Source organism: Bradyrhizobium sp. CCBAU 65884 (genome assembly GCF_028128835.1).
GTDB lineage: Bacteria > Pseudomonadota > Alphaproteobacteria > Rhizobiales > Xanthobacteraceae > Bradyrhizobium > Bradyrhizobium ottawaense.
This window is the reverse complement of the sequence record NZ_LBJU01000116.1, coordinates 109,200-162,908: the sequence shown is the minus strand read 5'-3', so window position 1 is coordinate 162,908 and position 53,709 is coordinate 109,200. Positions and strand designations below refer to the sequence as shown.

The following is a 53,709-nucleotide window of genomic DNA, read 5'->3' as shown; positions in this document are numbered from 1 at the left end:
CCCAGGCCATTCTAATCCGGCGCGCTAATACAAGGGTGGGCAAAGCGAAGCGTGCCCACGTCTTCGCCCGAGGGGATCACAAGTGTCTCGATATCGGCGCGCACAGGGAGGCACTCTTCCTTTGGGTCGGGGAGGGGATATGCGGGACATCGCAGGACATTTCGGAGAGTGATCGTGGGCACGGCGCGCGAAGAGCGCGCCTTTGCCCACCCTACGGCAGCTCGCTGGAAAACTATCGTAGGGTGGGCAAAGCGGAGCGTGCCCACGGCTTCGCCTACGCTACCTTCACGCCGTCGATCGCGACGATACGCAGGCTTGGCTTCAGCGTTTCTTCCAGCTGCGACTTCAATTCGTGAACGCGAGGGTCTCTCGAACGCTTCGCACAAACCGCATATTGATGGACCGATTGCGCCAATGCGCGGCGCGCTTCCGGCGTACGCGTCACTTCGGGCCTTGCAAGCCGCAGAACGATCGCGGCGAGATTCACCAGCATCTCGTCCAGGGCGACATCGATGGTTCCAATGTTTGGCATCACGAACTCCCTCAAGAGGGCAACAGCGGCTCCAGGCATGCGTTCCGGGCCCGGCCGAACATGGCTAACGCTTCGTAAACGTCTTGTTCTTGCCGATCGCGGCGCTAGGCTGGGTGCGAAACAAGAAAATTCGGGAGAGGGACCTGCCATGGATCGACGCGACGTCCTGCGCGCCGCTGCTGCACTGCCGTTGCTGCGCGCTGCGTTACCCGGACCGGCCTTCGCGCAAAGCTACCCCGCCCGCAACATCACCATGATCGTGCCGTTTCCCGCGGGCGGACAGGCCGATCTCGCCGCGCGGCCGGTGGCGATGGCGCTGGAGCGGATCCTCGGCAAGGCCGTCATCGTCGACAACCGTGCCGGAGGCGGCGGCGGCTCGGTCGGCAATGCCGCGGCGGCACGCGCCGAGCCCGATGGCTACACGCTGCTGATGACGCTGTCCTCGCTCGCGGTGCTCCCCGAGGCCGACCGGCTGTTCGACCGTCCCGTCGCTTACGAGGTCTCGCAGTTCATGCCGATCGCGCGCGTGCTCGCCGATCCCACGCTGCTGGCGGTGCCGGCCTCCGCGCCATGGAAAACGGCGCAGGATTTCGTCGAGGACGCGAAGAAGCGGCCGGGTCAGATCACCTACGGCTCGTCAGGCCCTTACGGCACGCTGCATGTGGCGATGGAGATGTTCGCCAACAGCGCCGGCATCAAGCTGCTGCACGTGCCGTTCCGTGGCGCCGGTCCCGCGCTCACCGCAATCCTCGGTGGGACCGTGCAGGCGATCGCCGCCGCGCCGGGGACGCTGAAGCCGCAGGTCGACGACGGCAAGCTCCGCGTGCTCGGCAATTGCGGCGCCCAGCGCATCACGAGCTTTCCCGATGTGCCGACCTTCCAGGAGCTCGGCTACAAGGACGTCGAGATGTATATCTGGGCCGGGCTGTTCGCACAGAGCTCTCTTCCCGCGCCGATCGCGACCCGCCTGCGCGAGGCGATGGCACAGGTGATGGCGAGTCCCGAGGTGCTCAAGGCCTTCGAAACCTCGGGCAGCCTCGTCGCCTATCAGGATGCGCCGGCCTTCGCCGAATTCGTCGCGACCAACAGCAAGCGGCTGATCGCGGCGGTGAAGAAGATCGGCAAGGTGGAGTAGGGCTTCGCTTCAAGTTGTCTGTTTAAGCATGATCTTTCGGAAAACCGCTGCGCACTTTTTGGATCATGCTTTAGAATTCGCTGCGGACAACGCCCCGAAGGGTATGCCGGTCATATCCCGGCGCGAACGCGCCCTCGTAGGATGCCTTGAACGATGTCGCGGCCGTGAGGTCCCATCGGATCTCGGCACCGGTGAGCGCCACCGTGCGCGCGCGCTCGACGCCGGTGATCGCGAACGGAATGCCGGGCGCGCCTTCGAGCGCAGCGGTAATGGTTGCTGCGTTGCCGGAAAACTCATGGCGTACGGCAAGGGTCGCGCCGAACTGCGCCGCGTGACCGTTCGGCATCATCATGCGGTGATGGGTGCGCAAGCCGGCCGTGCCGTAGCCGACGTCGAAGCTGCCGGCGCGCACCAGCTGATTGACGCCGGGCGCGCCGGTCTCGGAGAAGCTGCCCTGGCGCGTTGAATACCAGTCGGCCTTGGCGAACGGCTCGGCCGCAAAACCCCATCCGGTCTCGAAGGGACGTGCGATGCCGAACGACGCGGCAAAGGTATTCGCCCGCGAGGAAGCCGTTGCAGTCTGTCCCAGGAACGAGATCGTGCGGGAGGATTCCAGCGCCGCGAAGGAATAGCTGATGGCGGATGCGAGATTGAATCCTCCCGCTTCACCGCGTGCGTAGAAGCCGGCATGGCCGGCATTGGCGTCGATGCGGTCGGCCCGGCCCGCCATGCGCAACTGACCGGTCGATGCGCCGATCGCAAGGCCGGCCGTGAAGCCCGGCAGGTTCCAGAGATCGGCGCCGAGGGCCGCGCCGCCAACGGCCGTGCTGGTCCCGAAAGCAATGTTGCTCGCCGCCACCTTGTCCCAATTTCCGTAGCCGCCGAACCAGACGCTCTGCACCGGTGCAGCGCGGCGACCCCGCAGCGCCTTGCCGATCGGGTCCGCCGGCGCCTCGGCGTAAGCTGTGGCTGACATCCGCACGCTCTCGCCGCGCGACTGCGTGCCGGCGTTCCACATGAAGCTCTGGAACATGTCGGCCTGGTCCGCGGTGAAGCGGCGACCGTCGGCGTGAATCTGCCCGGCGAGATCGTCGAGGCCGGCCTTGATGCCTGATGTATTGAGCGCGGCGAGCGTATTGATCGCGGTGCCGAGCGGACCGGATGCGCCGCCGGACTGCGCCTGATCCAGCGCGCCGGCCACCGCCGTCTGGTTCGGGGTCAGGCCCGACAGCGTTCCGAAGCCGCCGATCTGTTGCAGAAGGAAGTAGACATTGTTGGCATCGTAGCTGAGTTGCCCCGAGACCAGCGGGCTGCCCGAGGTCGTGAGCGTCGCGAACGTGCCGGTGACGCCGCCGGTCGCGGTCAGGATCGTATATTGGGTGTTGGCGAGGAAGCCCGCGCCGAGCGGCACGATCTGCACCGTGCCGCCATTGAGCGTCGCCGTCCCGGTCGCCGCGATCTTGTCGGACTGGCCGCCGGGATTGATCTCGACCTGAAAGGTCGAGCCGGCGTTGAAGGTCACGTTGCCGCTGACGTTGAGGGTCCCGATCGAATTGCCTGAAACGACCATGCCGCCATTGTTGACGACGATGCCGCCGACCGTGCCGGTGCCGCCGAGATAGCCGCCGTTAACGGTGACGACCGATGGCAGCGTGCCGTTCACGATCAGGCCGCCCGCGTCCACCGTGGTGGCTCCGTTGAAGGCGGTGGTGCCGGTCAGCGTCCAGACCGAGGTGCCGGTCTTTGTCAGTTGCTCGAACTCGTCGAATTGAAGGCCGGCTCCGAGATTGCCGAGATCGAACGAGGCGCTGCCGCTGCTGCCAAGGTTCAGCGTGTCGGTGCCGGTCCCGCCGCGAACATTTCCGGTGATCGTCGAGCCCGGGGCGAGGCCCAGCAGGTCATCGCCTCCGGACAGGTCGATCGCTCCGCTGCCGCCGCCGGAGATGGTTCCGGCATTGAGGACAGTGTCGGTGCCGGAAGAGCCCTGGATGGCGATGAAGAAGCCGCCCGAAATCGTGCCGCCATTGATGAGGGTATTGCCGCCGGCAATGAGCTGCACGCCGGTATGGCCGCCGCCGATCGATCCACCCTGATAGACAAGGACGACATTGTCGCTGGACGTGCCGCTGATCCGCAGTCCCGTCGTGTTTCCTCCGGTGCCGACGACCGTCCCGCGAATGTTGACGAGATTGCTGTTCGAATTGTCGATGACGATGGCCGCTTCGGCGTTGCCCGTACCTTCCGCGATCCCGCCAGCCGCGATCGTCACATTGTTGTGGCTTGATCCGTTGGAGAGCAGCACGGCTCCGCTGTAGGTCGAAGCTGTCGCCTGATCGTTGACGGTGACATGCGAAGCGATGGTGCCGTCGAACACGATCGCGGGAATCCCGGCGCCCGGCAGGAGCGACGTCAAGGTACCGTCGCCGACGTTGACCGTGACGTTGCTGCCGCCGGTGGCGTTGATGTGGTCGGTGTTGCCGAGGCCGGTGCAGGTCGCGACATCGCCCGAATTGAGCGCGCCAATCGTGCCGGTGCCGGCCACAGTGCAGGCCGCGAGCGCCGGGACGGTTGTAAGGACGGGCAGCGCGGCAAGCACCAGCGGCGCCAGCGCCGCAGTCACGAGCAGCCTGTTACGCAGGATGGCGGCCGTTGTGGTGTTTTGCGCACAGGCCGGTATTGCAGTCGGCATCGACGGATTCCCTCATTCCAGCGCAATTGCTAGCGGGGCCGTCGCCGCGGTTCTTGGCGTTATGCGAAATGCCCTATGGCCAAAGGCGCAAGCCCGCCGGTTTGCGCTGGCCCTGTTGCGGCGGTGCCACGGACCGTGGCGCCGCATGTCGTCCGGGCAAGTGGACAACAGCGCAGGGGATGACGTTGCGGGCAACCCGATATTTGGGGTGAATTGGGTCCGAAGCCATTTTCACATTTTGTTGTTGGTTCAGAACCGGGTCCTGCCTCATTGATTGATGAAAATCGACTGGAATCGAGAAGGATCGGGACATGCGAACAGAGCGGATTGCGCTGGGTGTGGCGCTCGCGGTCGGCGGCATCGTCGCGCAGGGCGCTGCATTCGCCCAGGAATATCGCGGCACCATGGAACAGCAGATGGCATGTACGCCGGACGTCTGGCGTCTGTGCAGCGACCAGATTCCGGACGTGAGCCGGATCACCGCCTGCCTGCAGCAGAACACGCCGCAGCTGTCGAGCGGCTGCCGCGCCGTGTTCCAGTCCAACAACCAGATGCCGCCGCAGCAGCAGGTCCCGCGCAATCGCGCCGCACCGCCGCCGCGCTATAACAATGCGCCGCCGCCACCTCCGCAGCGTCCCTATGACGATTACGACGATTAGGCTCTGAAGAGAGCAGGATCCGGAAAATTGCGCAGCGCGAGGCGCGACGATGCGGTCGTGCCGCCGGGTCAGCGCTCGGTCTTGCTGTCCGATTCAGGTTGTCCAAGCACCATCCGCAGGACGACACCGAAGAGAATGGCTGCGACCGGCCAATGGAACCAGATCTTGTTGCCAGTGAAAAGATTGATCAGAATCAGGAAGGCCGACACCGTGAGGGCCGCTGCCAGCGGGCGGGGCAGCTTTGCGAGCCAATCCGAGACGACATTCGTCGCCGAAGACAGCTCGCGCCTGTCGTCCATCCGCGGAGCACGCGCTCGCTCTGAGGGCGTTGCGCTTGCCTCGATCGGGACGCTTCCCGGCACCGCCGTTTGGCTACCCAGGGTCAGCCGATAGCTGGTCAGGGGCGCGATGTTCTTCAGGGGACGCTGGCCGAGACAGTCGAAGCCAACCGACAATTTGTTGTGCACCTGGTCGTAGACGGAGCTCGAGATCACGACGCCGCCGGGCTCAGCGAGCTCTTGCAGCCGCGATGCGATATTGACCCCGTCGCCATAGATGTCGGAGCCGTCCACCATCACATCGCCGAGGTTGATGCCGATGCGAAACCGCATCGGGCTCGCCTGAGGCGCGTCCGCAGCCTGACTAGAGATTTCCTGCTGAATCTCGACCGCGCATTGCACGGCCTCGACGACGCTGGCGAACTCGGCGATCACGGCATCGCCCCAGGTATTCACGATGCGGCCGTCATGGCGCTCGACCAATCGCGCGATGGCGGTGCGGTAGCGGCGGAGCGTCTCCAGCGTTCCGGTCTCATCCGCTTCCATGAGACGAGAATAGCCGTACACGTCAGCGCACAGCACGGTGGTCAGTCGTCGTTTCACCTTGTCGTCGGTCATCGGCGCCATGCTAGCCTCCCTGATCGGCAAATGCATCAGGGATCGTATCCGGTGCCGCCTTACGGCCGGACCTCGCAGACATCGACCCATTCGGCGGCGGTCAGCTCGGCCATCCGGTCGGGCGTGATGCGCACCGCGCTGTGGGTCGAGCCGGCGGCCGGGACCACGACGTCGAAAGCCTTCAGGGAGACGTCGCAATAGATCGGCAGCGGCGACTTCAGCCCGAACGGGCAGACGCCGCCGACCTCATGGCCGGTGATGTCGGCGACCTCCTCCAGCCCCAGCATCTTCGGCTTGCCGCCGAACTGCGCCTTGACCTTCTTGTTGTCCATGCGCGAGGTGCCGGCGGCGACGATCAGGATCACGCGTTCGCCGACGCGCAAGCTCAGCGTCTTGGCAATCATTCCGGGCTCGACCCCGTAGGCTTCGGCCGCCAGCGGCACCGTGGCCGAGCTGATCGGCGATTCCATCACTGTGATGTCGGGGGCTTTCTCGGCGAAAAAGGCGCGAACGGATTCCAGGCTCATTCCGGGCAGCTCATTTCAGACTTTGCGGGCGGCGATGCCTAAGCAATCATTGGCAGCTCGGAGAGCGCGCGGACGCGGTGGTCCGGCGCAAAGCCAAGCTCGTCCATCTGGGTGCGGATCGCCTTGAACATGGTGAGCGGTGCCATGAGTTCGTTCTCGACGCAAGCCAGCGCCATCGCTTCCGGTGTCACCCGCTCGATCCAGGCGACGTTCAGGCCGAACGACTTTGCTCCCGCCACGTCCCATGGATTGGAGGACACGAACAGAGTCTCGCTCGGTGCGGTGCCGAGCACTTCCCCGATCAGCAAGTAGGCCTCCGGGCTCGGCTTGAAGATCTTCTTGGCATCGACGCTGATGGTGGCATCGAGCAGACGATCGAGGCCGGAATTGCGCACCAGTGCATTCAGCATGTCCGGGCTGCCGTTGGAGAGGATAGCGAGCTTACGCGGCTTGAGCGCTGCAAGCGCGCTTGTCGCGTCCGGATAGAGGTCGAGATGCAGATATTTCTCGATGACGCGCTCGAACGCCTCGCTCTCATAGGCCAGCCCGAGCACGCGCAGCGTATAGGCCAGCGAGTCGCGGGTGACCGCGGTGAAATCCTGGTAGCGCTGCATCAGCGAGCGCAACCAGGTGTATTCGAGCTGCTTGATGCGCCAGACCTGCGTGATGATCTCGCCATAGCCGGGAAACGCATCCTCGGTGACCTCAGCCACCGACTGGATGTCGTAGAGCGTTCCGTAGGCGTCGAAGACGACGGCTTTGATGGTCATCGGCTGTCCTTCCGGGATCGTTGTGGGCACAAGAACTCCGCTTGGGGGAGTACGCGTTGTCGTCAGCTTACCAAGGCACAGCGGAAGTTTGCCAAACTGCAGGCACGGCATCGAAGTGTGATCAGCATCACAGAGCCAATGCTTGCCTTTCATCAGGCTCGACGTAGGCTGCGCACACTTTGATCGGGGCCTACAATGGGCGCTCTTCGCTGGTTTTCATTATTCTTTTTCATCTGGCTGACCTGCGGTTCGGCGCAGGCCGAGCGTCGCGTGGCGCTGGTGATCGGTAACTCGGCTTATGAAAAGGTCGCGCGGCTCGGCAATCCTTCCAGCGACGCTGCACTCGTGGCGGAAACCTTGAAGGCTGCCGGCTTCGATCTTGTCGACCTGCGTCATGACCTGAAAGTAGCCGATATGAGGCGGGCGCTGCGGGACTTTATCGAACAGTCCCGCGATGCCGAGGTTGCGGTCGTTTACTATGCAGGTCATGGCATCGAGGTTGATGGGGTCAATTATCTCGTCCCGATCGATGCTGTCCTCGAACGTGACACTGACATTTATGACGAGGCAATGTCGCTGGATCGGGTGTTGGTCGCTATCGAGCCTGCGAAAAAGCTGCGGCTGGTGGTTCTTGACGCATGCCGTGACAGCCCGTTCTCGAAGGTGATGAAGCGGACCCTCGCTTCCAGGGCGATTGGGCGCGGCCTCGCAAAGGTAGAACCGTCAGGCCCCAACACCCTGATTGCCTTCGCATCGAAGGCAGGTTCAACAGCGCTGGATGGTGACGGCAAGAATAGTCCGTTCACGGCGGCGATGGTTCACCACGTCACCAAGCCGGGCCTGGATCTGCGAAAGGCTTTTGGTTACGTCCGCGACGAAGTTTTGAAGTCTACCGCCAACCGGCAAGAGCCATACCTCTACGGCTCACTTGGAGGCGATGATCTATCGCTTGTCCCGGCAGTGGCGGCGCCGTCACCAACAGGACCGCAGGCGGATCCGCAGACGGCAATCCGAAGGGACTACGAACTGGCGCTGCAACTCGGCACCCGCGATGGCTGGGAAGCCTTTCTGTCTCAATATCCGGATGGTTTCTATGCCAACCTTGCGAGAGCGCACGCGAAAAAAATCGCTGCAGAAGAGGCGCGGGCAGCTGCCGCTGAAAAGGCGAGGCTAGCGGAGCAGGAGAGGGTTCGACTTGCCGCAGAAGGTGCAAGACAGTTCGAGATAGAAAAAGCAGCTGCGGCTGCCAAGGCAGCTGAAGAGGCCCGCATCGCTGCCGAGAAGGTCAAGCAGGTCGAGCAGGACAAGGCTGCTGCCGCTGAAAGAGCTCGTCTGACGGCCCAGGAGAACGCGGCGCGGGAACTCGCAACTCGAGAGAATGCCTCGCGAGAAAAGAACCAGCAAGTCGCTGCTCTACCACCTCCCGTCGAGACGGAGCAGATCAGTGCCGACACAGCTCGCGCGCTGCAAGCCGAGCTACGTCGCGTGGGATGCAATGTGGGCGTTGTCGACGGCGTTTGGGGTGAGCCCTCGCAGAAAGCCCTCGACCTCTTCAACAAGCACGCTGGCATGAAACTGAATGTGAGCGTCGCCACTACCGACGCGCTGGACGCCGTCAGAAACAAGGGCGGGCGAATCTGTCCGCTGACTTGCGAGAACGGCTACCGCGCAGAGGGGGACCGCTGCACGAAAATCACCTGCCGCAAGGGCTACGTCCTGAACGACGAGAATGAGTGCGAGAAGAAGGGAGCATCGCCTGAAGCAAAGAAAAAGCCAGAGCTGCAGCACCGCGAAGCAAGACCCTCTTCGTCCTCCGCCGTCACGCGCGCTGATGCGGCTCTATCTAACGGCACCTACCAGAAATGCATGGGCCCCATCACGGGATGTTATGCAAGGGCTATCCAGCAGATGGATCCGCAAAGAGCCAAGATCTGGTGCAGTCGGCAGCCGACGTGCTGAATCACCAAGGCGGAGAAAAATGAAGGTTGCTCGTGGTCAGGCTATCGTCGGCGCAGTCGCGTTTCGAACTCGCATCGGCTCAAATGGATGGAGTCGTTCCACGGTCGAGGCGCAAAGCGTATGCTCTCAATGATCGATTTGCTTTCTCAGTTCAAATTCTTGGGTAAAGTCTGACTTGACACTGAAACGAGGGGGCCGGGTGATGTCGAGGATTTTTGCAGTTCTTTTTGTTGTGATGTTTCCGCTGGTGTTTGCGGTCGAAGCGAGGGCTCAGGTGCACAGTCCAGCAGCCAAGATGAGCTCTGACAACGGACAATGTCCCACCGGCAGTTGCGCCATGGACGGTTCGGCTTTTGCAAAACACCGCAAATATTGTTCGCCAGCCAACTGTCTGAACAACCGTTTTAAGAGGAAGCAGACGCAGAGGTAGAGGTTGCATGGCGTTCGATGCAACCATTCAAGCTAGCCAGTCGGCTGACGTCCTCGCCGCGGCCAGGTCGCGCGCTCGGCGAAGACCTGGCTGACCTCCGCCATGTGCTCGGTGCCCCACGTGCAGAGCGGCACGAGAGCCTGGGCCAGGCTGTGACCCAAGGGAGTGAGGCTGTAGTCGACCCGCGGGGGCACTTCCCTGTAGTCGGTCCGCTTCACGAGACCGTCAGCCTCCAGCTCCTTCAACTGCTGGATCAGTACCTTGTCGCTGACGTCGCGGATGGCGCGGCGGAGCTCGCCGTAGCGGGTCGGGCCGTCCTGGGCGACGAAGTACAGGATCAGCGGCTTCCACTTGCCGGCGACGACCCGCAAGGTTGCATCTAAGCCGCAGGTGAAGCCGGGCAGAGTCGGCGTGCAGCTCTGGACCGGTGTTGGAGACTGCGCAGGCGGGAAAGTCGTGTCTGACATTTTTTTGGGTACTTACCAAAAGGTGCATACTTGTCGATAGGTGGGTATGCCGCCAGCTCAGTGCAACCTCAGTGAAGGAGCACATCATGAGCAGACTACAAGGCAAGACGGCAGTGGTGACCGGCGGCGGCACCGGCATCGGATTTGGAGCGGCGAAACGGTTCATCGACGAAGGCGCGTTCGTCTACATCTTCGGGCGGCGGCAGGAGCAGCTCGACGCCGCCGTGGCGAAGCTCGGATCCTCGGCGCGCGCCGTCAGGGGCTCGGTGACGGATCTGGCCGACCTCGACCGGCTCTATGAGACGGTGAAGAAAGAACGCGGCGGGCTCGACATTCTGTTCGCCAATGCCGGCACCGGACTATTCGCCCCGCTCGGCGAGATCACGGTCGAGCATTACGATCACATCTTCGACGTCAATGTGAAGGGACTGGTTTTCACGGTGCAGAAGGCCCTGCCCCTGATGACGAAGGGATCGTCGATCATCCTGACCGGTTCGAGCACGGGCGTGATGGGGACGCCGCAGTTCAGCATCTACAGCGCGACCAAGGCCGCGGTTCGCAATCTGGCGCGGAGTTGGGCGCAGGATCTGCGCGGCACCGGCATCCGCGTCAATGTGCTGTCGCCGGGGCCGACCAAGACGGAGCTGGCACTGGAGATCGTCGGAGAGGAAGCCTTCGACGCGCTTGGAAGCACGACGCCGCTCGGTCGCGTGGCAGCCCCGTCGGAGACGGGCGCAGTCGCCGCGTTCCTGGCTTCGTCGGACAGCAGCTTCATGACCGGCAGCGAGGTGTTCGTCGACGGAGGCCTCGCTCAGATCTGAGAGATTTGAGCATGAGGGCTTCGGTTACCCGAAGCCCTCATGCGCGGCGCTGATGAGAAGCGCTTCAGATCCCCAGCAGTTTTCGCGCGTTGGCCTTGAGCACCTTCGGCCGGATCTCGTCGCGGATCTCGATCTTGGCGAAGTCCGACAGCCAGCGGTCGGGCGTGATGACCGGCCAGTCCGAGCCGAACAGCATCTTGTCCTGCAGAATCGAGTTGATGTAGCGCACCAGGATCGGCGGGAAGTACTTCGGCGACCAGCCGGACAGGTCGATATAGACGTTCGGCTTGTGGGTCGCGACCGACAGCGCCTCTTCCTGCCAGGGGAAGGAGGGATGCGCGAGGATGATCTTGAGGTCGGGGAAATCAGCCGCGACGTCGTCCATGTACATCGGGTTGGAATATTTCAGCCGCATCCCCATGCCGCCGGGCATGCCCGAGCCGACGCCGGTCTGGCCGGTGTGGAACAGCGCAACCGCGCCGCCATTGTTGATCTCCTCGTAGAGCGGATAGGCCATGCGGTCGTTGGCGTAGAAGCCCTGCATGGTCGGGTGGAATTTGAAGCCGCGCACCCCGTATTCCTCGATCAGCTTGCGCGCCTCGCGCGCGCCGAGCTTGCCCTTGTGCGGGTCGATCGAGACGAAGGGGATGAGGACGTCGAGATGGTCGGAAGCGGCCTCGATCATCTCGTAATTGTTGTAGCGGCGGAAGCCGGTCTCGCGCTCGGCGTCGACCGGGAAGATCACCGCGGCGATGTTCTTGGAGCGGTAATAGGCCGCGGTCTCCTGCACCGTCGGCGGATGCTTGTTCGGCGACTTGAAGTATTCCGCCATCTGCGCCTGGAAATCGTCATAGCCGTCGTCGGGGTGGCAGCCGCAGGGCTCCTCGGCGTGGGTGTGGATGTCGATGGCGACGACATCGTCAATGTTGGGCAGCTTCAGCTTCGGCATGGGTTTCCTCCCGACGGGTTGCCGAATTGATTATATCATATAACGAATTTGGCAAGGCGTCGTCGACAAGGCGTCGTCGAAAGGTCTGATTCCCCAGCGATGAATCGGGCCGATTCGGCCGCTTCGACTGTGCATGGGGTTGTTTTCGCGAATTTGCCGGTTCGGAACCGGGCAGTTAACATTGACATCACCTCCCGCCATGCCTTAAGAACCGCCCCGTCCCGGGCGGTCGTCCGCCGGCGGGAAAAATCTCATTTTGCCACATTCGCGCGTGCCGAAACGGTAGTGCCGAACACGGCCTTTCGAACGTTCAGGATTCCGCCATGAAGGTCCGTAACTCGCTGAAATCGCTGCGCGGTCGCCATCGCGCCAACCGCCTGGTCCGCCGCAAGGGCCGGGTCTATGTGATCAACAAGGTGCAGCGCCGCTTCAAGGCTCGTCAGGGCTGATATTGCCCTGCCGGACGCCCGCGCGCGCCCCGCAAGACCACGGTCTCACACGAGTTTGACGCCGCCTTTGCTTTGCAAGGGCGGCTTTGCGCGTTTAGACTTCGACCATGGCAGTGAGATTCCTCTTCGCGCGCACCTTGTGTCTGGCCCTTGTGCTGGGAACCTCCGGCCTTGCTCCGGCCCTGGCACAGCAGGTTGATCCACCCGGCAAGCAGAAGAAGCTCCCGGAAGCGCCGGCCAAGCTGCCCAAGGTCGATCGCAACAAGAATCTCGAATTCCTGTTCGGCGCGTTGAAGGCGGCGCCCGACGAGGCCAGCGCCAAGCATGTCGAGGCGCGGATCTGGGCAATCTGGCTCCAGACCCCGAGCGACACCGCCGCGCTGTTGATGGCCCGCGCCAAGACCGCGGTCGACGCCAAGAAGATCGAGGTCGCGATCAAGCTGCTGGATTCGGTCATCAAGCTGAGGCCCGACTATATCGAGGCCTGGAACCGGCGCGCCACGCTCTACTACATGCAGAATGACTATGGCCGTTCGCTCGCGGATATCCAGCAGGTGCTGATCCGGGAGCCGCGCCATTTCGGCGCGCTCGCGGGCCTCGGCATGATCATGCAGGAGGTCGGCGACGAGAAGCGCGCGCTCGAGGCCTATCGCAAGGCGCTCGCCGTCAATCCGCACCTCGAAAAGATTCCCGACCAGGTCAAGGCGCTGACCGAGAAGGTCGAAGGCCGCGATATCTAGAGTACGATCCGGAATAGTTCGGGAGGATCGTGCTCGCGCAATAGCGGATAGTTTGATCATCTTCCGAGCGATGGCGCCTTACGTGGGTTAACCACGATTGGAAGCGCGGCATCGTGAGGACTATTGCCGGCGCCGCCAGGGGCCTACCTGCATGGCAGGAGCAAAAGCCATGAAGCGTTTGATCTTTGCGGGTAGCTTGCTGCTCGCGTCGGGGACGGTGAGCTTCGCCGACGGACTTTTCTGGGTGGTCGGCAACCGCGCCACCGGAAAATGCAACATCGTGACCAGCAATCCGGTCATCATCGGCGATATCTGGTTCGGCGACGGTCCCTACAAGTCGAGGGCCGATGCCAAGCTTGCCCGTTCGACGATCCGCGCCTGTCCCGCACTTACCCCGGACGAGGAAAAGGACGAGGACGGAGCGAACTAGTCTGCGTGCCAAGCATGATCCGGACCCGAAGGGCCGCGTTCGCGAAAAGTGTGCAGCGGTTTTCCGACGAGATCATGCTCGATAGAGAGCCTAAAGTGCGGTCCACCGCACTTTAGTGCAGAGCGTTGCCGCCGCGCTCGACCAGGCCGCGATCGGCGGCTGCGGCGTAAGCCTTTGCAAGCTCCGATTCCAGGTGCTCGTTGATCAGCAGCAGCGCCCGCAGGGCACCGCGCAGATCGCCGTTGCAGCTCGCCACGATCTCGTCGATCGCAGTGTCGTTCGATCTGAAGCTCATCGAAAATCCTCCGGTTCAAATCAGGACAAATCCTGCCGGTCTTTCCCGCATCCCCTGAGGTTGCCCTGGGGCCTGCGAGGAGGATCGGCGCCCACCCGCGCCTAGATGGCGGAACCGACCATGGCGATTATAAGGAAGCCGCGATGACGGCCCCATGAAGCTGTTCCGAGGCTTGCGCGCCCTCCTGGAATGTTGTTGATTCCATTGAGTTTTCACGTTCTTCAATTATGCACATATCCACAGCCCCGGCAGTTTTGGCGCAAATCCGGAAAGCCGGCGGAGCGAAACTGCCACCCGTAACGCCCGTAACTGCCCTGTGCCCAGGATCACCCGGATTCTCTCCATGATCGTGATGTCAGTCGTGACGGCGCTGGTTCTGCTGGCGCTGGTCACGCAGGCTGGAATCGTCGCCGTGCAGCGCGCCTTTCCGCCGCAGGGCGGGATGGTCGAGGTCGACGGCGCGACGCTTCACGTCGTCGATATCGGTCCGCGCGATGCAGGCCTGCCGATCGTGATGCTGCACGGCGCCAGCTCCAATCTCGAAGCGATGCGGCGCCCGCTCGGGGACCTGCTCGCCAAGGATCATCGCGTCATCCTGGTCGACCGTCCCGGCCATGGCTGGAGCACGCGCGCGCGGCGCCAGGATTCCACGCCGCAGATCCAGGCCCGGATGATTGACGAGGCGCTTGGCAAGCTCGGGATCGATCGCGCGATCTTCGTCGTGCATTCCTGGAGCGGCGCGCTCGGCGCGCGGATTGCGCTCGATTATCCCGGCCGCGTCGCCGGCCTGGTCATGCTCGCCCCCGTCACCCATCCCTGGCGCGGCGGTGTCGGCCGTTACAATGAGTTCATCGCAACGCCGGTGATCGGTCCGCTGCTCGCCTACACGATCACCCTGCCGCTCGGCTATTTCGTCGCTGAGGCCGGCGCGCGCAACGTGTTCCTGCCGCAGATGATGCCGGATGGATTCGTGCAGGATTCCGCGACGCCGCTGCTGCTGCGCCCGCGCGAGTTCATCGCCAATGCCTATGATCTGGTGACGCTGAAGGAGGCGGTGACTGCGCAAGCCGCGCGCTATGGCGAGATATCGGCGCCAGTCACGATCATTGCCGGCGAGCCCGACAAGACGGTGAAGACCAACATCCACGCCCGCCCGTTCGCAGCCATGGTGCCGAATGCGAAGCTGATCGTGCTGCCCGATCTCGGCCACATGGTGCAGAACGCCGTGCCGGAGCTCGTGAAGACGGAAATCGAAACGATGATCGGGAAAATCGCCCCGGCGCAGGCGTCCGCCGATTAGAGCGTCTTCGAGCGATGTGGCTGCTCCCGTAGAGCTCTCGTAGGGTGGGCAAAGGCGCACTTGCGCCGTGCCCACGATCTGCGTGTGACTGGGGAGGATTCGTGGGCACGTCGCGCAAGAGCGCGCCTTTGCCCATCCTACGGGACCGTGCCTGTGTCGGCCCCTGTCAATCCGCTCCGCTAAAAATATTCCACTTTACCGAAATTCGGTTTCGGCGTATGTGTCGTCCATCCCGGCTTGACCTTGAGGGGCGATCGCGCGTCGTCACGTTTCGCGAGCCGGACTTGCGGTGGACGCGGCAGCGTCGGCACGAGAGGCGCGGGCAGGGCGGGTCGTCCCTGTGAGCCCGAAACCGCGTGCAGACGAGCGACGCTGAACGCGTACGGCAAAACCGTGTGGTCCTGGCCGTCGTTGCTACGGTCAAGTCTTGCGAAGGTGCGAGCGAGCCCAACCGGGCAGACTGCATCATCCAATTCGCGGGGCGAGGGAGGCCAGAGGGAACTCGGCTCCGGGGAGAGCACGGCATAAGCCGTCCGACCACCGCGCAGGGAAGGCCGAGTGATCGGCACCACCTGTATGCTGCTGTGCGGTTCTTCCTGCGTGCGCTTTTCGCGCAGCGGACCGCGGGTGCGAGCCGGCACCCGGCCTTCCCTGCGCCCTCTTGGCTATGAGGGTGGCGAGATCAAGCAAAGCTCGGGCGAAATCCGCCGCGAGGACGAGAAGGCATGTCCGCGACTTGAACTGTGTGCCACAATCTCGATCTCGTAGGGTGGGCAAAGCGCAGCGTGCCCACGCCTTGTTGCTCATGGAGGGAGATCGTGGGCACGGCGCTACGCGCCTTTGCCCACCCTACGGCACTGCAGCTGGGATGTGCATTGGAGCATCGCGATGCCGCCTCATACTCGTCATTGAGGGGCTCTTGCGACGAAGCAATCCAGAGTCTTTCCGAGGAGGGATTCTGGATTGCTTCCACCTTTGCCGAGGCTTCGGCGGACAAGTCGCGGCGCTTGCAACGACGCCGTGAAGAAAACGCATCAAACAAAAAGCCGCAGCTTCGGTTCTGACCCGGTCAGAACCGAAGCCGAAGCTGTCGACGGATCCGTGCTTACTGCTTGATCTTCCCGTCCTTGTCGAACTGCGCGACATAGGCCCAGAGATTGTTGATCTCGGTCTCGTTCTTGATGCCGGCGAACGCCATCTTGGTGCCGGGGATCTTGGCCTTGGGGTCCTTGATGTATTCCTTGAACACGGCCTCGTCCCAGGTGATGCCGGAATTCTTGTTCGCGTCCGTGTAGCTGTAGCTCTCGACCGTGCCCGACTTGCGGCCGTTGAGACCGTTGAGCTCGGGGCCGACCTTGTTCTTGGCGCCTTCGCCGATCGCGTGGCAGGCCAGGCATTTGTTGAACGATGTCTTGCCGGCCGCGACATCCTGCGCCATCGCGGCGGGTGCGGTGGCAATCATGGTGAGGATCGTCAGTGCGCCAAAAGTCAGTTTTGTCATCGGATGCTCTTCGTCTCTTCCCTGGTGGGTCTGGCCTGGTCAGTCTCTCGCCGGATCGGCAATCGCCCGACCTGCCGGTTTTGGCAGGCCTGCTCGGCTTGGACAAGCCACCAAACCATGACAGGTTTCATGATTTCCGACTTGTCCCAGAGCGAACTGGCGAAAGATGGCCGATCCGACTTTCGGATGGCCTACCCAAACACCCGCGGACGTGATTGATTTGCCGAGACAAATTGATCGTGCGGCGTGAGCCGGAAAGATATGCCATGAAGGATTTGATATGGCCATCATGATGCCTGCGAGCGACCAGGCGGTGCTCGCGCGCCGCGCCGAGATCGTTGCTGCATTGCGCGCGATCGTGCCCGGCGAGGGCGTGATCGATACGCCTGCCGAGATGCGGGCCTATGAATCCGACGGGCTGACGGCCTATCGGCAGCCGCCGATGGTCGTGGTGCTGCCCGATACGACCGAGCAGGTCTCGCTGATCCTGAAATATTGTGCAGGGCAAGGTATCAAGGTGGTGCCGCGCGGCTCCGGCACATCGCTATCAGGCGGGGCGCTGCCGCTCGAAGACGGCGTGCTGCTGGGGCTCGGCAAGTTCAAGCGCATCCGCGAGATCGATTTCGACAATCGTGTCGTCGTCACCGAGCCCGGCGTCACCAACCTCGCCATCAGCCAGGCGGTCGCCCATGCCGGCTTCTATTACGCGCCCGACCCGTCCTCGCAGATCGCCTGCTCGATCGGCGGCAATGTCGCGGAGAATTCCGGCGGCGTGCACTGCCTCAAATACGGCATGACCACCAACAACGTGCTCGGTTGCGAGATCGTGCTGATGAGCGGCGAGATCCTGCGCATCGGCGGCAAGGGGTGCGAGAATCCGGGCTACGATTTGATGGGCGTCATCACCGGCTCGGAAGGGCTGCTCGGCGTCATCACCGAGGTCACGGTGCGCATCCTGCAGAAGCCGGAGACGGCGCGCGCCTTGATGGTCGGCTTCGCCGAGGTCGAGGCCGCCGGCGAATGCGTCGCGCGCATCATCGGCGCCGGCATCATCCCCGGCGGCATGGAGATGATGGACAAGCCGGCGATCCACGCCGCCGAGGCCTTCGTCCATGCCGGCTATCCGCTCGATGTCGAGGCGCTGCTCATCATCGAGCTCGACGGCCCCAAGATCGAGGTCGACGAGCTGATCACGCGGGTCGAGACCATTGCACGAGGCTGCGGCTCGGTAACGCTGCAGATCTCCAATTCGGAAGCCGAGCGCAATCTGTTCTGGGCCGGCCGCAAGGCCGCGTTCCCGGCGGTGGGGCGCATCTCGCCCGACTATCTCTGCATGGACGGCACAATTCCCCGCGGCGCGCTGCCGAAGGCGCTGGCGCGCATCCGCGAGCTCGGCGAAAAATACCAGCTCGGCTGCGCCAACGTGTTCCACGCCGGTGACGGCAATCTGCACCCACTGATCCTCTACGATGCCAACAAGCCCGGCGAGATCGAGCGCGCCGAAGCCTTCGGCGCCGATATCCTGCGCGCCTGCGTCGAGTTCGGCGGCGTGCTCACCGGCGAGCACGGCGTCGGCATCGAGAAGCGCGACCTGATGCCCGACATGTTCAGCGAGATCGACCTCAACCAGCAGCAACGGCTGAAATGCGCCTTCGATTCGCAAGGCCTGCTCAATCCCGGAAAGGTATTTCCGACCCTGCACCGCTGCGCCGAGCTCGGCCGCATGCATGTGCATGCCGGCAAGCTGGCGTTTCCTGATTTGCCGCGGTTCTAGCGTCGGTCGCTGCGCCTCGCTGCAACGCGCCAAATTTGCTTTCCGTTCTAAACTTGGATACCGGCTGAGTCGTGGATACGCTTAAGGTCAGAGACGCCAAAGACGTCGAAGAAGTGGTGCGCGCGGCGATTGCCAATGAGCAGCCGCTCGAGATCATCGGTCATGGCTCTAAGCGCGGCATCGGCCATGCCATGGCGACCAACGCCGTGCTCGACCTCTCCGCGCTGAACGCCGTCACTTCCTACGAGCCGAACGAGCTGATCATCACGCTCCAGGCCGGTGCGCCGCTGGGCGACGTGCTGTCGCTGATCGACGCCAAGAACCAGCAATTCGCGTTCGAGCCGATAAACACGGCGCCGCTGCTCGGCACGCCCGTATCAGGGACCATCGCCGGCATGATCGCGGCCGGGCTCGCCGGTCCGCGGCGGATCAGGGCGGGCGGGGCGCGCGACCATTTGCTCGGGGCGCACGCCGTCTCGGGCTTCGGGGACAGCTTCAAGACCGGCGGCAAAGTGGTGAAGAACGTCACCGGCTACGACCTCTGCAAGTTGCTCGCGGGGTCCTGGGGCACGCTGTCTGTCATGACTGAGGTTACGTTGAAGGTGATGCCCAAGCCCGAGGCCGAGCGGACGCTGCTGCTAAGCGGCCTCGACGATGCCGCCGCCAACAAGGCAATGACCGCGGCGCTCGGCTCGCCCTTCGACGTCTCCGGTGCGGCGCACCTGCCGAAATCGGCGTTCCGGGCCAAGACCGACGGGCTTGGCGATCTCGCAGGCCAAGGCGAGGCCCTGACCGTGCTGCGGCTCGAGGGTATCACGGCCTCGGCCGCCCATCGCGCTGGCTCGTTGCGCGAATTGCTGGCGCCGTTCGGAACCGCGACTCTGGTCGAGGACGCGGCGTCGGCCGCGCTGTGGGCCACCATCCGCGACGTGCTGCCGTTCGCGGCCAGCGGCGCGCTCGGCGCCTGGCCGGTCTGGCGGATCGTCTGCCCGCCGGCCTCAGGCGCTGCGCTCGGCACGCAATTGGCGCGGGAGACGGGCGGCGACGTGATCTATGATTGGGGCGGCGGGCTGATCTGGGCGGCATTGCCGCCGAAGGGCGACGCGCATGCTCCGGCGGTGCGGATGCGTGCCAATGCCGTCGGCGGCCACGCAACGCTGATCCGGGCGGCCGAGGATGTCAGGCGCGATGTCGACGTCTTTCATCCGCAGGCGCCGGGCATTACCGCCCTGAGCGAGCGGGTGCGCGCCAGTTTCGATCCAAAGGCCGTTCTCAACCGGGGCCGCTTGAGCCGAGGCGCTGTGGCATGAAGACCGAATTCTCACTCGCCCAGCTTGCCGATCCGGACATCGCGGAAGCCGACAAGATCCTGCGTGCCTGCGTCCATTGCGGCTTCTGCACCGCAACCTGTCCGACCTATGTGCTGCTCGGCGACGAGCTCGATAGCCCGCGCGGCCGCATCTATCTGATCAAGGAGATGCTGGAGAAGGACCAGACGCCGACGGCGGAAGTGGTCAAGCATGTCGACCGCTGCCTGTCGTGCCTGGCCTGCATGACGACCTGCCCCTCGGGGGTGAACTACATGCATCTCGTCGACCAGGCCCGGGTCAGGATCGAGCAGCGTTATGAGCGGCCCCTGGCTGAGCGGCTGCTGCGCCAGGTGCTGGCCTTCGTCCTGCCCGACCCGCAGCGTTTTCGCGTGAGCATGGTGCTGGCGCGGGTGGCCCGTCCGCTTGCCGTTTTCCTGCCGACGCCGCGGCCCTCGGCGACGCCCGGCCTGGTCCAGCGCATCAAGGCGATGCTGGCGCTGGCCCCGCACCGGCTGCCGCCGCCGGGCCCCGCCGCCGGCAGTGTGTTCGCGGCGCTCGGCAAGAAGCGCGGCCGGGTCGCGCTGCTCCAGGGCTGCGCCCAGCAGGTCCTGGCGCCGCGCATCAACCAGGCGGCCATCAGTCTTCTCACCCGCCATGGCGTCGAGGTTGTCCTGGTCCGGGACGAACAGTGCTGCGGCGCGCTGACCCATCACCTCGGCAACGATCAGGATGCATTGGCGCGGGCGCGAGCCAACGTCGCGGCGTGGCGGAAGGAAGCGGCCGGTGAGGGGCTCGACGCCATCCTGGTGACGGCGTCCGGCTGCGGCACAGTGATCAAGGACTACGGCTATCTGCTGCGCGAGGATGCTGCGTTCGCCGCCGATGCGGCGAAGGTGTCCGCGCTCGCCAAGGACATCACCGAATACATCGCCGGCCTCGCACTCGAGCCGACTGCGCGACAGGACAACATCGTCGTCGCCTATCACTCGGCGTGTTCGTTGCAGCATGGGCAGAAAATCACGGGCCTTCCGAAAGAATTGCTTTCCAAGAATGGATTCGTGGTGAAAGATGTACCGGAGAGCCATTTGTGTTGCGGTTCGGCGGGGACCTACAACATTCTCCAGCCCGAGCTTGCGGGCCGATTGCGCGATCGCAAGGTCGCCAACATCGCGAGCGTCAAGCCGGACATGATTGCCGCGGGCAATATCGGCTGCATGGTGCAGATTGCCAGTGGCACGTCAGTTCCGGTCGTACACACGATTGAGCTTCTCGATTGGGCTACGGGCGGGTCGCGGCCGGCATTGAACGCGCAAGTTTGAGCTTTCAAGCCTGAGCTTTCCTCCGGAGGCGACGGTAGAACGACGCCCGATCGACCATTGTTCGTCGACAACAGGAGGACCACGATGGCGAAAGCGAAGAAGAAAAAAAGCAAGAAGGCCAAAAAGGCGAAGAAGGCTGTAGCGGCGAAGAAATCCGCGAAGAAGGCAGCCAAGAAGTCCGCGAAGAAGTCTGCCAAAAAATCCACGAAGAAAGCTGCCAAGAAAGCCGGCAAGAAAGCTTCGAAGAAGGCCGCTCCAAAGAAGGCCGCCAAGGCTGTGAAGAAGCCAGCCAGGAAAGCAGCCAAGCCGGCTGCACCGAAGAAGGCCGCGAAGAAAGCGGCACCGAAGAAGGCGAAGGCAGCTCCCGCGCCGAAGCCGTCAGCGCCGTCGCCAGCTCCGGCTCCCGAGCCGGCCGCCGAGACGAGCTGGGCGATGCCTTCGTCTTCTGCGGAAGCGGCACCGGCCGAGGGACAAGGCTAGGTCCCATCCAGCGACCGCGATCGCAAACAACAGGGAAGGCCGCTGCGGTGACGCTGCGGCCTTTTTGCATCGCCGCAGGGCCTCCGGAATCCTCCCGTTCACGGCGCCTGTTTGATTCGTCGCCCGGATGCCACGCTAGCCGCCTTCCCCGTACTTGCACGGGTCCTGCCGTGCCCTTTGGAATGCAAATAATGTGATCGAGAAGACACACAGGCTGACAACCTTTCGCGGAATCGTCAAAACGCCCAAAAAGTCGGCAGATGCCCGTGATTTTTGCTTCACGGTCCCCATCCCTCAATCCAGATTGTCGCAGTAACGCAATTTTGCAGACAGGTCGTTTGCCCCGGGGGGCCTCCGGGATCCGACTGGGTAAGAACTGGCGATGGGGATCGAAATGAAAAAAGTGGCTTTGTTGGCAACGGCGCTGGCAATGGTGACGACGGGTTCGGCTTTCGCGGCAGACTTGCGCGTGAAGGCATTGAAGGCCCCGCCGCCGCCCGCCTTCGATCCCTGGGATATCGCCTTCGGCGGTGCGGTCATGAGCGACTACATCTTCCGCGGTATCACCCAGTCGAACCACAAGCCGTCGGTCTCGGCCTATTTCGAGCCGCGCTACAACGTCACCAAGGACCTCCAGCTCTATGTCGGCGTGGCCGGTGAGAGCATCTCCTTCCCGAACCGCGCCGCAGCCGAGATCGACGTCTACGGTGGTATCCGCCCGACCTTCGGTGCGTTCGCCTTCGACATCGGCGTCTGGGGTTACCTGTATCCGGGTGGGACCTGCTATTACGGCGCGCCGATCGACACCGCCGGCAACGCGCTCAGCGCGCAGTGCGCCGCGAACGCCCTGCTCAACGGCAACGTGATGAAGAAGGACGTCAGCTTCTTCGAAGTCTACGGCAAGGTGAACTACACCATCAACGACAACTGGAGCGTCGGCCTGAACGAGTACTACACGCCGAGCTTCCTGAACTCCGGTGCGTGGGGCGACTACGTGTCGATCACCGCCAAGTACACTGCTCCGAGCACCATTTTCGGCTCCAGTGGCGTCGGCATGTATGTGTCGGGTGAGTTCGGCCGCCAGTTCCTCGGCACGTCCGACTCGTTCTACGGCACGGGCTTCGCCGCGCCGGGCTTCGCCGGTCCGTTCCCGAACGGCATCAAGTACGCCGACTACAACACCTGGAATATCGGCGTCGGCTTCACCTACAAGGTCTTCACGCTCGACCTGCGTTACTCCGACACCGACCTGTCGAAGGCGAACTGCAACGCGTTCACCAGCGACTATACGGCGACCGCCAACGGCAGCTTCAGCAACATCAATCCCACCGGCGTCGGCTCCAACTGGTGCGGCGCGGCCGGCATCGCCAAGCTCTCGTTCGACCTGACGGCGATGACCAACCTGAAGTAAGTTTCTTCCCGAGACCATTTACGAGGGCGGCAGAGCAATCTGCCGCCCTTTTGCTTTATGGGGTGCGGGTGCCCAGCCTTGGTCGTCCGAGACGCCGGCCGGCCTTTCAGCGCGCCGCGGTCGGCTCCGCCCGGGCCGGCTCGACGGCTTTACCGAGGACGTGGATCTCGCCGTCCTCCACCAATGCCACCTTCCGGGTGTGGAAGGCGTCGAGCGTCGAGCGATGGCCGATCGAGACGATGGTGGCCTGCGGCAGCTTCTCCGTCAGCAGCCGATAGAGCCGGTCCTCGGACGGCTCGTCCAGCGAGGCGGTCGCTTCGTCGAGGAAGAGATAGTCCGGCATGTGCAGCAGCGCACGAGCAAGCCCAAGGCGTTGCTGTTCGCCGAGCGACAATGTCCGGTTCCAGTGGCCGTGCTCGTCGAGCCGGTCCGCCAGTCGCGGCAGGCCGACGGCAATCAAGGCATCGCGGATCTTCTCGGGCGGGACCGAGCCGTGCTCGGTCGGGTAGATGACGGCGTCGCCAAGCGCGCCGATCGGGAAATACGGCCGCTGCGGCAGCATCATCAGCTTCGCCGTCTCGGGAATGGCGATCGTGCCGGTGCCGAACGGCCAGACGCCGGCAATGGCCCGGAACAGTGTCGACTTGCCGGAGCCCGACGGGCCGGTCACCAGCACCCGCTCCGACGGCTGGATCGTGAAGGCATCGGCTGCGACCAGAGGCGCGCCGTTCGGCAGTTTGACGAGCAATTGCTCGAGCGCGATTGCCTTGCCGTTCGATGGTGCGATGTCGATGGTCGGTTCGAGCGCCGCGCCGTGGGCGGCGGAGCTGACCGACATCTCGAAGCCATCGAGGCGGGCGATCACCGCGCGCCACTCTGCGAGCGAGCGATAGGCGGTGACGAAGAACGACAGCGCATCCTGCACGCTGCCGAACGCCGAGCCGGTCTGCATCATGTCGCCGAGCTGGATGCGCTTGGCGAAGTAGGCAGGCGCCACCACCACATAGGGAAAGAGCGTCGCCGCCTGACCGTAGCTTGCCGTGAAGGCGGTCAGGCGCTTGGTCCGTCCCATGATCTCGTACCAATTGCCGATGACGAAGCCGAAGCGCCGCAGGAGATGCCCTCGCTCCGCGTTCTCGCCTTTCAGAAGGGCGATCTGCTCGGAATTTTCGCGCACGCGGATCAGGTTGAAGCGGAAGTCGGCCTCAAAGCGCTGCTGCTCGAAATTGAGATTGATGAGCGGGGCGCCGATCCAGTGGGTCAGCGCGGTACCGACGATCGCGTAGGCCAGTGCGCACCAGACCAGAAAACCGGGCACGAGGATATCGGTGCCGTAAATGTACAAGGGTGCCTTGTAGGACAGGCCCCAGAGGATGACGACGAACGAGGCGAGCGTCACGATCGACGACAAAAGGCCTAGGCCGATGGTCAGCGTTTGCTCGACGAAATTCTTGACGTCCTCAGTGATACGCTGGTCCGGATTGTCGGCGGCATCGCCCCTGAGCTGCATGCGGTAATGGGTGGCGCCCTCGAGCCATTCGCCGAGATAGTGTTGCGTCAGCCATTGCCGCCAGCGGATCTGGAGCCACTGGTTCAGGTAGAGCTTGTAGACGGCCAAAGCGACGAAGGTGAAGGCAAGCCCAAGGAAGATCCAGACCTCCTTGACGAATTCGGGCAGATCGTAGGCCTGCAGGGCGCTGTAGAACCGGTTCTGCCACTGATTGAGCAGCACGTTGATCGCGACCAGTACCAGCTCCATCGCGACGACGACGGCGAGCAGGCCGCGGCCGGCCCACTTGTCCTCCGACCGGAAATAGGGGACGGCGATTCGCCAGACGATCGCGAGCGTGGCGCTGAGGTTCTTCACAGAGCAGAATCTCCTAGGGGGATGTGCACAACGGCCCGGAGCCAGAGGCTTGAGGCAATGGCGGAAATGGGCGCGCTTAGACTAAAGTCGCAAGTGCTGCAATTTGCGTTGGCTTGTCGCAGCTTGCAACCCTAGCATGGGGCTCGACGGCGCGGGGTGGGGTGCTCTGGGATTTCGCGAGCTTGTGAGCGGGACGGGAACCGCCGCATTCGCGAGGAATTCGCGTCCAGCTCGGGGGTTATCGCTTCCAGCGTCAAGCAGGATCGGCTCTCCACGCGGGCCGTCTGCCGCAAACATGCGTGGGGGAGGAAGACCATGTGGAATCAAGTCTATGATCCGCTGCACAGTCCGGTGCTGTCGACGATTGCGGCGGCGGTGCCCGTCGTCACGCTGCTGGTCCTGATCGCGAGCGGTCGCGTCCAGGCGCATATCGCGGCGGTCATCGCCGTGATCGTGGCCAATTTGATCACGATCTTCGTCTTCACCATGCCGGCGAACATGTCGATCCGTGCCTCGGTGCTGGGCATCGTGACCGGCTTTTTCCCGATCGGCTGGATCGTGCTCAATGTCATCTTCCTCTACCAGGTGACGGTGAGCACGGGACGCTTCGAATTGCTCAAGCGCGCCATCGGCGGCGTCACCGAGGACCGGCGGCTGCAATTGCTGCTGATCGCCTTCTCTTTCGGCGCGTTCTTCGAGGGCGCCTCGGGCTTCGGCACGCCGGTCGCCATCACCGGCGCCGTGCTGATCGGCCTCGGCTTCTCGCCGCTCGCGGCGTCCGGCCTGTCGCTGATCGCCAACACCGCGCCGGTCGCCTATGGCGCGCTGGGCACGCCGATCCAGGGCCTTGCCTCGGTCACCGGGCTCGATCCCTACATCCTCGGCGCGATGGTCGGCCGGCAATTGCCGGTCTTCTCGCTGATCGTGCCGTTCTGGGTGGTGTGGGCGTTCGCGGGCTGGAAGGGCATGAAGGATGTCTGGCCGGCAATCCTGGTCACCGGCGTGTCGTTCGCGATTCCGCAATTCGTGATCTCGAACTTCATCAACCCCTGGATCGTCGACATCGGCGCGTCGCTGATCTCGATGGGCGCGCTGATCCTGTTCCTCAAAGTCTGGCAGCCCAGGCAGCTCTGGCTGTCGCCGGCGCTGCGCGGCCGCGATGAATCGGCAGCCACCATGGCGGCGGCCAAACCGCTCGACAAGACGCCGCTGACGCAGAGCGAACTGTTCGGCGCGCTGCTGCCGTGGATCATCGTCTGCATCGTGATGCTGATCTGGGGTAACGGGGCGTTCAAGGCCTGGGCGAATTCGATCTTCGTCTGGAACTATCCCGTGCCCGAGCTGCACCAGATGATCAACAAGATGCCGCCGGTCGCGCCAGGGCCGACGAAAGAGAGCGCCGTGTTCGGCTTCACCTACCTGTCCTTCACCGGCACGGGCATGCTGATCGCGGCGATCATCTCCGGTGTCCTGATGGGCGTCGGTCCCGGCAAGCTCGTGACCGAGTACGGCCGTACCATCCGGCTCTGTGCGATCTCGCTGATTACGATCTCGGCGATGCTGGCGATCGGCACCTTGACGCGGCTCTCCGGCGTCGACGCGACGCTCGGCCTCGCCTTCGCCGCAACCGGCGTGCTCTATCCCTTCTTCGGCACGCTGCTCGGCTGGTTGGGCGTGGCGCTGACGGGATCTGACACCGCCTCCAACGTGCTGTTCGGCAACCTGCAGAAGATCACCTCCGAGCAGCTCGGCCTGTCGCCGGTCCTGATGGCCGCGGCGAACTCGTCCGGCGGCGTGATGGGCAAGATGATCGACGCGCAGTCGATCGTGGTCGCCTCCACTGCCACCAACTGGTACGGGCACGAGGGCACGATCCTGCGCTTCGTGTTCTGGCACTCGATCGTGCTGGCCTGTCTCGTCGGCGTGCTCGTGACGTTGCAGGCCTATGTCTGGCCGTTCACGGCAATGGTCCTGAAGTAGCAGGCCAACTCCGGCTCGAACGCAAATCCCCGCGAGGTTCCGCCCCGCGGGGATTTTTGCGCCCAATCAAATCTCATCGCGCTCCAGGTTGAGCGAACCTTCTCATTGGCGCCGCCGTCTTATAGAAGGTGCGGCAAATCAGGTCGGACGAGAGGTCTCATGGTTTCGCTCAAGCGATTGGTGTGTGCTGCGGTTGCAATGCTAGCGATGTCCATTGTCGCGCGTGCCGAGGACGGTTTCCCGTTCGGCACCGAGATGACGCTGGAAGCGCTGCCGCAAGCAGGCTCGAAGCGAATTCCGAACATCGAAATCGGCGACCATGGCGAGGTCGTGCTCGAGCTCTGGTGCAAGGGCGGCAAGGGCCAGTTCTCGGTCGCCGGCAACACCGTGATCTTCGTCCCCGGTCAGATCCAGGATCGCTCCTGCCCGCCGGCAAGGGCGCAGGCCGACGACGATCTGGTCGCAGCACTGAGCAGCGTCGAGACCTGGAAGCGTCAGGGCGACGTGCTGACGCTGATCGGCCCCAAGCCGCTGCGCTTCAGGACGACGGGGAATTAGCTCCGCTCTCGTGTCCCGGACAAGGCGCGTCGCGCAAGCGATGCGCCGCAGAGCCGGGACCCAGATTTTCTATCGGCAAATTCGTGTGTGGCCTCTGGGCCCCGGCTCTGCTGCGCATCACTGACGTGCTGCGCAGCGTCCGGGGCACGAAAGCCTACTTCCACACCGACTTGTCGGCATCCCAGCGCTGGCCCTTGAGCTCCTTGGCGAGCGCCTCGACCGAACCGTTGTCGTCGGGCTGCTCGCCTTCCTCGTCGACCGACGTGTCGTCGGAGAGATTGAGCTTGGCGCCGCTGCTCTCGTCGGCGGTCGTCGTCGCGGGGCTGCCGATCCACAGCATGAGCTTGTCGGTCGTGCCCGGCTTGTCGGGCGAGACGAGCCCTGCGACCTCGATCGTGTCGGTGAGATCGAGCGCGGGGAAATCCGGGTTCGGCCGCTTGAAGACCAGCTTGAGCTTGCCCGTGGCGGGGTTGAAGCTTTGCGAGACCGGCTTTGCCGCGAGCGTCCGGCTCAAAACGTTCGAAACGGCGGCCGCGAGTTTGTCCTTGCTGATCTTGTCGCCCTCGCGCCAGTCGGCTGCGGCGAAGCGGATGGTGCGGTCCATCTCGGTCATGCCCGCGGTCCAGCCCGCGGAGGTGACGCCCGGCGTCGCCTTGAATTTCGCCAGCAGCGCGCCGGCGCGCTCGGGATCGACCGACATGTTGATGGTCTGCTCGCCTGCGCGCAGCGCATCGCAGCCGACCGTGAGGCTCGCCAGCGTCACCTCGACCGCCTGGCCCTTCAGGCTCTTCAGGAAGTCGGTTGCAGCGTCGAGCTTGACCTTGACCGCGATCGCCTCCGGCGAGACGTCGGTGAAATCCTTCGGCTGCGGCGTGATGCCGTCGTCGGAGGTCTGGTTGTCCTGAAATTCCTTCTCGCTGAGATCGGAATTGTCGGGCGAGGTCACCTCGGTCACGACCTGGCCAATGCTGATCTGGCCGCGGAATTCGAAGGTGTCGCCGCTCTGCTTTCGCAGCAGCTTGACGCTGACGGGCGCCTTGTCGCTGATGCTCTGCGCGGTGCCGGTCAGGGTCTGGCCCGCGACCTGGAGATTGACGACGAAGCGGTCCTTGCGGTCGGAATTCTTTGCGACGGGATAGCAGACGTCGAGCACGGCCGCCGTCACCGTCTTGCCCTGGCGCGTCTCCTTCAGGATCACGTCGGCATTGCCGTCCATCAGCCCGTCGATCGAGGTGAAATAGCGTGTCTCCGGGCCACCTTGCGTCGTGGCCTTCGGCGACAGCTTCATCTGGGCGGATGCGGAATGCGGAGAAGCTGCAAGCAGAGCCAAAAGGGCTGTCGAACAAACCAGAAGCGCACGCATCGATGAAATCCTCGCGCAACGGGCATGATCCGGAAAGTGTGAAGCGGTTTTCCGAGAGGATCATGCCCAAACAATTCGAATCGGCGCGTCACCGTAGTGGGTTTTGGCCGTCGGTTGAATCGGAAAGCGGAGGGGCAGGGTCGGCAAAAAAGAAGGCCGCCCGGAGGCGGCCTTCGCAACATTGTAACGGAACGGAGGCTTAGAAGCCGCCCATGCCGCCGCCGCCGGGCATCGCGGGCGAGGCTTCCTTCTTCGGCGTTTCGGCGACCATGGCCTCGGTGGTGACCAGCAGGCCGGCCACGGAGGAGGCGTCCTGGAGCGCGGTGCGCACCACCTTGGCGGGATCGATGATGCCCTTCTCGATCATGTCGACATAGTCCTCGGTCTGGGCGTCGAAGCCGAAGGTCTCGGACTTGTTCTCCAGGATCTTGCCGACCACGATCGAGCCTTCCACGCCGGCGTTTTCCGAGATCTGGCGGATCGGAGCCTCGAGCGCCTTCAGCACGATGTTGATGCCGGCCTGGACGTCGGCATTGGCGTTGGTGAGACGGCCGACCGCCTTCTTGGCGCGCAGCAGCGTGACGCCGCCGCCGGGGACGATGCCTTCCTGCACCGCGGCGCGGGTGGCGTTGAGGGCGTCCTCGACGCGGTCCTTCTTCTCCTTGACCTCGATCTCGGTGGCACCGCCGACGCGGATCACCGCGACGCCGCCGGCCAGCTTGGCGAGACGCTCCTGGAGCTTCTCACGGTCGTAGTCCGAGGTGGTCTCCTCGATCTGCGCCTTGATCTGGCCGACACGGGCCTCGATGTCCGGCTTCTTGCCGGCGCCCTTGACGATCGTGGTGTTCTCCTTGTCGATCACGACCTTGCCGGCGCGGCCGAGCATCTTCACAGTGACGTTCTCGAGCTTCATGCCGAGGTCTTCGGAAATGAGCTGGCCACCGGTGAGGATGGCGAGGTCCTCGAGCATGGCCTTGCGGCGATCGCCGAAGCCCGGCGCCTTGACGGCGGCGACCTTGAGGCCGCCGCGGAGGCGGTTGACGACCAGGGTGGCCAGCGCCTCGCCCTCGACGTCTTCGGCGATGATGACGAGCGGCTTGCCCGACTGCACCACGGCTTCCAGCACCGGAAGCATGGCCTGGAGGCCCGAAAGCTTCTTCTCGTGCAGGAGGATGTAGGCATCCTCGAGCTCGGCGGTCATCTTCTCGGGGTTGGTGACGAAGTAGGGGCTGAGATAGCCGCGGTCGAACTTCATGCCCTCGACGATGTCGACTTCGGTGTCGAGCGACTTGTTCTCTTCGACGGTGATGACGCCTTCGTTGCCGACCTTCTGCATCGCCTGGGCGATCATCTTGCCGATGGCGGCATCGCCGTTGGCCGAGATGGTGCCGACCTGGGCGACCTCGGAGGAGGCGGCGACGGGCTTGGCCCGCTTCTCGATGTCCTTGATGACGGAAGCGACCGCGATGTCGATGCCGCGCTTGAGGTCCATGGGGTTCATGCCGGCGGCAACCGCCTTGGCGCCTTCGCGCACGATGGCCTGGGCCAGCACGGTGGCGGTGGTGGTGCCGTCGCCGGCGAGGTCGTTGGTCTTGGAGGCGACCTCACGCACCATCTGGGCGCCCATGTTCTCGAACTTGTCCTCGAGCTCGATCTCCTTGGCGACGGTGACGCCGTCCTTGGTGATGCGGGGTGCGCCGAAGCTCTTCTCGATGACGACGTTGCGGCCCTTCGGGCCGAGCGTCACCTTGACCGCGTTGGCGAGAACGTCGACGCCGCGCAGCATGCGATCGCGCGCGTCTCCGGAAAACTTGACGTCTTTGGCAGCCATTTGAGCAATCCCTCGTGTTTGGTGATGTGTCTGCCGCTCGCCCGTCGCATCAATTCCGGGATTCGTGGACCGAACCCGGCGGAATGATGGATGCCCGGACCGCCTGGATCCGGGCATGACATTCAGCGGCTGTTCAGGCGGATGGCCTTAGGCCAGTACGCCCATGATGTCCGACTCCTTCATGATCAGGAGCTCTTCGTTGTCGATCTTGACCTCGGTGCCCGACCATTTGCCGAACAGCACGCGGTCGCCGACCTTGAGGTCGATCGGGGTCAGCTTGCCGGTCTCGTCACGGCCGCCGGGGCCGACGGCCACGACCTCGCCCTGGGAGGGCTTTTCCTTGGCGCTGTCCGGAATGATGATGCCGCCCTTGGTCTTTTCCTCGGCGTCGATACGTTTGACCACGACACGGTCATGCAGCGGACGAAATTTGGATTTAGCCATGACGTTTCCCTTTGGAGGCTCGCTTCGGAAGTAATGGAAGTGGGTGGGGCGGCGCTTCCGTCCACCCCCTATCCCGAGGATCGAACGGCGTGCTTAGCAATCGGGCTTTCCGAGTGCTAATAGTGGGCCCGGAAATATGGCTTGGCCGCGATCCTGTCAAGCAAAGGTGGTTAAGCGATTGGTGAGGCGGATATAGGATGGTGGCACTGGAAACTTGTTCGGGGCGCCGACGTATTAAAGGACGTCATTGCTCCGGCAGCGGTTTTGCGCTTGGCTGCAGGAGGGGTGCGGCCATGGTCTTGTTCGGGGGAATGCCATGATCAGTTCAGCTCACGCGCGCACGGTTGCCAATCTGGCCGCCGCCTCTTGTCTGGCGCTGCTGCTGGGCGCCTGCGGCGGCGGCATGAGCCTGCCGTCCTTCTCGTCGTCCTCGCCGCCGCCCGAAGCCGAGCCGGGCGTCGCGCCCGAAATGCCTGCGACCATTCGCGGCGACGAGATCGTCGGCCGCTGGGGCCTCGCCTCGTTCCAGAACCCGGCCGACCGCGCCCGCACCGAGGCCGCCGCCCGGGCCCAGTGCAAAAATCCCTACGTGATCACCGCCGGCTCCTCCGGCGGCGTGATCATGCATCTGGCCGACCAGGCAACGCCCCAGGAGCTGCGGCTGAAGGGCTCGCCGAGCGGCAAGAACTACATCGGACCGGCGGGTCCGACCCCCGGCGAGCAGGACCGCGAAATCATCTCCTTCGACGGCCGCGTCCTGATCACCCGCTTCATCGACAAGGACGCCGCCACCCGCTACGGCAACATGGTCTACGTCCGCTGCGCGCCGCGGGCGTGATGTTCGTCTTCCGTCATTCCGGGGCGCGCGAAGCGCGAACTATGGTGCGCACTCGCGCACCTGAGAATCTCGATGTGGTGAGCTTCCTGCCTTAAATCTCCGGATTCCGGGACCGGCTCCGTCGAGCCGCCCCGGAATGACGGGCTGGGCCAAAAACAAAAACGCCGGCTCTCGCCGGCGTTTTGTTTTTCGCTATGCCGCGTCCGCTCAGTCGAACAGCGCGTCGATGTCGTCCTGCGAGGCGTGGCCGACGTCGCCGGCGAGCTTGGGGCCGTTGAGAAGCTTGTCGTCCTCGCTGCGATTGTCGACCTGCGGCACGACGTGGGACTTGATCGCGTCGACGCCGCCCCAGATCTCCATCATCGCATTGATGTGCTGTTCGATGAACTTCATCGTGCCCATCACCTTGCTGATGCGCTGGCCGGTCAGGTCCTGGAAGTTGCAGGCCTCGAAGATCGAGATGACGCGTTCCTGGATGTCGTCGGCGAGCCGCTTCTGCTGGTCGATCGAGTCCACCTTGGACATTGCGCTGGCGGCCTGGTCGATCGACTCCGCGGCCTCGAGGATCTGCTGGGTCGCCTGCTCGGTGCCGCCGACCACCGCGCCGAGCTCGCCATTGACCTTGGCCATTTCGCCGCCGTCAAAGCTCTTGCCGTGCAGCGTCGCGATTTCGCGCTTGGTGCGGTCGATGGCGTCATGGATGAGGTCGAGCTCGACCTTCAGCTTTTCGCACTGCTCGATCTGGGCCCGGTAGGTCTCGAGCATGGTACGAGCCTCGGAGAGCTCGTGGGCGGTGGAGGCGTCGATCGCCGCCATGGCTGCGCTGCCGGACAAGGGCAAGGGCGCGGTGCCTTTCGCCATCTGTGCACGGATCGCACGTAGCTCGGCCATGATCTCGCTGTGCATCGGGATTGCCTCTTCAGTTACGTCCAAAATCGGCATCTCGCCACCAGCGATATCCTCGACGCGAAAACGTTTGCGGTGAACAGCCATCTGGATACTCCCCCCACCTCACTCACGCGTCTTTGTAGGCAGAAGCGATTTAACACGAAGTTCACGGCAGGAACTGTTGTGCGGCTGCGCGCGACGGCGCGCAAAGAAGCGATTAACCATGGGCGCGCGGCGTTCATCGAAAATAAACGCTGATCGCCAAATTGCCCCGCTGCTGACGACGTGGTGAATCCAAACGCCGCTTCTGTTTACCAAACAAAACGGCTTTTGCTTTTTATTGACCACGTCGGGGGCGCGGACCAGCCATCAGCTCTCCACGGCGCATGTGATCTAGACGAAACAGTACAGAGTACGTCGATGTTCAAGAAAATGTCTGTCGCGCTGCTCGGCAGCGCTTGCACCTTCATTGCCGGCGCAAACAGTGCCAGCGCCTTCGACAATTCGGTGCCGAACGATCCGCCCGCGGTGCTCTACCAGCCGCAGGTGCCGCCGGCGCCGGTGCGCGTCGCCTCCAATGCGAACATGGGCGGCGGCTTCATCGAGTTCCTGTTCGGCGACGGTCCCGGCCGCGGTCCGGCCTACGCGCCGCAGCAGCCGGTCTATCAACAGCAGCCCGGCTATTACGACCAGCGCCGCCTGCCGCCGATGGGCGAGCCGCAGATGCAGGGTGGATATCAGCAAGGCGCGGTTCAGCAGGAGACGGCCGACCCGCGGCAGCGTCAGTTCGATCCAAGGTTCGAGAAGCAATCTGTTGACTATAGCGGCAAGGAAAGTCCCGGCACCATCGTGGTCGATACCCCGAACAAATTCCTCTATCTCGTCGAGGGCAACGGCAGGGCGATGCGCTACGGCATTGGCGTCGGGCGTCCCGGCTTCACCTGGTCCGGCGTGAAGGCGATCACAGCCAAGCGCGAATGGCCGGACTGGACGCCGCCGGCCGAAATGATCGCGCGCCGTCCCGATTTGCCCCGGCACATGGAAGGCGGTCCGGAGAACCCGCTCGGCGCCCGCGCGATGTATCTGGGCTCGACGCTGTACCGCATCCACGGCTCCAACGAGCCCTGGACCATCGGCACCAACGTCTCCTCCGGCTGCATCCGCATGCGCAACGAAGACGTCATCGACCTCTACGGCCGCGTCAATGTCGGCACGAAGGTCGTGGTGATGTAGCCCAGCGCGCGCTGCGAGCCGTCAACTCCGCGTGTCGCGCCGGCTCGCGACGCGCGGCATCGAAGGCGTTGCGCGCCGCCGGCGTACGTCCTCCGGCCAAGGTCCAAAGCGCGATGCGATCAGGATGAATCGTCATCGCGCTTCAGGTTGTTGTTTAAGCATGATCTTTTCGGAAAACCGCTGCGCACTTTATCCGGATCATGCTTTAGGCTGGCCGACGATGCCGCCTCGAACCGAGACGAGGGGCAACAGAGCAGCGACGACGAGTTGATGAATGGGAAAGCGATGCGCGAACGGAGCGTTTCAACCGCCGCGCCGACAGCTCTGCCTTCTTGAGGCGCTCGTGCAGTCCCTCCAACTCCGACAACTCGGTGATGAGATGAGTTGTCACGTTGGTCAGGGTTGCGATGCGCTGCTGAAGTGGACTCATTTTTAAAACCCCGACTATAACCAAGAGAGGCAACCACATTGGTGTGTGGCATGAGCAACGTGTTCTTCCAGTTGAACACCCATGTCCGAATTTGGAAATCCGGGAGTCTACGGTCGCACGCGTCAGACGGCGATTTGATTTGTCATGGTGAATTCAGGCGCGTCGGGTAACGTTCAGCTCAGTCCAATGGCGCTGCGCATTAGTCATATTATATCGAGCGTCCTCTCTCCTTGCCGTGGCACAAAAGACGCTCGAGCCCATGCTCTAAAGAAAACGGCCGCCGAGAGGCGGCCGTCCGCATCTTTCGGACGAATTGCTCACGCGTAATCGCTGCCGCCATCGTCGTCGCCGCCGAAATCGCTGTCGTCGGCTACGTCCATATTGCCGTCGTCGTTGTTGTCGCCGTAGTTCTGGTCGTTGTCGTTACGATCGTTGTTCGCCTGGTCGGAGAAGCTCTGGCGGGACTCCCGGTTCGAGCCGATGTCGTTGAGGCCGGCATCGCGCGCGAGCGAGCCGCCGGACTGGTCGCTGCCGCCCCAAGGACTTCCACCAGCGCTGCGGTCGCCGAGGGCGTTGGTGTCGCCAAAGGCCTGCTGATGCGATCCGCCCATCATGCCGCGGATGCTCGAGAGCAGCAGAGAGCCGCCGACGACGCCGGCCGCAGCTGCCGCCGCGGTGCCGAGGAACGAGCCGCCGCCACCGCCCATCGGCGGTGCGCCATAACCCTGGCCCGGGCCCTGACCTTGGCCGTAAGGCGGCTGACCGTAGCCCGGCTGCGTCTGCTGCATCGCTCCGCCGCTGTTCCAGACCGGCCGCGTGTCACGCGGCGGCACGTTCGGAACCGAGCCGCGCGAGGGGCCTCCGCCGAACAAGGTATCGCGCATGGTGTCGAGGAAGCCGCCGGACTGCGCCTGCTCGGGCGCATGGGCCGCTTCCAGCTCCTGGATGCGGTTATGGGCGCGCTTCAGCGCTTCGTCCTGCAGCAGCGTGGTCTGCACCAGCGCATAGATCGCGCCGGGTGCCTTGCGCAGCCCGTCCGAGATCGCGGCGATCGCGTCGGGATCGCGCGGTGCATTTTCCAGTTTCGAAAGCCGGTCGAAAAGGTCGTCGACGAGCTGGCGTTCCTGCGGCGTCATGATCAGTCTCCCTCGCGCAAAACAAGCGCGAAGCAGATGTAGGGTTCCATTGTGGCCCCAACAGTGCCGGCCGGATTAAATTTCGGTATGCGACAAGCTGCCCCGCGGCTTGCCGGTGTCATCCCAGCGTGGCGCCGCTGTCCGCCAGCAGACGCGCGAAGGCGTCGCCCGCCAGATAGGCGTGCTCGCGTTCGCGGACATCCGTCATCGGATCGAGGCCGGCGAGGACATCGTCGACGAAGCCGGGGTGGCACATCACGAGGCCGCCATCCGGCAAGCCTTCCAGGAATTGCCGCATCAGCTCGCCAAAATCGGCCGCCCGCGTGAAGTCATAGGCGCCGGCAAAGCCCGGGTTGAAGCTGAGCCCCGCGCTGCCGGCACGGCGGCGGAATTGCGCGCTGAGGACGTCGAGCACGATGGCCTTGGGTGAGGCCAGCCGCTGCTTGAGCGGCAGGTCGCGGCCGCCCTGGCGCACCCAGGCGTTCGGCGCGCCTTCGCGGACCGCATCGACAAAGCCGTCGCGCACCTGCGGATAGAGCTGCACATGCTGATGGCCGTCGACGAAGTCAGGCGCGCGCCCGAACGCTTCGGCGAAGGCGGCGAGCTGCGCCTTCACCTCGTTGCGGAAGAATTCGCGGTCGAGCCGCCGCAAAATGCCCGCGCGCAGCAGCTTCGGAAACGGCATGAACATGTCGCCGTCGAGCGGGCGGAAATGCATGGTGAGGGGGCGGAACGGCGCCGACAGCGTCACGTGCAATCCGATCGCGCAGCGCGGGCTCGTCTTCGCCGAGGCCTGAAGCGCCTCGACCTCGCTGCGCGCGATTGCAGGCCCCACCATCATCACCGAGGTGGCGTTGAGGCGGCCGCGTTCGATCAGGTCGCGGATGGCGCGGTTGACGCCCGGGCTGATGCCGTAATCGTCGGCACAGAGCCAGATCCGCCGCAGACCCGCGGCCGCGCTCATTCGGCCGCCGTCCTCTTCGCGGCGTCGCTCGAAGCGTCCTGCGCCGCTTCGAAGTGCTTTTCACTATGCTCGGCGACGAAGTAGATCGGGCGCGCCTTCAACTCGGAGAGGATCTTGCCGATATATTCGCCGACGATGCCGATCATGATGAGCTGCACGCCGCCGATCGTCATCAGGCCGATCACGAGCGAGGGATAGCCGGGCACCTGCTTGCCGGTCGTGAACACCTCCCAGAGGATCGAAAGGCCGAACAGGAAGGCGCCCCCGGCGAGAATGACGCCGAGCAGGCTGGCGAAGCGCAGGGGGGCCACCGAAAACGAGGTCAGGCCCTCGATCGACAGGCCGAGCAGGCTTGCGGCGTTGAAGGTGGTGACGCCATGGGCGCGCGCGGACGGCTCGTAGTCGACGCGGATCTGGCGGAAGCCGATCCAGCTGGCGAGGCCCTTGAAGAACCGGTTGCGCTCGGGCAGCTGCCTGAGCGCCGTGACCGCGCGCGGCGACAGCAGGCGGAAGTCGCCGGCGTCCTCGGGAATCTTCTGCCGTGCCCCCCAATTGATCAGAGCGTAGAAGCCGTGCACGGCGACCCGGCGCAGGAAGGTCTCGTTGTCGCGATGCGCCTTGGCGGTGTAGACGACGTCATAGCCGTCATCGATCCAGTGCCGCACCAGCTGTTCGATCAGGGCCGGCGGATGCTGGCCGTCGCCGTCCATGAACATGACGGCGCCGAGCCGGGCATGGTCGAGGCCGGCCATCAGCGCCGCTTCCTTGCCGAAATTGCGCGACAGCGACACCACCTGGACGTCGATCGCGTCGGCCGGCAGCGCGCGGGCGATCGCCAGCGTCGCATCCTTGCTGCCGTCGTCGACATAGACGACCTCGCAAGCCAGCCGATAGCGCTCCCGCAAGGTTTTTGCCAGATCGCAGATGCGCTGGTGCAGGGCGGCGAGGCCCGCCGCCTCGTTGTAGACGGGGACGACGATCGACAGTCCCTTCGCCGCGGCGGTGCCTGCGGTCGTCGTCATGCCGGAAACGTCAGAGCCCAGCGTCATCGATCAAGTTCCAGAAGCGTTCAAAGTCATCTTAACAGCATATGGTAGCTGCCGTTTGCTGTCGCAAAGCTGAACGGAAAAGCCGAACGGCCTGAGGCTCACTGCCGCAGGAACGCCTCCAGCTTGGCGAACAGCGGGTTCTCCCGGTCGAACACGTAGTCGAGCGAAACCACCGAGACGGTCTCGGCGCCATGCTCGCGCAGGAAGCTTGCCAGCGCATAGAGCTGTCCCGGCGGGCAGTGCAACGTCAACATGCCCGACGAGGTCGGCCCGCCGAACGGGGCCTCGACGCCGAACCGGCCATGGGCTTCGCCGAGCAGCGCCGCGTCGCATTGCCGGAAGCGGGTGCGGACCTCGCGATACTTGTTGGCTCGCGCCCTTGCTGCGATGTGATCGAGGATGACGCGCGCGGTCTCCCGCGCCTGCGGCGTCCAGTCGGCCTCTTTCGAGGCGACCAGATTGGCCTGGCTGCGCAGGATCACGCCGTCGTCGAGCACCCGCAAGCCGTTGGCGGCGAGCGTCGCGCCCGTCGTGGTGATGTCGACGATCAGCTCGGCGCTGCCGGCCGCCGGCGCGCCTTCGGTCGCGCCGCTACTTTCAACGATGCGGTAATCGGTGATGCCGTGGCTCTGGAAGAAGGTGCGGGTGAGGTTGATGAACTTGGTCGCGACCCGCATCCGCATGTGATGCTGCTCGCGGAAGCCGGTGGTGACGTCGTCGAGGTCGGCCATGGTGCGAACGTCGATCCAGGCCTGCGGCACCGCGACGACGACGTCGGCATAGCCGAAGCCGAGCCCATCGATCAGCGACACGCGCTTGTCGGCGTCGGCGATGTTCTCGCGCACCAGGTCTTCCCCGGTGACGCCGAGATGCGCGAGGCCGCGCGACAGTTGCGAGGCGATCTCGCTCGCCGAGAGATAGGCGACCTCGACATTGTCGAGGCCTGCAAGCGTGCCGCGATAGTCGCGGGCGCCGCCGGCCTTCGACAGCTTGAGCCCGGCACGGGCGAAGAAGGCCTCGGTGTTTTCCTGCAGGCGGCCCTTGGAGGGAACGGCCAGAACGAATGGCGCGCTCATGACTTAAGCTCCCACCTTGCGGCCGATCTTCGTCAGCGCATCCACCCAGACCGAGAAGCCGACCGCAGGGATCGGTTCTCTCGATCCAAGCTGGGTCATCAGCCCGTCATAGCGGCCGCCGGCGACCAGCGGCTCGGCGCCGTTGCCCCGGTGATGCAGTTCGAATTCGAAGCCGGTGTAATAGTCGAGGCCGCGTCCGAACGCGGTCGAGAAGCGCGTCTGCTTCACGTCGATGCCGCGCGCCGCCATGAAGCCGACCCGGCTCTCGAACTGATCAATCGCTGCCGTGAGGTCGAGCCTGGCGTCGGCAGTGAGCGCGCGCAGCTCGGCGATGGCATCGTCGGGATTGCCTGCAATCGTCAGGAAGCGCTTGAGCACGGCAATCGCCTCGCGCGGCAGCGCGCCGCCCTTCAGCGTCGATTGCTCGAGGAAGCGGTCGGCGATCTCGGCCGTGGTGCGTCCCCCGACATTGGTGGTGCCGGCGATCGACATCAGATCGGTGACGAAGGCGAGCGCCGCCTTGCGGTCGGAGCCGGCGAGGGCGGCGAGCACGCCCTCATATTCGCTGCGGGTCGCGGTGGTCGCGGCCGCCAGCCGTTCCAGATCCTTTTCCAGGCTGATCTTGCGGTTGAAATCCTTGACCAGGCGGCGGCGCCAGACCGGATAGAGGTCGAGCGCATCGAGCAGCGCGTTGAACAGCGCCACGTCGCCGGTGCGGATCTCGACGTCGCGGACACCGAAGGCCGCGGTCGCTTCGAGCCCGAGCGCCAACGTCTCGGCGTCGGCCGCGGCGCGGTCCTGGCGGCCGAACGATTCGATGCCGGCCTGCAGGAATTCGCTGGCTTGACCGCTGCGGTAGCGAAACACCGGGCCGAGATAGCTGAACCCGGCCGGCTGGCCGGCACGACCGGAGGTCAGGTAATCGCGCGCCACCGGAATGGTCAGGTCCGGGCGCAGGCAGAGCTCCTCGCCCGTGAGGTCCGTGGTCAGGTACAGGCTCTTGCGGATGTCCTCGCCGGAGAGGTCCAGGAACGGCTCGGCCGGCTGCAGGATGGCGGGCTCGGCCCTGACGTAACCGGCCTGCGCGAACGACAACAGCAGCGTATCCGCCCAAGCGGCGGAGCCGGCAGCATTTGAGGTGGCAGTCGCGGTCATAACTGGGTCCATCGTCCCGGTGGAACCGGGCAGGGCAAGGGGAGGCAGGCGAATTGCGCAGCCCTTAGCATGGCCCGAAAGCGGTTTCGACCTCCAAAGGATCAATCGCTTAACAGGCGGGCAACGCCGGGATCAGCTGGCATTGCCCCAATCGCCCAGCACCGCCTGTACCAGCGCCAGGGCGGCCACGGCGGCGGTATCGGCCCGCATGATCCGCGGGCCGAGCGCCAGCCGGAGGATCCTGGGCTGCCGCAGCAGCAGGGCCCGCTCTTCCTCGGCAAAGCCGCCTTCGGGGCCGATCAGCACGTCGATCCCCTGTCCGGCCTCGCGGGCGTCTTGCAGGCTTTGCACCGGGTTTTGCACCTCCGCCGCCTCGTCGCAGAAGATCAGCAGGCGGCCCGCAGGGCGCTGACTGAGATACCGCTCCAGCGGCACCGGCTCGGCGACCATGGCGATGCTCAAAATGCCGCATTGCTCGGCCGCCTCGACGACATTCGCGCGCATCCGCTCGGTGTTGACCCGGGAGGGCTGGGTGAACCGGGTCAGGACCGGCTGCAGGGCGGCTGCGCCCATCTCGATGGCCTTCTGGACCATGTAATCCAGCCGGGCATGCTTGAGCGGGGCGTAAACGTAGGCGACGTCGGGCAGTCCGTCCTGGAGCCGGGTCTGCTGCAGGATCACGAGACCGTCCGGCCGCTTGCGACCTTCGATGGCGGCCTGCCACTCGCCGTCCCGGCCGTTGAAGGCCAGAACCTCGGCTCCGGCGGCAAGTCGCAGCACATTGCCGAGATAATTGCTCTGGTCGCGGTCGAGCGGGATCCTGGCGTCCTGGGCAAGAGGAGCGTCGACGAACAGGCGGGGAGCGCGAAAATCGTGGGAGGGCATCGTTCAGGGGTCCGATTTGGGGCCGTTCTTAACCGAAAGCAGCCATTCCGGGGGTAAATATTGCCGAAATGGTGCGTCCCCGCGCCGCGCTCTTGCCCTATTCAACGGGTTGTTAAGCGCCGGCGGGAATCGTAAAAACGCGAACACGCTGGTTGCGCTTCAATTGGGAAGACGCTGAACCCCGTAGCTCCTGCCGGAGAGACTCTCCTGATGATCCGTCATTTGATGGTTCCGATCACTGCCGCCATGGTCACCCTGAGCACCGCGGGCGCCTACGCGCAAAGCGCCTTCCCGGCGCCGCTGCCGAACCAGGCCGCCACCAGTTCCGCGTTTCCCCCGGTGAACGGCTCGGCGCCGACCGCTTCGGTCGGCACGGCACCGCAATCGTCCTTTCCCGTGAATGGCGCCGCGCCCGTCGGCGGCGCTGGCGCGTTCAGCGCGGCCCCGCCGACCCAGGGCGGCCCCGGCGAGGACTGCATGAAGGCTTTCATTCCTCTGCGCGAGGAAGCCGAGAAGCGCGGCAAGCTGATCAAGGCCGCGAGCGACCGTCATGCGCCGCCGGACGAAGCCTGCAAGCTGATCCGCAATTTCAGCCAGGCAGAGACCAAGATGATCAAGTACATCGAGTCCCACGCCGCCAAATGCGGAATCCCGGCGCAGATCGGCGCGCAGATGAAGGACGGTCACAAGAATACCGAGGCCATGGCGACGAAGGTCTGCAACGTCGCGCAGCAGATGCAGAACCAGCCGCGCGGTCCGGCCGGCCCGTCGCTGAGCGAGGTGCTCGGTTCAGGCTCGGCGCCTGAGGCCAATGCCGGCAAGAAGGGCGGCAGCACCTTCGACACGCTCAACGGCAACGTCCTGACCCGATGATACACGTGCCGCCGATTTGAAGTTCCTACGGTGCTTGCCGCGAGATCCTCATGGGAACTTCAAATCGACAAGCGGCACGTGAATTATAATTTCTTGCTAGTGCCCTTGTAGTTTTCGAAGTTCGTACCGGAATACGCCGCGATGGAATACGAACTTCGAAAACTGGGCACTAGCACATCCGCCCGCGTTGCCGATTCCACCGGCAACTGGGTCGATACGCTCGCGCCGCCATGGGCGCGGCCTTATTTGCGATTGTCCCGCTTCGATCGTCCGATCGGCTCATGGCTGCTGTTGATGCCGTGCTGGTGGTCGGCGGCGCTCGCGAGCGGCATGGCGCATGACGTCCGCGGACTGCCGCTCACCATCGTGCTGTTCTTCATCGGCGCCTTCGTGATGCGCGGGGCGGGCTGCACCTGGAACGACATCACCGACCGCGACCTCGACGCCAGGGTCGAGCGCACCCGCTCGCGGCCGCTGCCCTCGGGCCAGGTGAGCACGAAGCAGGCGCTGGCTTGGATGGTCGTGCAGGCGCTGATCGGCCTTATCGTGCTGCTGCAGTTCAACCGCTTCGCGATTGCGACCGGCATCGCTTCGCTCCTGATCGTCGCGATCTACCCCTTCATGAAGCGCATCACCTGGTGGCCGCAGATCGTGCTCGGGCTTGCCTTCTCCTGGGGCGCCCTGATGGGATTTGCCGTCACCTTCGGCCGCATCGACGTCACCGCGATGGTGCTCTATGCCGGCGCGATTTCATGGGTGATCGGCTATGATACGATCTACGCGCATCAGGACGCCGAGGACGACGCGCTGATCGGCATCAAGTCCACCGCGCGCCTGTTCGGCGCGCACACGCACCAGGCGCTGATCCTGTTCTACGGGCTCGCTGTGATGTTGATCGGCGTCGCGCTGGCCTCAGGCGATGCTCGCTGGCCGGCCTGGCTCGGGCTGATCGCCTTCGCCGTGCACCTGGCATCGCAGATCATGCGCTTGCGGATCGACGATCCCGAGCTGTGCCTGCGCCTGTTCAAGTCGAACAAATATGCGGGCTTGTTGCTGTTCGCGGGATTGCTCGCGGACGCGGTGATGCGGTCGGCGTAGATCTCGTAGGGTGGGCAAAGGCGCCCTTGCGCCGTGCCCACGATCTCTCAATGATTGACAAATAAGGTGGGCACGCTTCGCTTTGCCCACCCTACGGCACCTGTGAATGCCGATTAATTCCTCGCGATGATCTCGCGTTCTTCGCGATGAACCGACAGCTCGCGCGCCATCGCAACGCGGCGGCGCATCAGGAATTTCGGACGGCGGGCGCGGATCGCATTGGCGCGGCGGCGGCGGGCTGCGGGCTTGCGCGCACCTTCGTCGAGCTGCGGAAGCGCGAACAGCTCGCTCCAGATCGCCAAGGCCTCGACGAGCTCGTCGCCTTCCGCGCCGACGAGCAGCGGAACGGAGAGCGAGGGATCGCGATGCACCAGGACGATGGCCTGCGCTTCGTCATTGCCGCGCAGTGCGACGCCTGTGAAGTCGCGGACGCGGACGTTGATCGCCATCTGCATGCCGCGAACGGCACGGCGAAGCACGACGCGTTCGCGATGAAGCTCGATCTGCCTGACATGTCCGTCGGCGCGCGGATCGTGCGCATCGAAGCGGACCGGAAGGGAAAGGGGGTCGAGCCGCAGAGAGCGGCTCGACCCGGCGGGAGCGACCCCGCATGTTGCTGTTTGACGCCTCACGGCTTTAGTTCTCCCCGCCGGGATTATGTTCCCGGTCGATGCGAGGACCTTAGCGCGCGGCTTTCCGAAACCGCTTAAAAAGGCTGGTTAACCCACCGTCACTGCTGCTCATGATTGACAAGACCTTGGCGCGCATGATTGACGAGACGTTGCGCCAAAGGTGCGAATCTGAGCTTTTGGCGGGCTGAAAATGCTTGAAGTCCGCGCGATCAGGGCACATCTGTGGGTTCCGGTCCCGAACCCCCGCCCCAACAGGATTTCGTTCGTGAACTCTTCACCATCCGCAAGCTCGACGCTTTCGTCCAAGGATTCCGCCAAGGGGTCAAAGGCCAGCCGTGACCTGTTCGACCAGTCCGCCTTGTCGGATCTGGCGCAGCGGCTGGTGGAGGCGGCCAAGCGCGCCGGCGCGGATGCGGCCGACGCGGTCGCGGTGCGCGGCGTCTCGCAAGGCGTCGAGGTGCGCGACGGACGCGTCGAGGAATCCGAGCGCTCCGAGGGTGACGACGTCGGCTTGCGCGTGCTGGTCGGCCAGCGCCAGGCGGTGGTCTCGACCAACGACGTCAGCGGCGATGCCGTGACCAAGCTTGCCGAACGCGCTGTCGCGATGGCGCGCGTTGCGCCCGACGACAAATATGTCGGGCTCGCCGATCCCGCGCTGCTCGCACGCGACTTCCCCGATCTCGATCTGCTCGATCCCGATGTGCCTGCCACCAGCGAGCTCGAGCGCCGCGCACTCGCAGCCGAGGCTGCGGCCCTCGCCGTGAAGGGCGTCACCAAATCCGGCGGCGCCTCGGCGTCCGCGGGCATGGGCGGCATGGTGCTGGTCACCTCGACCGGCTTCCACGGCTCCTATTTGCGCTCCAGCCAGGGCATCTCGGCCACCGCCATCTCGGGCGAAGGCACCGGCATGGAGCGCGATTACGACTTCACCTCGGCGCCGCATGGCGCGGACCTGTTGTCGCCGGAGATCGTCGGCCGTTCCGCCGGCGAGCGCACCGTGGCGCGCTCCAATCCGCGCAAGGTCGAGACCTGCAAGGTGCCCGTCGTGTTCGATCCGCGCGTCGCCGGCTCCCTGGTCGGTCATGTCGTCGGCGCCATCAACGGCGCCTCGATCGCGCGCAAGACCAGCTTCCTCAAGGACAAGCTCGGCCAGCAGCTGTTTGCGAAGAACATCCGCATCATCGACGATCCCCTGCGCAAGCGCGGCCTGCGCTCGCAGACGTTCGACGCCGAAGGCGTTGCCGTGAAGAAGATCGCGCTGATCGACGAGGGCGTGCTGACGACCTGGCTGCTCGACTGCGCCACTGCGCGCGAGCTCGGCCTTGCCACCACCGGCCATGCCCACCGCGGCGTTTCTTCCTCGCCTTCGCCCGGGCCGTACAATCTGCATCTCGAGCCCGGCACGCCGAGCCCGGCCGAGCTGATCTCCGATATCAAGCAGGGCTTCTACGTCACCGATCTGATCGGCTCCGGCGTGAACGGCGTCACCGGCGATTACAGCCGCGGCGCTTCCGGCTTCTGGATCGAGAACGGCGAGATCACCTATCCCGTCAGCGAGGTGACGATCGCCGGCCATCTGTTCGAGATCTTCAAGTCGATGCAGCCCGCGAACAATCTCGAGTTCCGCTACGGCATCAATGCGCCGACGGTGCGCATCGAGGGATTGACGCTTGGCGGACGTTGAGGCGAACGCCCCGGGCGAAACCATCCTGACGCGCGATGCGGCGCTGCTGCAGGACACGGTGCGGGAAGCGGGCGCGCTGGCGCACTCGATGTTCCGCACCGAGCTGAAGAAGTGGACCAAGGGTGCGTCCTCGCCGGTCTCGGAAGCCGACATCGCCGTCAACGACCTGCTCGAAACGCGCCTGCGCAGTGCGACGCCGGATTATGGCTGGCTCTCGGAGGAGAGCGCCGACGATGCGGCCCGGCTGTCGCGGCGGCTGACCTGGATCGTCGATCCCATCGATGGCACGCGCAACTACCTCAACGGCCACGACGATTGGTGCGTCAGCGTCGCGCTGGTCGAGGATGCCGCGCCCGTGCTGGCCGCGGTGTTCGCGCCGACGACCGATGAGTTCTTCTTCGCCGCACGCGGCCAGGGCACCACGCTCAACGGCGCAGCCGTGCAGGCTTCGCCCGGATCGGCGCTCGACTTCTCCCGTGTCGCCGGCCCGAAACCCATGGTCGAGCGGCTCAACAGCTCCGGCCGCGAGATCAAGCTGCATCCGCGAATCGGTTCGCTCGCGCTACGCCTGTGCCGGGTCGCCCACGGCGCGCTGGATGCGGCTTTTGCGGGGGGCAACAGCCATGATTGGGACCTTGCGGCGGCCGATTTGATCGTGCAGGAAGCCGATGGTAGGATGAGCGACCTCTCCGGAGAACCCATCCTCTATAACCGCCGGGAAGTGGCGCACGGGGTGCTGGTGGCAGCGGGACGCGATCGTCATGCGGGCATTGTCGCGCATTTTCGAAACCGTCCCTTGGCCTAAAGCGCTTTTCGTCGTGCTCGTCGAACACTGCTTTTGCCGGGCAGCCCGCTAGGAACAGAACTCATGCCAGATAGTGCCCCGCAACAACTGCTTCACCTCGTCATCGGCGGGGAGCTCGTCGATCTCGAGCAGAACGTCTTCAAGAATCTCGACGACGTCGAGATCGTCGGCCTCTATCCGAATTATGCGACCGCTCATGCCGCCTGGCGGGCCAAGGCGCAGAGCACGGTCGACAACGCGCAGATGCGCTATTTCATCGTCCATCTCCACCGGTTGCTCGACCCGAATCAAGAACCGGCGCGTTGAAAAAACTGCTTCGCAATACGCTGCGAAGCAGCTTCGTTCAGCGTGCCGTCGGGGTCCTGGCGGCCGAATATCTGCGTCTGGTCTGGCGGACCAACAAATTCACGTTGGATCCGCCCGACGTCTATGCGCAGGTTGAGCCGCAGCTCCCTGCGATCTTCGCGTTCTGGCACGGCCAGCATTTCCTCACGCCCTTCATCAAGAACCAGAACAAGGCTTCCTATCGCGCCAAGGTCCTGATCTCCCGCCACCGCGACGGCGAGTTCAATGCGATCGCCGCCGAGCGGCTCGGCATCGGCACCATCCGCGGTTCCGGCGATCATGGCGGCGCCTTCCACCGCAAGGGCGGGGTCGGCGCCTTCAAGGAAATGGTGCGCACGCTCCAGACCGGTTGTAATGTCGCGCTGACCGCCGATGTCCCCAAGCGCTCGCGCGTGGCCGGGCTCGGCATCATCATGCTGGCACGGGAATCGGGGCGGCCGATCATGCCTTTCGCGATGGCGACCAGCCGCTTCGTCCGGCTCAAGAACTGGGACCGCACCACCATCAATTTGCCATTCGGGCGGGGCGCATTGGTCGGCATCAAGGAAATCCACGTTCCGCCGGACGCCGACGCCGCCATGATGGAAGCGCTGCGGCAGGAGCTGGAAGACACGTTGAACGAGGCGACCCGCCGCGCCTATGCGCAACTCGGCCGCCCGGGACCGGAAGATGCCTAAATCGCTGCCCATTGCGCTGCCGATCACGCTGCGGATGTACCGGCGCCTGGCCTCCGGCCTGGTGCCGCTTGCGCCGGCGCTGATCAAGCGGCGGCTGAAGCAGGGCAAGGAGGATCCCGCGCGCGTCGGCGAGCGGCGCGGCCTGTCCCGAGACGTGCGGCCGCATGGTCCGCTGGTCTGGATCCACGGCGCCAGTGTCGGCGAGGTGCTGGCCGCGGCGGGGCTGATCGAGCGCCTGCGCGATCTCAACTTACGCATCCTGCTCACCTCGGGCACCGTCACCTCGGCCGCAGTGGTCGCAAAGCGCTTTCCGCCCGACGTCATCCATCAATACGTGCCGTATGATTCGCCGCGCTATGTCGCGCGCTTCCTCGATCATTGGAAGCCGTCGCTGGCGCTGTTCATCGAATCCGATCTGTGGCCGAACCTGATCCTGGCGGGCGCGACGCGCCGGGTGCCGATGGTGCTGATCAACGGGCGGATGTCGCCGCGCTCCTTCCCGCGCTGGCGGCGCATGCAGGGCACCATCTCGGCGCTGCTGTCGCGTTTCGACATCTGCCTTGCGCAGTCGAAGACCGATGCCGAGCGCTTCTCCACGCTCGGCGGCCGCGACGTCGTCACCACGGGCAACCTCAAGCTCGACGTGCCGGCGCCGCCGGCCGATCCCGCCAAGCTCGAACGGCTGATGGCGATGACGCGCGGGCGCCCCATCATCGTCGCGGCCTCGACCCACCCGGGCGAGGACGAGATGCTGGTCGCCGCGCATCGCGGCCTCTCCGGCTTCTTCCCGCAGCTCCTCACCGTGATCGTGCCGCGGCATCCCGATCGCGGCTCCTCGATCGCCGGCCTGATCACGGCCTCAGGCCTGAAGCCGGCATTGCGCTCGCGCGAGGAGCTGCCGACCGCGACCACCGATATCTATGTCGCCGACACCATGGGCGAGCTCGGCCTGTTCTACCGGCTGTCGCCGATCGTGTTCATGGGCGGATCGCTGATCCGTCATGGCGGGCAGAACCCGATCGAGGCGATCAAGCTCGGGGCCGCGATCGTGCATGGCCCACACGTCTTCAACTTCGCCGATGTCTATGAGGCGCTCGACGGCAGCGGCGGTGCGCGCCAGGCCGACACGCAGGAGGCGCTGGTCAAGCAGCTCGGCCAGCTGCTGGCCGATCCCACCTTGCGCGACAAGATGCAGCGCGCAGGCAGCGGCGTGGTCGAGGAGCTCGGCGGCGCGCTCGATCGCACCATGATCGCACTCGAGCCGTATCTGCTGCAGCTGCGGATCGAGATGGGAGCCGCCAATGCGTGAGCCGGCCTTCTGGTACCGGCCACGTTCCCTCCAGTCGTACGCGTTATGGCCGCTCGGAGCGCTCTACGGCGCGATCACCGAACGGCGCATGCTGCGCAAAGGCGTGGATGCCGGCATCCCCGTGATCTGCGTCGGCAATTATCACGTCGGCGGCGCCGGCAAGACGCCGACCGTGCTGGCGCTGACGAAGCTTTTGCGCGAGCTTGGCGAGACGCCGGTGGTGCTCAGTCGCGGCTATGGCGGACGGCTGAAGGGCCCGGTCATGGTCGACCGCGCGCGCCACACCGCTTCCGACGTCGGCGACGAGCCCTTGATGATGGCGCGCGACGTCCCGGTCGCTGTCGCGCGGGACCGCCTCGAGGGTGTCGCGCTCGCCAAATCGCAAGGTGCCACCGTCATCCTGATGGACGATGGCTTTCAGAACCCGCGCCTGGTCAAGGACACCTCGCTGATCGTGATCGATAGCGAACGTGGCCTCGGCAACGGCAAGGTATTTCCCGCCGGCCCGCTGCGCGCGCCGCTGAAGGCGCAGCTTGCGCGCACCGACGCGCTGGTGTTGATCGGCGACGGCTGCGCCGCCAACGATGTCGCGACCGAGCTTGCCAAGCGCGACAAGCCGGAGCTGCGTGCGCGCCTGAAGCCGGACGCCGGGTCGGTCGCAAGACTTTTGGGCAAGCCGGTGTTCGCATTCGCGGGCATTGGCGATCCCGAACGATTTTTCCGCAGCTTGCGCGCCTGCGGCATCGAGGTCGCGCGCACGCGCGCCTTCGCCGATCACCACATGTTTTCAAACGACGAGATCGCAGCTCTCGCAGCGGAGGCGCAGCGCGAGCAGCACACACTGGTGACGACGGAAAAGGATCTCGCGCGCCTCCGCGGCCGTGAAGGCGTGCCTGACAGCATCGTGCCGTTCGCCGTGCAGCTCGAATTCGATGATCCGGCAGCGCTCCGGCAATTGATCAGCGATCATCTCTACAAGGCGCGCGAGCGGCGGTTCAGCAGGCGATGATCTCGTTGGGTGGGCAAGCTAGTCCGCCGTAGCGAAAGAGCAAAGGATGGAAAAACAATTCATCCATCGCCATGCGGTATTCGATAACTGATCGGTCGACATGTCGCGGCTGATGAATTCTCTTCCGCACGTTCGGGAGTTGATGTAGCCTTCCATGAGAGCCGTCACCGGGACGTGCCGACCTCCCGGAAATCATCGGCGGCGTTTATGCCCACGGCGGGCAGTACCTTCATCACTTCAGATGCAGCGGCCGTAACGATCAGTTCGGAACGGCAGGGAGAATCATTGCCAAAAAACCAGAGGAGAACATGCCATGCATTTTTGCCTCACCGGACAGTACACCCCACGCGCTCTCAATGCCATTTTGGAGAATCCCACGACCGATCGCCAGGAGGCGGCACGAAAGCTCATCGAAGCGGCCGGCGGAAAGCTGCTTTCGATGTACAGCGTTGCGGCCGACGGCCCAGGCGTTTTGGTGATTTTCGATGTGCCTGATCCGGGTGCGGCGCCGGCCATTTCCGGCCTGACCGTCACCGCCGGCACCCTGCAGAATGTGAAACTGACCAGGTTGTTCACGCAGGACGAGATCAAGCAGGTTCGCCAGAACGCGGCGAAGCTGCGTTCTTCGTATACCCCGCCCGGAAGCTGACATCCGGACCTGGAGCATAATCCGGAAAAGTGCGCAGCGGTTTTCCGAAAAGATCATGCTTAAACCAACCCAAAGCGCGATGACGATTCATCCTAATCGCATCGCGCTTTGGAGCTTCGGTTCTGATGAGCAGAACCGGAGCTCTGAATTCCCGTTCTTGACGCGTCTTCTTCACGCGAACCGGTATCGGCTCGGCAATCAGTCATGCTCACCACGCCCCAACGGCCATTAATCCAATAATGGTCAGGCACGAGACGCAGGCCACCACGACGGTATAGCATTCGGGCTTATTCATTGTTCACTCCCAAACTGTTGCCAATTGCTTGGTCACTGCTACGCGGGAGAGATCGCCGGTTGCGGGCCACTTCAATGCGGCAGGCCGAGACCGGTCTTGCGATGTGCGTCCGTCCTCTCATCGTCAACCTGATCCGCAGGATGATGCTGCGCTTCGAGAGCTTCGGCGCGTTCAGCCGCGATCAGAAGCTGTTTGCGCATTTCAGCGAGACGGGCGCGACAATATTCACGATAGAGCAGGTCCAATATGGTGGGCATGATCACCCCCATCGTTTGACTCTCGATTTACAGATATTCCACCGCAAATTTTCGAGGTGATCGTAGCCCGTCAGATGGCTCTTTCGATATGAGCCCGTTCACAGACTGCGCCAATTCCAAAGCTCGAGGGCCGTTTGGTTGACCTGATTGTCTGTGCGATAAAAGGAACAGGGCCAATTACCTAATGAATACTGTAGCAGCTCTCTGTTTCAACAAGACTTCGTCAAACAACTTAAGGGCGCCGGATCGCGACAAAGAATCCAACCACAACGCGAAATGACTAACTACGGAGTGCAAGTATTCTTCGATGCAACGCGGATCGACACGATGGAGATCTTTTCCTCTGTTAGCTCGCTGTTCAGGTGCATGCGAACATCACCTCATCCCGATGATGTGCAAAAGCTGCACCGCTCGTGCCATGCCGCACTGCTGCGCTTTGCCCAACCTGCAGCAGCCTGCCATTCAGGCGACATTCATCGCAAGACGCCTATCGGTTCCCGACGATCAGGAGAATTCGATGAAACTGCCGTCTGCGACCGTTGCCGCCAGCCTTGTGTGTCTGATCGTTGCGCCCGTGTTCGCACAAACGCCGCCTGCGGCTTCTCCCGCTGCGCCAACCAGCACGGTGCCGGTTCCCGCGACCAAGCGCGTGACGTGCCTTGCCACGACGGCGAGCCTGAAGGGGCAGGACAAGCGCGACCAGCTGCAGCTCTGCATGGCGCAGGCGCGGCTCGATTGCCTGAAGCAGGCGATCGATCAGAAGGTCGTCGGCGAAGCCAGGAAGAGCGCGATCAAGACTTGTGTGGGTGCGGATGGTCACGAGCAGCAATAGCAGAACGACGCCACGAACTCGCTCTCGTAGGGTGGGCAAAGCGACGCGTGCCCACCTTGTCCATCGCGGTCATCGAGAGATGGTAGGCACGGCGCTTTGCGCCTTTGCCCACCCTGGGAGAGCGGAAAGCTCATTGCTGCGGTTTCGGCGCGCCGGGGAAATGCCGCTGCAGCACGGCGGCGGGTGTGGCGTAGGCCTCCTGCAAATCCACGCTCCAGTACTTCAGCTCGTCGAGCGGAATCCGCGTGTCGGTGATGGCACAGCGCACGAAGGTCCCCGGCGAGATCACGCGGAAGTCGCCGTCGAGATATTGCACTTGCGCTTCGCCATGGCCCGAGGGGCCGAACTTGTTCAGCACGGTCGAAAGTCTCCGTGGAAGGCCGCTCCGTGGAAGCTGGAGGGCACGATGTGTTGGACGGGATGTAGCATAGATAGGGTGGCTTGTCCGCCCGGTAAACCCACCGGTTTGTGATGTTTTGCCGCCGTTTCCGCGTGATAGTGCTTGGGCGAAGGATCGCTGGTTCCGGCATCTCCTATGGCAGAGTCCGATGCGCCTTCGACTGACCACCCTGTTCCTGATGCTGCTGATGTCGGCCGCGCGTGCCGCGCCGGCGCCGCAGCCGGTCGACATTCCGCTGGCGTCCGGCGTGCTGCACGCGCAGCTCTACAAGCCAGAAGGTGCGGGGCCGTTTCCGGCCGTGGTCGCGCTGCACGGCTGCGGCGGCCTCGGCAGCCATTCCGATCCCGTGCTGCCGCGCTACCGCGATTGGGCCGAGCGCCTGCTCAGGGCAGGCAATGCCGTGCTGCTGCCCGACAGCTACGGCTCGCGCGAGCTCGGGCCGCAATGCCGCGTCAAGGAGATGCACGTCAAGGCGCGGCGTGAGCGCGTCACCGACGTCGCAGCATCGCGCGCCTGGCTGATGAAGCAGTCCTGGGTGGCGCGCGATCGCGTCAGCCTGATGGGCTGGGCCAACGGCGCGAGCGCGCTGCTGTGGGCCGTGCGGCCGCAGGGCGCGGCGCGTGACCTGGAGCCGGATTTCCGCGCCGCGATCGCGTTCTATCCGGACTGCCGGATCTCCGCCGGTCTCGGCTGGAGCACGCGGGTGCCGACCCTGGTGCTGATCGGGGCCAATGACGATGTCTCCTCGCCGCCGGCCTGCCGCCAGATGGTCGAGGGCGCGCATGGCCGCAGCGCGCTTGCACGCATCGTGGTCTATCCCGGCGCCTATCACGATTTCGACCGCGCCAACACGCCGCTGCACGCAGCCGGCGGCAGCAACGATGCCGCCGTGCCCGAGCGCGGCCATCTCGGCACGGATGCCGAGGCGCGCGCGGAGTCGCAGAAGGACGTCGCGCAGTGGCTGGCGCGCTAGCTCGGATGAGCGGACTTGTCGCGCCGTAGCTCGGTCGAAGCGAAGGCGGAAGCGGGGCCGCCCGAGGAACAAATTCAGGCGGACAGCCCCGCATCGACCACCGCCCTGCACGGACTTGATGGCCGACCGGGAATCTACGGATCGCATGCGGCACCGGTTTCAGCACGTGACGGCGCCTTAGTTCGACCACGATGTCGATTAAACGCAGTCCTCATGCGCATCGTCCTCTTCGCTTCCGCACTGGCCGTCTTCACCGTCGCGATCTTCCTGTACGAGGCCCACGCCGGCGCGCCACAGCGCGCGCCGGAACATTGCGGCTTCTGGACCACGATCGATGCGGGATTGTCGTGTAGGTAGGGGCATGCTGTCCCCACATGCTCCGTCATTGCTTCGTCGCTTCGGCGCAAAATTGCTACGCAATTTTGTCGCGAGCTCCTCGCAATGACGCTTGGGAATACACGCGCGTCCCACACAATCGCTGTCATCGCGGCTTGACCGGGCGATCCAGTACGCCGAGGCGGCTGTGAGTCATCGAGAAGCTGAGGCGTACTGGATTCCCCGCTTTCGCGGGGAATGACCCCGAGAGTGGAGCGCCGTTCTCACACCTCAGAACAGGCTGCCCTGATCCACCGGCTTGGCCACGCGCTTCGGCGCGGGCTTTGCGTCCGCCGCAGCCGACTTTGGCTGCGCTGGCGCGCGCTTTGCCGTTGGCGCCGGCCGATCCGCGTCCGCCGTTGCTCCGACACGGCCATCGGCAAACTCGATCTCGAGCCGCGCATTCGGCCCGATGCTGTCCGCCGCATGCAGCGGATGTCCCGCCTCGTCCCGCACCAGCGCAAAGCCGCGCGCGAGCACGCTGCGATACGACAAAGCCGACAGCAGCTTGCCGCTGTTCTCGACGCGGGCCTCCAGCCGCTGCAGCAAGGTGACGAGCGCGCGGCCGGCGCGCTCGCTGAGGCGATGCGTGCGCTCGCGCTGGCGGAGAATCGCGTTGCGCTGCGCCTGCGCATTGGAGAGCTTCGAGGCGCGCAAGCGAACCTCGAGTCCGGCAAAGCGGTCGCGTCGACGACGCAACAGCGAGCGTGTGGAGAGACCCAGCCGCTCGCCGCACACGGTGAGGCGGTGGTCGGCCTGCGTGATCTGGCCGTGCAGCACCCGCAGCGTCAGCTTTGAACTTGCGGCGGTAAACCGGCGGAAATGCGCGTGCGTGTTGGCCTTGAGACAGCGCGGCAGGGATGCTCCCGCCGAATCCAGCCGCTGCCGCGGAATCGCCAGCAGATCGCCCGCCGCTGGCAGCGCGCGTGCGGCGGCGCGCAGCTCGCTGCGGCGGC

At 64.4% G+C, this 53,709-nt stretch carries 54 protein-coding genes (1 of these 54 cut by a window edge); 30 read left to right on the top strand and 24 right to left on the bottom strand.

The genetic code is table 11. From position 1 onward, the window contains the following. Window positions 1–274 precede the first annotated feature (274 nt). A complete protein-coding gene (locus tag XI03_RS18635) occupies window positions 275–532 on the bottom strand; it encodes a hypothetical protein (protein WP_038947524.1) in 258 nt (85 codons plus the stop codon). A 148-nt stretch (window positions 533–680) separates the two neighbouring features. Between XI03_RS18635 and XI03_RS18630 the strand changes: the two genes are divergently transcribed. Further along, window positions 681–1,667, top strand: a complete 987-nt coding sequence (locus tag XI03_RS18630; protein WP_271592890.1) for a tripartite tricarboxylate transporter substrate binding protein — start codon at window positions 681–683, stop codon at window positions 1,665–1,667. A gap of 70 nt (window positions 1,668–1,737) precedes the next feature. On the opposite strand, the gene XI03_RS18625 is transcribed toward XI03_RS18630, so the two are convergent. Next, complete coding sequence (locus XI03_RS18625) at window positions 1,738–4,356, bottom strand: autotransporter outer membrane beta-barrel domain-containing protein (protein WP_271592889.1); 2,619 nt, start codon at window positions 4,354–4,356, stop codon at window positions 1,738–1,740. Between the two features lie 311 nt (window positions 4,357–4,667). Between XI03_RS18625 and XI03_RS18620 the strand changes: the two genes are divergently transcribed. After that, window positions 4,668–5,015: a hypothetical protein gene (locus XI03_RS18620; RefSeq protein WP_028140073.1), complete on the top strand. Its 348-nt coding sequence runs from the start codon at window positions 4,668–4,670 to the stop codon at window positions 5,013–5,015. 68 nt (window positions 5,016–5,083) lie between these two features. On the opposite strand, the gene XI03_RS18615 is transcribed toward XI03_RS18620, so the two are convergent. From XI03_RS18615 to XI03_RS18605, 3 genes are read right to left on the bottom strand one after another with little or no spacing between them, the layout of a single operon-like run. Beyond that, window positions 5,084–5,911: an adenylate/guanylate cyclase domain-containing protein gene (locus XI03_RS18615; RefSeq protein WP_028140074.1), complete on the bottom strand. Its 828-nt coding sequence runs from the start codon at window positions 5,909–5,911 to the stop codon at window positions 5,084–5,086. Between the two features lie 59 nt (window positions 5,912–5,970). Continuing rightward, on the bottom strand, window positions 5,971–6,438 hold the full coding sequence (locus tag XI03_RS18610) for a YbaK/EbsC family protein (RefSeq protein ID WP_028140075.1): 468 nt from the start codon (window positions 6,436–6,438) through the stop codon (window positions 5,971–5,973). Window positions 6,439–6,476: 38 nt separating this feature from the next. After that, entirely contained in the window at window positions 6,477–7,208 is a 732-nt protein-coding gene (locus XI03_RS18605; protein ID WP_028140076.1) for a haloacid dehalogenase type II, read from the bottom strand. A gap of 195 nt (window positions 7,209–7,403) precedes the next feature. On the opposite strand from XI03_RS18605, the gene XI03_RS18600 reads away from it, so the two are divergent. Then, complete coding sequence (locus XI03_RS18600; RefSeq protein ID WP_271592888.1) at window positions 7,404–9,167, top strand: caspase family protein; 1,764 nt, start codon at window positions 7,404–7,406, stop codon at window positions 9,165–9,167. A 462-nt stretch (window positions 9,168–9,629) separates the two neighbouring features. On the opposite strand, the gene XI03_RS18595 is transcribed toward XI03_RS18600, so the two are convergent. Further along, the gene (locus tag XI03_RS18595; RefSeq protein WP_271592887.1) at window positions 9,630–10,064 is read right to left on the bottom strand and encodes a winged helix-turn-helix transcriptional regulator; all 435 of its coding nucleotides are present in this window, start codon (window positions 10,062–10,064) and stop codon (window positions 9,630–9,632) included. An 86-nt stretch (window positions 10,065–10,150) separates the two neighbouring features. Here XI03_RS18595 and XI03_RS18590 point away from each other — a divergent pair, with 86 nt between their 5' ends. Further along, on the top strand, window positions 10,151–10,885 hold the full coding sequence (locus tag XI03_RS18590; RefSeq protein WP_028140078.1) for an SDR family NAD(P)-dependent oxidoreductase: 735 nt from the start codon (window positions 10,151–10,153) through the stop codon (window positions 10,883–10,885). Window positions 10,886–10,949: 64 nt separating this feature from the next. Here XI03_RS18590 and XI03_RS18585 read toward each other — a convergent pair whose 3' ends face one another. After that, the gene (locus tag XI03_RS18585; protein WP_271592886.1) at window positions 10,950–11,834 is read right to left on the bottom strand and encodes an amidohydrolase family protein; all 885 of its coding nucleotides are present in this window, start codon (window positions 11,832–11,834) and stop codon (window positions 10,950–10,952) included. Window positions 11,835–12,157: 323 nt separating this feature from the next. Between XI03_RS18585 and ykgO the strand changes: the two genes are divergently transcribed. The 3 genes from ykgO to XI03_RS18570 all read left to right on the top strand — a co-directional run bounded on the left by ykgO (window position 12,158) and on the right by XI03_RS18570 (window position 13,453). After that, window positions 12,158–12,283, top strand: coding sequence for a type B 50S ribosomal protein L36 (gene ykgO / locus XI03_RS18580; protein ID WP_006611362.1), 126 nt, complete (start codon window positions 12,158–12,160; stop codon window positions 12,281–12,283). A 107-nt stretch (window positions 12,284–12,390) separates the two neighbouring features. Next, window positions 12,391–13,023, top strand: a complete 633-nt coding sequence (locus XI03_RS18575) for a tetratricopeptide repeat protein (RefSeq protein WP_038947517.1) — start codon at window positions 12,391–12,393, stop codon at window positions 13,021–13,023. A 169-nt stretch (window positions 13,024–13,192) separates the two neighbouring features. Further along, window positions 13,193–13,453, top strand: coding sequence for a hypothetical protein (locus XI03_RS18570; protein ID WP_028140081.1), 261 nt, complete (start codon window positions 13,193–13,195; stop codon window positions 13,451–13,453). A 112-nt stretch (window positions 13,454–13,565) separates the two neighbouring features. Here XI03_RS18570 and XI03_RS18565 read toward each other — a convergent pair whose 3' ends face one another. Continuing rightward, on the bottom strand, window positions 13,566–13,748 hold the full coding sequence (locus XI03_RS18565; protein ID WP_152103589.1) for a hypothetical protein: 183 nt from the start codon (window positions 13,746–13,748) through the stop codon (window positions 13,566–13,568). A gap of 343 nt (window positions 13,749–14,091) precedes the next feature. Between XI03_RS18565 and XI03_RS18560 the strand changes: the two genes are divergently transcribed. Continuing rightward, window positions 14,092–15,048, top strand: coding sequence for an alpha/beta fold hydrolase (locus tag XI03_RS18560; RefSeq protein WP_271592885.1), 957 nt, complete (start codon window positions 14,092–14,094; stop codon window positions 15,046–15,048). A gap of 558 nt (window positions 15,049–15,606) precedes the next feature. Next, window positions 15,607–15,816, top strand: coding sequence for a hypothetical protein (locus tag XI03_RS18555; RefSeq protein ID WP_212429181.1), 210 nt, complete (start codon window positions 15,607–15,609; stop codon window positions 15,814–15,816). Between the two features lie 337 nt (window positions 15,817–16,153). On the opposite strand, the gene cycA is transcribed toward XI03_RS18555, so the two are convergent. Beyond that, window positions 16,154–16,549 (bottom strand): cytochrome c-550 CycA, encoded by a 396-nt coding sequence (cycA, locus tag XI03_RS18550; protein WP_271592884.1) that lies wholly within the window; start codon window positions 16,547–16,549, stop codon window positions 16,154–16,156. A 280-nt stretch (window positions 16,550–16,829) separates the two neighbouring features. Between cycA and XI03_RS18545 the strand changes: the two genes are divergently transcribed. The 5 genes from XI03_RS18545 to XI03_RS18525 all read left to right on the top strand — a co-directional run bounded on the left by XI03_RS18545 (window position 16,830) and on the right by XI03_RS18525 (window position 22,843). Next, window positions 16,830–18,323 (top strand): FAD-linked oxidase C-terminal domain-containing protein, encoded by a 1,494-nt coding sequence (locus XI03_RS18545; RefSeq protein ID WP_028140084.1) that lies wholly within the window; start codon window positions 16,830–16,832, stop codon window positions 18,321–18,323. 71 nt (window positions 18,324–18,394) lie between these two features. After that, window positions 18,395–19,633: an FAD-binding protein gene (locus tag XI03_RS18540; protein WP_271592883.1), complete on the top strand. Its 1,239-nt coding sequence runs from the start codon at window positions 18,395–18,397 to the stop codon at window positions 19,631–19,633. Next, on the top strand, window positions 19,630–20,952 hold the full coding sequence (gene glcF / locus XI03_RS18535) for a glycolate oxidase subunit GlcF (protein WP_271592882.1): 1,323 nt from the start codon (window positions 19,630–19,632) through the stop codon (window positions 20,950–20,952). Before XI03_RS18540 ends, glcF begins: the two co-directional genes overlap by 4 nt. Window positions 20,953–21,036: 84 nt before the next feature. Beyond that, complete coding sequence (locus tag XI03_RS18530; protein ID WP_271592881.1) at window positions 21,037–21,432, top strand: histone; 396 nt, start codon at window positions 21,037–21,039, stop codon at window positions 21,430–21,432. 394 nt (window positions 21,433–21,826) lie between these two features. Further along, entirely contained in the window at window positions 21,827–22,843 is a 1,017-nt protein-coding gene (locus XI03_RS18525) for a TorF family putative porin (protein WP_038947510.1), read from the top strand. 106 nt (window positions 22,844–22,949) lie between these two features. Here XI03_RS18525 and XI03_RS18520 read toward each other — a convergent pair whose 3' ends face one another. Then, complete coding sequence (locus tag XI03_RS18520; protein WP_095424786.1) at window positions 22,950–24,710, bottom strand: ABC transporter ATP-binding protein/permease; 1,761 nt, start codon at window positions 24,708–24,710, stop codon at window positions 22,950–22,952. 315 nt (window positions 24,711–25,025) lie between these two features. Here XI03_RS18520 and XI03_RS18515 point away from each other — a divergent pair, with 315 nt between their 5' ends. After that, window positions 25,026–26,690, top strand: a complete 1,665-nt coding sequence (locus XI03_RS18515) for an L-lactate permease (protein ID WP_028140090.1) — start codon at window positions 25,026–25,028, stop codon at window positions 26,688–26,690. 159 nt (window positions 26,691–26,849) lie between these two features. Continuing rightward, window positions 26,850–27,248 carry an META domain-containing protein gene (locus tag XI03_RS18510; RefSeq protein ID WP_038971171.1) on the top strand — a complete coding sequence of 133 codons (399 nt, stop codon included), beginning with the start codon at window positions 26,850–26,852 and terminating at the stop codon, window positions 27,246–27,248. A 154-nt stretch (window positions 27,249–27,402) separates the two neighbouring features. Here the strand turns inward: XI03_RS18510 and XI03_RS18505 are convergent, their stop codons facing one another. The 3 genes from XI03_RS18505 to XI03_RS18495 all read right to left on the bottom strand — a co-directional run bounded on the left by XI03_RS18505 (window position 27,403) and on the right by XI03_RS18495 (window position 30,886). Then, on the bottom strand, window positions 27,403–28,611 hold the full coding sequence (locus tag XI03_RS18505) for a hypothetical protein (RefSeq protein ID WP_271592880.1): 1,209 nt from the start codon (window positions 28,609–28,611) through the stop codon (window positions 27,403–27,405). A gap of 199 nt (window positions 28,612–28,810) precedes the next feature. Next, complete coding sequence (groL, locus tag XI03_RS18500) at window positions 28,811–30,442, bottom strand: chaperonin GroEL (protein ID WP_038974643.1); 1,632 nt, start codon at window positions 30,440–30,442, stop codon at window positions 28,811–28,813. A 147-nt stretch (window positions 30,443–30,589) separates the two neighbouring features. Further along, window positions 30,590–30,886 carry a co-chaperone GroES gene (locus XI03_RS18495; RefSeq protein ID WP_018321905.1) on the bottom strand — a complete coding sequence of 99 codons (297 nt, stop codon included), beginning with the start codon at window positions 30,884–30,886 and terminating at the stop codon, window positions 30,590–30,592. 316 nt (window positions 30,887–31,202) lie between these two features. Here XI03_RS18495 and XI03_RS18490 point away from each other — a divergent pair, with 316 nt between their 5' ends. After that, a complete protein-coding gene (locus XI03_RS18490) occupies window positions 31,203–31,724 on the top strand; it encodes a hypothetical protein (RefSeq protein ID WP_028140096.1) in 522 nt (173 codons plus the stop codon). Window positions 31,725–31,931: 207 nt separating this feature from the next. On the opposite strand, the gene XI03_RS18485 is transcribed toward XI03_RS18490, so the two are convergent. Next, on the bottom strand, window positions 31,932–32,717 hold the full coding sequence (locus XI03_RS18485) for a protein phosphatase CheZ (protein ID WP_028140097.1): 786 nt from the start codon (window positions 32,715–32,717) through the stop codon (window positions 31,932–31,934). A gap of 315 nt (window positions 32,718–33,032) precedes the next feature. Between XI03_RS18485 and XI03_RS18480 the strand changes: the two genes are divergently transcribed. Then, a complete protein-coding gene (locus tag XI03_RS18480) occupies window positions 33,033–33,845 on the top strand; it encodes a L,D-transpeptidase (protein WP_028140098.1) in 813 nt (270 codons plus the stop codon). A gap of 747 nt (window positions 33,846–34,592) precedes the next feature. Here XI03_RS18480 and XI03_RS18475 read toward each other — a convergent pair. The 6 genes from XI03_RS18475 to XI03_RS18450 form a co-directional block, all read right to left on the bottom strand. Then, window positions 34,593–35,411 carry a DUF2076 domain-containing protein gene (locus tag XI03_RS18475; RefSeq protein ID WP_028140099.1) on the bottom strand — a complete coding sequence of 273 codons (819 nt, stop codon included), beginning with the start codon at window positions 35,409–35,411 and terminating at the stop codon, window positions 34,593–34,595. A gap of 118 nt (window positions 35,412–35,529) precedes the next feature. After that, window positions 35,530–36,375 (bottom strand): ChbG/HpnK family deacetylase, encoded by an 846-nt coding sequence (locus tag XI03_RS18470; RefSeq protein WP_028140100.1) that lies wholly within the window; start codon window positions 36,373–36,375, stop codon window positions 35,530–35,532. After that, on the bottom strand, window positions 36,372–37,424 hold the full coding sequence (locus XI03_RS18465; protein ID WP_028140101.1) for a glycosyltransferase family 2 protein: 1,053 nt from the start codon (window positions 37,422–37,424) through the stop codon (window positions 36,372–36,374). Before XI03_RS18465 ends, XI03_RS18470 begins: the two co-directional genes overlap by 4 nt. Before the next feature lie 98 nt (window positions 37,425–37,522). Continuing rightward, window positions 37,523–38,500: an ATP phosphoribosyltransferase gene (gene hisG / locus XI03_RS18460; RefSeq protein ID WP_028140102.1), complete on the bottom strand. Its 978-nt coding sequence runs from the start codon at window positions 38,498–38,500 to the stop codon at window positions 37,523–37,525. 3 nt (window positions 38,501–38,503) lie between these two features. Continuing rightward, complete coding sequence (locus XI03_RS18455; RefSeq protein ID WP_271592879.1) at window positions 38,504–39,655, bottom strand: ATP phosphoribosyltransferase regulatory subunit; 1,152 nt, start codon at window positions 39,653–39,655, stop codon at window positions 38,504–38,506. Window positions 39,656–39,787: 132 nt separating this feature from the next. Next, window positions 39,788–40,540 carry a 16S rRNA (uracil(1498)-N(3))-methyltransferase gene (locus tag XI03_RS18450; RefSeq protein WP_271592878.1) on the bottom strand — a complete coding sequence of 251 codons (753 nt, stop codon included), beginning with the start codon at window positions 40,538–40,540 and terminating at the stop codon, window positions 39,788–39,790. A gap of 210 nt (window positions 40,541–40,750) precedes the next feature. On the opposite strand from XI03_RS18450, the gene XI03_RS18445 reads away from it, so the two are divergent. Both XI03_RS18445 and ubiA read left to right on the top strand, forming a co-directional pair. Further along, window positions 40,751–41,413, top strand: a complete 663-nt coding sequence (locus XI03_RS18445; protein WP_028140105.1) for a hypothetical protein — start codon at window positions 40,751–40,753, stop codon at window positions 41,411–41,413. A 141-nt stretch (window positions 41,414–41,554) separates the two neighbouring features. Next, window positions 41,555–42,511 (top strand): 4-hydroxybenzoate octaprenyltransferase, encoded by a 957-nt coding sequence (gene ubiA, locus XI03_RS18440; protein WP_271592877.1) that lies wholly within the window; start codon window positions 41,555–41,557, stop codon window positions 42,509–42,511. A gap of 113 nt (window positions 42,512–42,624) precedes the next feature. Here the strand turns inward: ubiA and XI03_RS18435 are convergent, their stop codons facing one another. Further along, window positions 42,625–43,143, bottom strand: a complete 519-nt coding sequence (locus XI03_RS18435; RefSeq protein ID WP_271592876.1) for a DUF6101 family protein — start codon at window positions 43,141–43,143, stop codon at window positions 42,625–42,627. Window positions 43,144–43,408: 265 nt separating this feature from the next. Here XI03_RS18435 and XI03_RS18430 point away from each other — a divergent pair, with 265 nt between their 5' ends. The 7 genes from XI03_RS18430 to XI03_RS18400 all read left to right on the top strand — a co-directional run bounded on the left by XI03_RS18430 (window position 43,409) and on the right by XI03_RS18400 (window position 49,621). Next, window positions 43,409–44,827: a TldD/PmbA family protein gene (locus tag XI03_RS18430; RefSeq protein WP_161966344.1), complete on the top strand. Its 1,419-nt coding sequence runs from the start codon at window positions 43,409–43,411 to the stop codon at window positions 44,825–44,827. A gap of 58 nt (window positions 44,828–44,885) precedes the next feature. Beyond that, window positions 44,886–45,632 (top strand): 3'(2'),5'-bisphosphate nucleotidase CysQ, encoded by a 747-nt coding sequence (locus XI03_RS18425; protein WP_370126368.1) that lies wholly within the window; start codon window positions 44,886–44,888, stop codon window positions 45,630–45,632. Between the two features lie 63 nt (window positions 45,633–45,695). Beyond that, window positions 45,696–45,938, top strand: a complete 243-nt coding sequence (locus XI03_RS18420) for a DUF4170 domain-containing protein (protein ID WP_028134338.1) — start codon at window positions 45,696–45,698, stop codon at window positions 45,936–45,938. Continuing rightward, the gene (locus tag XI03_RS18415; protein ID WP_028140110.1) at window positions 45,935–46,654 is read left to right on the top strand and encodes a lysophospholipid acyltransferase family protein; all 720 of its coding nucleotides are present in this window, start codon (window positions 45,935–45,937) and stop codon (window positions 46,652–46,654) included. Before XI03_RS18420 ends, XI03_RS18415 begins: the two co-directional genes overlap by 4 nt. Further along, complete coding sequence (locus XI03_RS18410) at window positions 46,617–47,963, top strand: 3-deoxy-D-manno-octulosonic acid transferase (protein WP_271592875.1); 1,347 nt, start codon at window positions 46,617–46,619, stop codon at window positions 47,961–47,963. Before XI03_RS18415 ends, XI03_RS18410 begins: the two co-directional genes overlap by 38 nt. Then, entirely contained in the window at window positions 47,956–48,972 is a 1,017-nt protein-coding gene (lpxK, locus tag XI03_RS18405) for a tetraacyldisaccharide 4'-kinase (RefSeq protein ID WP_271592874.1), read from the top strand. Before XI03_RS18410 ends, lpxK begins: the two co-directional genes overlap by 8 nt. 313 nt (window positions 48,973–49,285) lie before the next feature. Beyond that, a complete protein-coding gene (locus XI03_RS18400; RefSeq protein WP_018321923.1) occupies window positions 49,286–49,621 on the top strand; it encodes a GYD domain-containing protein in 336 nt (111 codons plus the stop codon). 366 nt (window positions 49,622–49,987) lie between these two features. Here the strand turns inward: XI03_RS18400 and XI03_RS18395 are convergent, their stop codons facing one another. After that, the gene (locus XI03_RS18395; RefSeq protein WP_271592873.1) at window positions 49,988–50,185 is read right to left on the bottom strand and encodes a hypothetical protein; all 198 of its coding nucleotides are present in this window, start codon (window positions 50,183–50,185) and stop codon (window positions 49,988–49,990) included. A 505-nt stretch (window positions 50,186–50,690) separates the two neighbouring features. On the opposite strand from XI03_RS18395, the gene XI03_RS18390 reads away from it, so the two are divergent. Then, window positions 50,691–51,005, top strand: coding sequence for a hypothetical protein (locus XI03_RS18390; protein ID WP_028140114.1), 315 nt, complete (start codon window positions 50,691–50,693; stop codon window positions 51,003–51,005). Window positions 51,006–51,135: 130 nt separating this feature from the next. Here XI03_RS18390 and XI03_RS18385 read toward each other — a convergent pair whose 3' ends face one another. After that, a complete protein-coding gene (locus XI03_RS18385) occupies window positions 51,136–51,363 on the bottom strand; it encodes a DUF2093 domain-containing protein (RefSeq protein ID WP_018321926.1) in 228 nt (75 codons plus the stop codon). 190 nt (window positions 51,364–51,553) lie between these two features. Here XI03_RS18385 and XI03_RS18380 point away from each other — a divergent pair, with 190 nt between their 5' ends. Next, complete coding sequence (locus XI03_RS18380) at window positions 51,554–52,378, top strand: dienelactone hydrolase family protein (protein ID WP_271592872.1); 825 nt, start codon at window positions 51,554–51,556, stop codon at window positions 52,376–52,378. Between the two features lie 213 nt (window positions 52,379–52,591). After that, complete coding sequence (locus tag XI03_RS18375) at window positions 52,592–52,735, top strand: hypothetical protein (RefSeq protein WP_018321928.1); 144 nt, start codon at window positions 52,592–52,594, stop codon at window positions 52,733–52,735. A 249-nt stretch (window positions 52,736–52,984) separates the two neighbouring features. Here the strand turns inward: XI03_RS18375 and xseA are convergent, their stop codons facing one another. Further along, on the bottom strand, window positions 52,985–53,709 hold the 3' end of the coding sequence (gene xseA / locus XI03_RS18370) for an exodeoxyribonuclease VII large subunit (RefSeq protein WP_271592871.1). The gene runs 898 nt beyond the window's last position; 725 of the gene's 1,623 nt are visible here — the last part of the coding sequence; its start codon lies beyond the right edge, outside the window; the stop codon is at window positions 52,985–52,987.

Coding starts and splice junctions, on each gene's coding strand:
- XI03_RS18635 (WP_038947524.1), bottom strand. CDS start 532: ATGCCAAACATTGGAACCATCGATGTCGCCCTGGACGAGATGCTGGTG.
- XI03_RS18630 (WP_271592890.1), top strand. CDS start 681: ATGGATCGACGCGACGTCCTGCGCGCCGCTGCTGCACTGCCGTTGCTG.
- XI03_RS18625 (WP_271592889.1), bottom strand. CDS start 4,356: ATGCCGACTGCAATACCGGCCTGTGCGCAAAACACCACAACGGCCGCC.
- XI03_RS18620 (WP_028140073.1), top strand. CDS start 4,668: ATGCGAACAGAGCGGATTGCGCTGGGTGTGGCGCTCGCGGTCGGCGGC.
- XI03_RS18615 (WP_028140074.1), bottom strand. CDS start 5,911: ATGACCGACGACAAGGTGAAACGACGACTGACCACCGTGCTGTGCGCT.
- XI03_RS18610 (WP_028140075.1), bottom strand. CDS start 6,438: ATGAGCCTGGAATCCGTTCGCGCCTTTTTCGCCGAGAAAGCCCCCGAC.
- XI03_RS18605 (WP_028140076.1), bottom strand. CDS start 7,208: ATGACCATCAAAGCCGTCGTCTTCGACGCCTACGGAACGCTCTACGAC.
- XI03_RS18600 (WP_271592888.1), top strand. CDS start 7,404: ATGGGCGCTCTTCGCTGGTTTTCATTATTCTTTTTCATCTGGCTGACC.
- XI03_RS18595 (WP_271592887.1), bottom strand. CDS start 10,064: ATGTCAGACACGACTTTCCCGCCTGCGCAGTCTCCAACACCGGTCCAG.
- XI03_RS18590 (WP_028140078.1), top strand. CDS start 10,151: ATGAGCAGACTACAAGGCAAGACGGCAGTGGTGACCGGCGGCGGCACC.
- XI03_RS18585 (WP_271592886.1), bottom strand. CDS start 11,834: ATGCCGAAGCTGAAGCTGCCCAACATTGACGATGTCGTCGCCATCGAC.
- ykgO (WP_006611362.1), top strand. CDS start 12,158: ATGAAGGTCCGTAACTCGCTGAAATCGCTGCGCGGTCGCCATCGCGCC.
- XI03_RS18575 (WP_038947517.1), top strand. CDS start 12,391: ATGGCAGTGAGATTCCTCTTCGCGCGCACCTTGTGTCTGGCCCTTGTG.
- XI03_RS18570 (WP_028140081.1), top strand. CDS start 13,193: ATGAAGCGTTTGATCTTTGCGGGTAGCTTGCTGCTCGCGTCGGGGACG.
- XI03_RS18565 (WP_152103589.1), bottom strand. CDS start 13,748: ATGAGCTTCAGATCGAACGACACTGCGATCGACGAGATCGTGGCGAGC.
- XI03_RS18560 (WP_271592885.1), top strand. CDS start 14,092: ATGATCGTGATGTCAGTCGTGACGGCGCTGGTTCTGCTGGCGCTGGTC.
- cycA (WP_271592884.1), bottom strand. CDS start 16,549: ATGACAAAACTGACTTTTGGCGCACTGACGATCCTCACCATGATTGCC.
- XI03_RS18545 (WP_028140084.1), top strand. CDS start 16,830: ATGGCCATCATGATGCCTGCGAGCGACCAGGCGGTGCTCGCGCGCCGC.
- glcF (WP_271592882.1), top strand. CDS start 19,630: ATGAAGACCGAATTCTCACTCGCCCAGCTTGCCGATCCGGACATCGCG.
- XI03_RS18530 (WP_271592881.1), top strand. CDS start 21,037: ATGGCGAAAGCGAAGAAGAAAAAAAGCAAGAAGGCCAAAAAGGCGAAG.
- XI03_RS18525 (WP_038947510.1), top strand. CDS start 21,827: ATGAAAAAAGTGGCTTTGTTGGCAACGGCGCTGGCAATGGTGACGACG.
- XI03_RS18515 (WP_028140090.1), top strand. CDS start 25,026: ATGTGGAATCAAGTCTATGATCCGCTGCACAGTCCGGTGCTGTCGACG.
- XI03_RS18510 (WP_038971171.1), top strand. CDS start 26,850: ATGGTTTCGCTCAAGCGATTGGTGTGTGCTGCGGTTGCAATGCTAGCG.
- XI03_RS18505 (WP_271592880.1), bottom strand. CDS start 28,611: ATGCGTGCGCTTCTGGTTTGTTCGACAGCCCTTTTGGCTCTGCTTGCA.
- groL (WP_038974643.1), bottom strand. CDS start 30,442: ATGGCTGCCAAAGACGTCAAGTTTTCCGGAGACGCGCGCGATCGCATG.
- XI03_RS18495 (WP_018321905.1), bottom strand. CDS start 30,886: ATGGCTAAATCCAAATTTCGTCCGCTGCATGACCGTGTCGTGGTCAAA.
- XI03_RS18490 (WP_028140096.1), top strand. CDS start 31,203: ATGATCAGTTCAGCTCACGCGCGCACGGTTGCCAATCTGGCCGCCGCC.
- XI03_RS18485 (WP_028140097.1), bottom strand. CDS start 32,717: ATGGCTGTTCACCGCAAACGTTTTCGCGTCGAGGATATCGCTGGTGGC.
- XI03_RS18480 (WP_028140098.1), top strand. CDS start 33,033: ATGTTCAAGAAAATGTCTGTCGCGCTGCTCGGCAGCGCTTGCACCTTC.
- XI03_RS18475 (WP_028140099.1), bottom strand. CDS start 35,411: ATGACGCCGCAGGAACGCCAGCTCGTCGACGACCTTTTCGACCGGCTT.
- XI03_RS18470 (WP_028140100.1), bottom strand. CDS start 36,375: ATGAGCGCGGCCGCGGGTCTGCGGCGGATCTGGCTCTGTGCCGACGAT.
- XI03_RS18465 (WP_028140101.1), bottom strand. CDS start 37,424: ATGACGCTGGGCTCTGACGTTTCCGGCATGACGACGACCGCAGGCACC.
- hisG (WP_028140102.1), bottom strand. CDS start 38,500: ATGAGCGCGCCATTCGTTCTGGCCGTTCCCTCCAAGGGCCGCCTGCAG.
- XI03_RS18455 (WP_271592879.1), bottom strand. CDS start 39,655: ATGACCGCGACTGCCACCTCAAATGCTGCCGGCTCCGCCGCTTGGGCG.
- XI03_RS18450 (WP_271592878.1), bottom strand. CDS start 40,540: ATGCCCTCCCACGATTTTCGCGCTCCCCGCCTGTTCGTCGACGCTCCT.
- XI03_RS18445 (WP_028140105.1), top strand. CDS start 40,751: ATGATCCGTCATTTGATGGTTCCGATCACTGCCGCCATGGTCACCCTG.
- ubiA (WP_271592877.1), top strand. CDS start 41,555: ATGGAATACGAACTTCGAAAACTGGGCACTAGCACATCCGCCCGCGTT.
- XI03_RS18420 (WP_028134338.1), top strand. CDS start 45,696: ATGCCAGATAGTGCCCCGCAACAACTGCTTCACCTCGTCATCGGCGGG.
- XI03_RS18410 (WP_271592875.1), top strand. CDS start 46,617: ATGCGCAACTCGGCCGCCCGGGACCGGAAGATGCCTAAATCGCTGCCC.
- lpxK (WP_271592874.1), top strand. CDS start 47,956: ATGCGTGAGCCGGCCTTCTGGTACCGGCCACGTTCCCTCCAGTCGTAC.
- XI03_RS18400 (WP_018321923.1), top strand. CDS start 49,286: ATGCATTTTTGCCTCACCGGACAGTACACCCCACGCGCTCTCAATGCC.
- XI03_RS18395 (WP_271592873.1), bottom strand. CDS start 50,185: ATGGGGGTGATCATGCCCACCATATTGGACCTGCTCTATCGTGAATAT.
- XI03_RS18390 (WP_028140114.1), top strand. CDS start 50,691: ATGAAACTGCCGTCTGCGACCGTTGCCGCCAGCCTTGTGTGTCTGATC.
- XI03_RS18380 (WP_271592872.1), top strand. CDS start 51,554: ATGCGCCTTCGACTGACCACCCTGTTCCTGATGCTGCTGATGTCGGCC.
- XI03_RS18375 (WP_018321928.1), top strand. CDS start 52,592: ATGCGCATCGTCCTCTTCGCTTCCGCACTGGCCGTCTTCACCGTCGCG.